Source organism: Neolewinella agarilytica (assembly GCF_900110645.1).
In the GTDB taxonomy this organism is placed as follows: Bacteria; Bacteroidota; Bacteroidia; order Chitinophagales; family Saprospiraceae; genus Neolewinella; species Neolewinella agarilytica.
On record NZ_FOFB01000009.1, the window covers coordinates 8,517 to 66,187 of the forward strand.

The window sequence follows — 57,671 nt, forward strand, 5'->3', positions numbered from 1 at the left end:
ACGGTAGCTGATGCAGACGTTCTCTGTAACGGAGATGCTGACGGCACGCTGACGGTAGTTGCTGACGGTGGTACTGCACCATACACTTACGCATGGAGCAACGGACAGACCGACGCTACGGCAACTGGCCTGGTAGCTGGCACTTACACGGTGACGGTAACTGACGCCAACGGTTGTACGGAAACTGCAGAAGGCACGGTTAACGAGCCTACTGACGTAACGGCTACGGTAGCTGATGCAGACGTTCTCTGTAACGGAGATGCTGACGGCACGCTGACGGTAGTTGCTGACGGTGGCACTGCAGACTACACTTACGAGTGGAGCAACGGACAGACCGACGCTACGGCAACTGGCCTGGTGGCTGGCACCTACACGGTGACGGTAACTGACGCCAACGGCTGTACGGAAACTGCAGAAGGCACGGTTAACGAGCCTACCGCACTGACCCTGACGGGCACGACGGTAGAGGTTGGCTGTAACGGAGATGCTTCCGGTTCTATCGACATCACGGTCGGTGGCGGAACACCTGACTACACTTACGCCTGGTCTAACGGCGCTGCTACTGAAGACCTGTCTGATCTGACGGCTGGTACCTACAGTGTTACTGTTACGGATGCCAACGGTTGTACGATCGATGAAACCTTCGAAATCGAAGAGTCTTCAGACATTGAAGCTACGGTAGCTGACACCGACGTTCTCTGTAACGGAGACGCTGACGGCACGCTGACGGTAGTTGCTAACGGTGGCACTGCTCCATACACTTACGCATGGAGCAACGGACAGACTGACGCTACGGCAACCGGCCTGGTAGCTGGCACTTACACGGTGACGGTAACTGACGCCAACGGCTGTACGGAAACTGCAGAAGGCACGGTTAACGAGCCTACTGACGTAACGGCTACGGTAGCTGACACCGACGTTCTCTGTAACGGAGACGCTGACGGCACGCTGACGGTAGTTGCTGACGGTGGTACTGCACCATACACTTACGCATGGAGCAACGGACAGACTGACGCTACGGCAACTGGCCTGGTGGCTGACACCTACACGGTGACGGTAACTGACGCCAACGGTTGTACGGAAACTGCAGAAGGCACGGTTAACGAGCCTACTGACGTAACGGCTACGGTAGCTGATGCAGACGTTCTCTGTAACGGAGATGCTGACGGCACGCTGACGGTAGTTGCTGACGGTGGTACTGCGGGCTACACTTACGAGTGGAGCAACGGACAGACCGACGCTACGGCAACCGGCCTGGTGGCTGGCACCTACACGGTGACGGTAACCGATGCCAACGGCTGTACGGAAATTGCAGAAGGCACGGTTAACGAGCCTACTGCACTGACCCTTGAAGGTGAGTCAACCGATGTTGGCTGTAACGGTGACGCAACCGGAACAATCACCCTTACCGTAGGTGGTGGCACTGCGCCATACACTTACGCCTGGGCTGCTGCTACGGGTGTTGTCGTTGACGCGATGAACCAGACTGGCCTTGCCGCTGGTGACTATGCTGTAACGGTAACCGACGCCAACAACTGTACCATTGAAGGTACTTACACCGTCACTGAGACGGATGACCTGTCTGCTGAGATAGCTGACGCTTCAGTTGACTGTAACGGAGATGCCGATGGCGAACTCACGGTTACGGTTGAGGGTGGCACTGCGCCTTACACTTACCTCTGGTCTAACGGCCAGACGGAAGCAACGGCAACCGGCTTATCTGCTGGTGAGAATGGTGTAACCGTAACGGACGCTAACGGCTGTGAAACGACAGCAACAGGCACTGTTACTGAACCTGAAGTACTGGAAGGAAGCATTGCTACTGCAATTCTTGACTGTAACGGTGATGAGGACGGTGTACTGACAGTCACGCCAACCGGTGGTACTGCACCTTACACTTACCTCTGGTCTAACGGTGATACGGGAGCTACGGCTACTGGCTTCGCTGCTGGCGAACACGATGTAACTATCACGGACGCTAACGGCTGTGAGAGAATCGCTACTGGTACGGTCTTCGAACCTGAAGTACTGCTGGGAAGTGTGATTCCTACTCCTGCCTCTGAGCTTGACTGTAATGGTGACGCCGACGGCGAGCTGACCGTAACGGTTACTGGTGGCACTGAGCCATACACTTACCTCTGGTCTGACGACCAGACAACTGCTACGGCTACTGGCCTCGTTGCTGGTGACTACACGGTTACCATCACGGACCTTAACGGTTGTGTAACCTCTACCGGAGGTACGATCACTGAGCCTGACGCACTGACGTTGACCACTGACCAAACCGATATCGGCTGTAGCGGTGACGCTGCCGGATCCATCACCCTGATGGTAGGCGGTGGCACTGAGCCATACACTTACGAGTGGGCTGCAGCTGATGGTATCGATACGGAAGCCATGAACCAGACCAACCTGACGGCTGGTACTTACTCCGTTACTGTTACGGACGCGAACGACTGTACAATCAGTGAAACGGTTACGATTGACGAAGCAAGCACACTAGATGCAAGCATCGTTGGTACGACCGTTGATTGTAACGGAGATACTGACGGCCAGCTTACCGCAGTAGTAACTGGTGGCACGGAGCCTTACACTTACGCTTGGTCTAGCGGTGATACAGAAGCTACGGCCACTGGCCTCGCTGCAGGTACCTACACGCTGACGGTAACGGATGCTAACGAATGTGAAGTGATCACTTCGGGAACCGTTACTGAGCCAGATCCGATCGCTATCGAAGTCGCTGGTATCGTTGAACTCGAATGTAACGAGATTGACGGTGCTGCCATCGACATCACCATCACGGGTGGAACGGAGCCTTACACCTTCACGTGGACGGGAACCGGAGTCGATGTAGACGCAGAAGATCAGACTGATCTTGAAGCTGGTGCCTACTCTGTAGTAGTAACCGATGCCTTCAACTGCTCTGCTTCTGAAAGCTTCAACATTGCACCTGCGCCAGCGCTAATTGCTTCTATTGCTGATGATATCGTTTGTATCACCGCTACGGATGCCGGAACGCTCACGGCGGTAGTTGAAAGTGGCACTGGCCCTTACACTTACCTATGGGATAATGGAGAGTCTACGCCTACGGTTACTGATCTCGCGATTGGTGTTCACACCGTAACTATCACTGACGAAGCCACTGGCTGTGCTACCGTTGTAAGCGGTTCCGTACTTGGCCAGGCTGCTGCTTGTTCCGAACTGGGTAACTTCGTTTGGAACGACCTCAACGGTGACGGTCTCCAGACCGTTGGTGAGCCTGGTGTTGAAGGTGTTGTTGTAAACCTCAAGGATGAGGATGGCAACATCATCGCAAGCACTACTACTGATGAGAACGGATTCTACAACTTCTCACTACTTGCACCTGGAACCTACAGTGTTCAGTTCGTACTGCCTGACGGCTTCGAATGGGCACCACTGGGCGCAATCGCAGGTGCAAACGAAGCTTCTGACAGCGATGCAGATCCTGCCATGAATGGTATGACCGAAACGGTTGACCTGGAAGCTGGTGAGTCTTACCTCGACCTCGACGCAGGTATCATGTTCATCCCAGTCTGTGACCTCACGGCCACGGTGACGGCTGAACCTGTCTGTGACGATAATGGAACTGGCGCTGATCCTGCAGATGACTTCTACACCGTAACTATCCTGGTGGATGGTGTTAGCCCAAGTGGCCGCTGGAGAAGTAGCATCCAGGGAACTAACGGTAATCCGGTTGAAGGAGTCGTTGGAACGCCTTACACTTTCCGTCTACCTGCCGTTCAGGCGGGTGATGAGGTGGAAGACATTACGATCTTCTTCTCTGACCTGGAAGACGCAACCTGTGAAGTATCTGTTGACCACACGCCAACGGAAACTTGTTCCGATGACTGTTTGCTGCAAGCTGCCCTTACCTCTTCACCACAGTGTGATGATAATGGTACACCAACTGACCCAAGTGATGACTTCTTCACGGTCGGTGTAACGGTAGAAGGCCTGAACGGAAACGGTTCCGGATGGACAATCTACAATGCTGACAACGAAGTAGTCGGTACTGGAATCTTTGGTGAAGAAAACCCAAGTGTGGGGCCATTCACGCTCAGTGACCTAAACGACAACGACCAGTTGATCATGACGGTACGGGACAATAACAATGCTAATTGTGATTACGTCCTCCGCCCAACGATCAATACAGCTATACTGCCTTGTTCTGATGAGTGTCTGATCTCTCTCGAACTGGATGAAACTTACTGTGATGACAACGGTACGCCTACCATCGGTTCTGACGATGTATGGTATGCAGTTGTTCGGATCAACGGTGAAAACGTTGACTTCTGGACCTCTGATGCTCCTGGCGGAGGTGGTCAGAACAGAATTGACCGTTTGGTGACCTTTGGCCCATTCACGGGTGGTGATAAGATGATCACCATCATGAGTGTCAATAACGATACGGAGTGTGAGGCGGAAATTTTCCTCCCCGCTCCAGAAATGCCATGTTCTGATGAGTGTGAGATTGACGGCCAGATCCTGGATATCTTCTGTGATGATCTTGGAAACAATGATCCTACGGATGATGTCATCCGCATCCTAGTTACCGCCAACCGCGTTGGTGAGAACAACGGCGATGAGGGATGGCTCGTCCGCGAAGGCACTGACCGCCTTGATCCGGTAATTGGCGTAGGACCGATCTTCGGTAATACCTACCCCTTCACACTGGCTGCTTACGATGCTAACGGCAACCGCCGTACGGAGACTAACCTCCGTATCGAGGATGCTTCCGGCTTCTACTGTCGCGTGGATACGCTGATCGCGATCCCTGCTTGTGATCCGATCGCAGAATGTGATATCGTTGCTGAACTGAGTAATGAAACTCTCTGTAATGACAATGACACGCCATCAAATGATAGTGATGACTTCTTTACGGTAGACCTTGCAGTGACCGGTGATAATACTGGCGCAGGTTGGACGGCTACGGTAAATGGAGAAACTGTTGCTACAGGAACCTATGGTGCTGCTCCGCAGACACTAAGATTCCTGACCGGAACGGCAGATCTTACCCTGGTGGTAACGGATACGGAAAATGGTAACTGTACTGACGTACTGACCATTGAGGTTCCACCAAGCTGTCCTACGGACGAGGAGTGTGACCTTGCAGTTGCAATCATTGAAACGATCTGTAACGACAATGGCACACCGTTTAATGGTGACGATGATACGTATGACATTATGGTTCTGGCTACAGGTCTTGAAGGTGGTTACACCATCGATCTGACCTATAATACTGGTACGATTACCGCACGCGGAGTCTTTGGTGAACCTGGCCGCTTTGGTCCGATTCCGGCCGACTCTGATGTTGCTGGTACTGTAGTCCCTGATGATGTTAATTGTACTAGTATAGGTGCCCTCTTCGGTACTGCAACTGGTCCATGTACTGCTTGTCGCCTGGATGTTGTTGAACTCTCTAACGTATGTGACGACAACGGCACGGCTGATCCTTCTGATGATACCTTCACGGTATGCGTGCAAATCACCAGTGAGGAAGGCGGTGCAGGCTACATGGTAGAAAATGTACCTGTAGAAGGAACGGTCGTAGGCCTCTTCGATGAAAATGGCGTTGCAGAACGTTGCTTCACCTTCCCATCAGCTGGTGGTGATGTAACACTCCGCTTCATGGATCTTGGTGATGACCGTTGTTTCGATGACATTACCTTCGAAGCCTCTACCTGTAGCCCATGTGAGATCACTGGTGTACTGAGCAATCAGTCGGAGTGTGATGCCAACAATACACCGACTGACGGAAGCGATGACTTCTTCACCGTAGACCTTACGGTGACGGGCTTCAATACCGGTGCAAGCTGGGGAGCTTTCGTTGACGGAGAACGGATCGCAGCTGGTAGCTATGGTCAGACACAGGAACTGGAGTTCTTAACCGGAACGGGCACCTTCACCATCGAGGTGATGGATGTTGACAACGGCGACTGTATCGACGTACTGACCATTACTGCTCCTGAAAGCTGTCCTACGTTTGAACCATGTGACATTACTGCGGTACTGAGCAATCAGTCTGAGTGTAACGACAATGATACCCCAAGAGACGGCAGCGATGACTTCTTCACCGTAGATGTTATGGTAACTGGAGTTGGTACTGGTCCAAACTGGATAGCTTACGTTGACGGAGAGCGGGTTGGTGCAGGTAGCTACGGCGAGATGCAGCGACTGCCCTTCGCACCAGGAACAGGTACTTTCACTATCGAAGTGAGAGACGCTGCTGACGGTAATTGTATTGACGTACTGACCGTTACGGCTCCTGAAACTTGTGTTACGACTACTCCATGTGACATTACTGCAGAGCTGAGTAATCAGACAGGCTGTGATAATAATGGAACGGAGGAAGACGGAAGCGATGACTTCTTCACCGTAGAGCTTACCGTAACTGGTGTAGGCACTGGTGCAGGCTGGACGACAACTGTTGACGGCCAGACCATCACCGGAGACTACGGTGTAACGGAAGTATTGACCATCTCAACTGGATTGGGTACGTTCAATATCGAAGTGATGGACGTTGACAGTGTTAGCTGTATCGCCGTACTGCCGATTACTGCTCCTGAAAGCTGTGTTACCGGAACGGTTGGTATTGACTGTCCGATCAGCAACCACTACTGCCCAATCCTTGAGGAGAACATCATGCTCTTCCCAATGGACCACTTTGATTGTGTTGCCAACTTTGACGTTGCTATTCCAGTCGTAACGAATGTATGTTCTGAAAACTGGACGCTGCTGACGCAGATCGTTGACCTTGACGGTACCGTAATTGCTACCATTGAAAATGACGAAGCTGACCGCAACGTAACGCTTGAAGCAGGTGACTACTTCATCCGCTACACCGTAACGGACGACTGTGGTAACACGGGTACACAAGACTGTAGAATCCGCGTGGCGGATACACAGGAGCCTGCTGCTATCTGTATCAGCGACATCAACGTAAGTGTGGGTGGCTACGGCCTGGCTCGCATCTACAGCCAGATGATCGACCTGGGTAGCTACGACAACTGTGGTCTGGATAGCATCCAGGTACGTCGCCTGATCCTTGTTGATCCGGTAACCATGGATACGCTTGACACACCAGTCTGGAGTGCATGGGGACCATACGCAACGGTTGACTGCTACGATGCTGGAAGCATTGTTACCATGCAGTTGCGCGTAATGGACTTCGGTGGCAACACCAACATCTGTACGACCAACGTATCTGTTGTTGACAACACGCTGCCTTACTGTACTGGTCTGGAAGATCTCTTCCTGAGCTGTACGGAAGTATCTGCTGACTTCAACCCGAATGACACGCTGAGCCTGCAAACACTCTTCGGTGTTCCGGATGTAATTGACAACTGTGCTGCTACGGCCATCGAGCTTGACCCGATCGTTAACATCGATGAATGCTCCGGAGCCGGACAGGTTACCCGTCGCTGGTTAGCTGTTGACCGCGTAGGAAACGTAAGCGCTCAGGAATTCTTCCAGGTGATTACCATCACCCGGGATATGGGCTTCACGCTCGTAATTCCTAAGGATACGCTGACGGACTGTATCGAAGTTGCTCAAGGCTTTGAAGTACTTGGCGAAAGCTGTGCTGACCTGAGCGTTACCTTCCGTGATACTACGGTTGAAGCGACTGCTGCTGACGGCGAGGCTTGCCTGGTCATCGAGCGGACCTACACGGTTATCAACAACTGTACGTTCGACCCCGCTACGGACGAGATCCTTGAGATCAGCCGCGATGAGAACTGTAATGGTGAGGAAGGAGAATCTGTCCTCTACGCAATTGTAACGGGTGACTCTACCTTCATTGACATTGACACGGACTTCAACAACGCCCTTCCGGTTGCCGGAACGCGTGGTGATGAGTGTGACGGTGAAACGAACCGTACGGGTTACTTCCGCTCAGTAGCTAATACCGGAGCCTGGACTTACACCCAGCGGATCTCGATCTTCGATGACACGCGCCCAACGCTTGTATTCGAAGCTCCTGAAGCATTCTGTGCTACGGAAGATGGTGATTGCGATGCAATGATCAACATTCCGATCACGGTATCTGACGAGTGTACTGCTGTCGGTTCTAACTGGCTGGTACTGGTTGACCTTGGAAGAGACGGCTCTCCGGAGATGCGTCTGCCAAGCGAACTGGCTGTCCAGGGTGAATTCCCGAACTACTTCATTGAAGCTGCGCTGCCAATTGGTGAGCATACGCTGATGCTGCGTTACGTGGATGGTTGTGGTAACTCTACCGCTGCTTCCGTACCGTTCGAAGTAATTGACTGCAGTATCCCTGATCCAACCTGCTACAGTGGCCTGATTGCTGACCTCGAAGAACTGGAAACTCCGGTAACCGATGAGGATGGTAACCTGGTTGAAGTAGGTGTACTGGTAGATGCCGGCCGACTGGCTAGCTGTAACATCGAAGACTGTAGTGGTGCTCTCCGCTTCTCCGTCAACCGTGTTGGTGATACGGTAAACATTGACAGCACGACAGTTCTACTGACCTGTGAAGACCGTTACCGCGTAGACCTTGAAGTCTACATGTGGGACGGTGCCTTCAACCCGAACGCTGTTCAGCCTGACGGCACCATTGGTGGCCCGAACTGGAAGATGTGTGTGGTTGAAGTACTCGTACAGGATCCGAAGGAACTCTGTGACGACTGTAACGCTGACGGTTCTCTAACCCTGGGTGGTAATGTTACTACCTTCCGTGGTGTGGTTCTGCCAAACGTTGAAGTTGAACTGAATGGTGATAACGACGGCTTCGAGCTGACCAACGACGATGGCAAGTATGCCTTCTCCGGTGTTGATGCTGGAAACTACGTGATCAAGCCTTACAAAGAGGACGATGCCACGAACGGTGTGTCTACGATTGATGAATTGATCCTCCAGCGTCACCTCCTCGGTATCGCTCCGATCACTGATCCTTACGTATTCATGGCTGCTGACCTTAACGGAAGCGGAACCATTACCGTACTGGACCGTCTGCTGCTGCGCAACATTATCCTTGGTAATACGGAAGTACTGCCAGGAAATGAAAGCTGGCGCTTCGTACCTGCCCGCTACATGGAACAGGCCGGAGCAGAGCTTGCCAGCATGATGGATGCACCTCGTGAGATCAAGCTGAGTGAAGTTGAAGCCTGTAACCTGGGCCATGACTTCGTAGCCATCAAGCTTGGTGATCTGAACAACTCCGTATTCATTGAGAACACGATCGGGCATATCCTTAATGGTACCCGTGGAAGAAGTTCCAATGAAACGCACCCACTGGAAATCGAAGAGCACCGTCTGCGTGGCGGTGACCTCTTCGACCTTCCGGTTCGGTCCGGTGATCTCCAGCGACTGGAGGGTATGCAGTTTACGCTTGCCTTCGATCAGGATGCTGTTCAGATTGAGGAAGTTGTTCCCGGACTCTTAGCTACTGACCAAATGGGACTTAGCCAGGTGGAACGAGGACTTGTATCCGCCAGCTGGACCAGAGAGAACGATTCCGTTCAGGACGAAGAGATTCTCTTTACCGTTCGGGTTCGTGTACTGAGTAATGTTTCTGTAAGTGAGGTCGTGTCTTTCGAAGACAACCCAACCTTCACGGAAGCTTACCTCCGCGAGACGGAAGAGTTGATGGGGCTTTACCTGAACTTCCCGCAAGGAACGGAAGCTCCATTCAACCCTGAAATTGTTACCGGAGAAGAAGCCGGGTTTGAGCTCGAAGCTGCTTTAGAGCAGAACTTCCCGAATCCGTTCATCACTGAAACGACAATTTCCTTCCACTTACCAGAAGCTGGTGAAGCAACCCTGAGTATCTATGATCTTAACGGTCGGGTGCTTAAGGACTTCTCCGGTGAGTTCAACCAAGGTGTAAACTCTGTGAAGCTTAACGCCAGAGATTACGCTGCAGGAACGTTGGTTTATACGCTGAATTACAAAGGTCAACTCCTTACCCGGACGATGATTCGGCACTAAAAATAGTGCTTTTGTAACCAGTCTTTAGCGACTGAAAGAAAGGGAGAATAGCACGCTTGCTGTTCTCCCTTTTATATCAGACAGATTATTAGTAACTTCGTGTACTACTTCAGCCTACACACAGAGTTATTTGATTTTTCGTTATATATAATTAAGCGATTTACAGTTTAGTCTTTCCAGAATATCGCAACATACTATTTACGTGCCAGAAGAGCCCGTTAAACGCTATCAATCCCGTATTTAAGAATAAGGATAGTGTCTTTGCGGACATTTTCACGTCAGATTTAGCAACGCTTGAACAACAACATTATGTCTTTCCTAAGTACCTTAAACAAGCATCTGCTTGGGCTTTGTAGTATTTTACTAATAGCCTGCGGATTATACACGCCCCTTCATGCCGAAGGGACTCCGAATCTCCGAACATCGAACGGTGATCCGGTTCTTCTATTTATAGGCTCTGATGATTTTGGGAACTTCGCCAGCTATGATGGCCCGGAGGAAAGCCGACTGAATTTTAGGATTGCTGAAGCGGGAGAAGTCGTCTATTTCGGCATGTCCCGACTCTATCAAAATTCTGGGACACCAGAAAATTTTGGTCAGTATGAATACCGGGTAAGAAGCGCAGCGGACGGCTCCATTGTATTCGGGCCAATTACCGTAAATGCTAATAATGAAAACCTAAGTACTTACGAGCAGGCCGAATTGGGCCCAGCCGTAATTACTCCTGGTGGATATCCTACTGATGGCACTTCAACTTTTGTTGCACCAGCAGCCGGTGACTACTACGTGGAGTTTGAGCAAAACCGTGCCGGGCGGGCTCGCTATATCGGCCTGTGGGACATTACAGTAACCAATAATAATGTTACTCAAAACGGACGGGTGTACTCTAAGAACTGGGCATTTCGTGTTCCAGAGCTGAACCCGGAACAACCGGAATGTGCTTTTGGTGCCGAACTGAGTACCGTATTCTACTCTTATACGGCTGACGGTTTCGTCACCATGATTGATTTTACAGACTCCGGCTTTCAGCCACTTTCTTTTAACCTGGCCTTTAACCGGACCGGACCCGGTGAGACTGGTGACCTGTTGATAGATCGTCAGTCTGTTGCTGATCAGAACAGCACTGCTAACGCTGCCGAGCACCTTATCTTCCTGTCTGAGCCTGACGCCACACTTTTCCCTGACGGGCAATGCGGTAACGTCTCGGTAACGGGAGAAATTCGTTGTCAGGGCAATGAAACTTTTTGTATTCCTCTTGTCGCTACCTTACCCGGTCAGGCTGAAATCATTCTTGATTTTAACGGGAATGGCGTTTTTGATGAAGGTCTGGATCGAATTTTTGCCTACCGTTTTACGGACATGGATAATTTGGAAGCCTGTGTTCCGTGGGACGGCATGCTTGGCACCGGTGTTCGCCCCGAAGAGGGAGCCACTGTGGATATTCTTGTAGAATACACACAGGGTGTTCAGCACTGGGCTCTCTACGACGGAGAGTTTATGAAAAACGGGTTTTGTGTAACGCCCATTCGCCCTTTGTGTGGCGATGGAGGTAGTACTCCTCTCTACTACGACGATTCGAATATCCCCGATCTTCCAGGTACCGGAGCACCACAGCGGGTGCTGAGTGGTTGTGAGTGTCGAACAGGTGTTTGTCGTACCTGGAACAACTTTGAAGCAAATGCGAACGACGCTTGTACTGTGGTTGATGCCAATACTACGGGCTACGGTGATAAGAATACGCTAAATACCTGGTGGTTCGCCTCCAGCACCAGCGCGGCCTCTTTTGATGTTCCCGTTGAAGCAACGATGCTTAATGGCCCGGAAGACCATTGTCCTGGTCAGGCAGTAGGCTTAAACCTAACGTACAATTCAGCAAATACGATTAACAGTATTGAGTGGACCGGTCCGGCTGGACCAATTGGTTCTGCTTCCGGCCAACAGAACATTATGGTAACAGAGACGGGCTTGTATACCGTTTCTGTAGTTGATGAGTTTGGCTGTGAAAGCACCTCGGAGTATACACTGATGGATGTATCCTGTATGCTCAACATCAGCATCATCAATGTTGAGTGTCAGGACAATGGAACAGATACTGACGCAACAGACGATGTTTTCTTTGCGACCATTACCGTAAGTGGAGAGAACAGTAGTGGCTTCCGGTACAATGGAGTTACCCGCCAGTATGGAGAAGAGTTTCAGATTGGGCCATTCTTTGTGATTGACGGTGACGTAACCTTTACGGCCACGGACAGTTTCTATGATTGTTGTACTGAAAGTATTACCATCCCCGCCCCGATGGCATGTAGTGATGGCTGTGCGATTACTTCCGGAGCTATTCTGGAACGAATCTGTATGGATAACGGTACGACTACGAACCCGGACGATGACCTGTACACCTTTACTATGATCGTTGATGGTGTCAACCTGAGTGACCGCTGGATTAGTGACCGGGGTGACGAAGGCGCCTACGGGGTTCCCACTACTTTTGGTCCCTGGCCGATCTCTGCAGGGACGCAAAACATGACCTTTACCGATTCTGAAGATGAGTCCTGCTCACTCGTCGTAACGGTACAGCCACCGATGCCTTGTTCCAATGAATGTGAGCTGGTCCCAACGGTGACTAATCTCGTTTGTTCTGACAATGGTACACCCTTTGACCCCAGTGACGATACGTACACTTTTGATATGTCAGTGGCGGGCTTAAATGTTCCTTCAGTAGCTTACAGTGTAGACGGCGTCGGAGCAACATTATACGACCAAACCGGAAGCTTTGGCCCATTCCCCATTAGTGGAGGAGATTTTACCTTCCTTATCGCTGACCTTGGCGGTGCTGGCTGCCAGCTGGAGTACACGCTTGAAGAAACACCTACTTCCTGCTCAGATGCTTGTGGCATTGACATTGCTGATGCAATGATTGTGTGTGATGAAGATCAGAACGTCCTCTACACTGAGGTGTTGGTCAATAACCCTAACCCTAACTCTACGGGATGGACCTCTGGTAACGGAACGGTAAACCCTTACGGAGAATTTGTCCGGGTGGGCACCATTTCACCCGGAGGATTTACGGCAACCATAACCATAGCCGATGCTGTCAACCCAGGTTGTACTTCGAGTGTTGATCTCACCTCTCAGGAAGTGTCCGTCAGCTGCCCGGATAATGCCTCAGAAGCAGGACACGCCGCCAGCTTGCAGACTTTTGGTGGAGAACTGATTGGAACCGGAGACTTTATCCCCGGTGACCAGGAGATCTGCTGGATGCAGGAAGAAACCTATGGGGGAGAGGCTCGGTACACGGAACGATTTACGCTGCAGCGTACAGCGGATGCAGACGCAAATATTGGCCTCTTTAGCTTCTACCTCTACGCTCCGGAAGGAACTCAGTTCTTGGGGGCTGTTTTCAGCCAGCCGGCAGAGGAAGCCATCGACTGCTGTAACCTGACGAACGACGGTGCTGTCGTGCCAAACCCGACGAACCCATTGTCTATGCCCGGCCTGCCCGATAACCTCCTTCCTGAAGGAATGGAGCTTCAGCAGCGGTTTTCTGTAGTGCTGCGTGCCAACCAGGTATACAGCCTGATGACCAGCAGTCGGGTTCCCGGCACCACCGGAGAATTTCAGTGGCTAATTGTTTCTGCCGACAGTGAAGAACTGGCGGTTGATCTTGCCGACGGACCTGCTCCCGCGAGCACTTTTGAAAACATCTCCGCGATCTACGACCTGCTTAACTTTGAAATAAATAGCTACCTGAATGTGAGCAGTTCTGTGGAGTTGTTCGGCGCTCCGGCGATTGACGACATTTGCGGAGACTACACCATTGCTTTCAACGATCAGACTGCTGGCACCTGCGTCAGCGCCCAAATCCAACGAAGCTTCGATGTTGACCTTGGAGACACTACGCTACTGGCCGCTTGTAACCAAACCATCCAGTTCCGTTCTCTTAGCCTGAGCGATATCAGCTGGCCGGAAAACCAACTACGTTTCGGCTGTGGCGATGAATTTCCCATGCTGGAAAACGGACACCCATCACCAGCTTACACGGGATACCCCTACGTTTATCGCGGAGGTGTTGCCACTATGCTTGATGGCAATGAGCTTGACGATCTTCGGATCGTTTACCAGGACGAAGAGATTCAACGTGCAGATGGAGGAACGGATGTAATACGTACCTGGACCGTGGCGGATATTTGCCGCTCAACAACGGCGACTTACGACCAGCTGTTCAAGCTGGAAAGCAACGGTGCCCCCTTCCTGAGCTGCCCGGTGAATAACCACTATTGCCCCATTGTCGAAGAAGATATCATGCTGTGGGCCGTAGGTGAATTTGAGTGTACTGCTGACATCACTATCCCGGCACCAGAACTCAATAATGTTTGTGATTCTACCAGCTGGACCTTCATCACCGAAGTCCTGAGAATTACCGCTGCTGGAGATACTGTTCTCTTCACTACGCTTGAGCTTGATGATGACCGGCTGATTGAAGGTCTGGAGCCAGGAGATTACCTCCTGCATTACATGGGAAGCAACCCAACGGAAACGATTGAGGACCGGTACTGCCGCATTCGCGTAGCGGATCTCACGGCTCCGGTAGCAGTTTGTAAGACAACAGTCAACCTCTCTATTCCGGGCTCCGGTGCTATTCAGGTACCCGTTCGGGTCGTTAATCAGGGTAGCTACGATAACTGTGGCATTGAAACGGAGGATCTACGCCGCCGTTTACCCGATGGCTCGCCGGATGCTGACAGCCTCGGATGGTCTTCCTGGACCCCCCGCCTCATTTTTGACTGTGAAGACGTGGGAACAGAAATTGAAGTACAGCTTCGCCTTATTGACTTTGCGGGCAACGTAAACTACTGTACCTCCTACATTACAGTGACCGATAATACAGACCCTTACTGTACCGGGCTGGACGAGCAATTCATCAGCTGTGATGATCTGCCCAATAACTTCAGCCCTACGGATACGACTCAGTTACGTATGCTCTTTGGTATGCCGGAAGTTATTGACAACTGTTCTGCAGAGGCAGTTGAGTTAACGCCTGTTGTAACCGGTGACATTTGTTCTCCGGAACGTATCCGCCGCCGTTTCCAGGCGATTGATCAGCACGGTAACAGGAGTGCTGGTACCTTCATTCAGGATATTAACGTGACGCCATCGCTTAACTACGCTATCCGCTTCCCGATGGATGCTTCCACGGACTGTACGGATCTGATTGATACACTACTGATTTCCGGAGCCGGTTGTGACTCTATCACCTTTGCAATGGTAGACATCAGCCTTCCCACGGAGGGCGACGAGTGTCGCTACATTCAGCGAAACTTCGTGGTGACCAACTGGTGTGAATGGGACGGTGTCTCCGAATCCATCCGGATTAACCGGGACGAAAACTGTAGTGGTACTGAAGGCGATGCTGAAGTATGGCTGGTCCGTACGGAAAATGGCATCTTCGTTGACGGAGATAGCGAGGCTGACAATACCTTCCCCGCAGCTGATAGCCGGGGAGCTTCCTGTGGTGGCGAAAACCCGGAAGGCTACTGGCGTCAGATTGATGAATTACCCGGCGGCCGTTACGTCTACAGTCAGCGTATCCGTATTTTTGATACGGTTGCTCCACAATTGAACCTGACGAGGATCGATACGATTTGTGTTGATACCAGCCTCTGCCGGGCTCCGGTAACCATCGGTATCAACATCGAGGATGCTTGTCAGATCGATGAAAGTGAAATCCTCATTGGCGTCGACTATAACAGCAATGGTACGGTAGAAGCTACCAGCGCACAGATCGGTACACTGGAAGGTTCTTACCCCAATTACACTTACACGGTTAATCTGCCGATTGGAGATCACCGCTTGTTCTTCACCGTAACTGATGATTGTGGAAATACCCGACAGGAGGATCACGCCATCCGGGTGAATGACTGCTATGTTCCCGCACTCGTTTGCCGCGATGATCGTATCTACAACCTGCAGCCTCTGCTGGAAGAAGGCGACGTTGACGGTGACGGAATTGTGGAAGAGGCTGCCGTTCTGGTGGAAGCTGTGGACCTGGCCCAGTGTAACTTCGAGGATTGTAGCGGAGAACTGACTTTCTCCATCAACCGGGTGGGAGAAGCCTATGACCGCAACCAGACAAGCATGTTCCTCGACTGTGATGACCGCTACGAGGTGTATCTGGAAATTTACGTCTGGGACCAGGCCGATAATCCTTTCGCCGTACAACCCGATGGATCCATCGGAGGAAACAACTGGCGGATGTGTGTGGTGAAGGTTCGTCTTCAGGACCCCAACCAGGTGTGTAACGGCTGTGAAGTTGGTGGAAACCTGACCATCAACGGAGAAGTTTCTACCATAGAGGGGATTGATATGGAAGGAGTAACGGTATTTACTGGTAGCGGTCACTCGGTCACGAATCTTTCCGGCGTTTACCAATTAGGAGTGGTTAGGGGGAGTGACATTGTCCTTAACGCTGTTATGGAAGACGAGCCACTGACTGGTCTTTCAACGCTTGATATGGTTCTTCTGGAACGCTATCTTTCGAGTGAGGAAAGCCTGAATCCCGCGCAGATTCTCTCCGGAGATGCCAATAAAGGTGGATTGGCTACATTCGATGATATTGAGCTGATACGGAAGGTATTCCTGGGTACCTCTGAGAATTACCCCGGAGGCTCTCCCTGGAGATTCATTGATGGATCCTGGGACGGTGTGTCAGAACCAGCTAGCGAAATTACCCTGACCAACCTCGACGAATGTACTTTTGGTAAAGACTTTACGGCCATTCGCCTGGGAGACGTTAACGGTAGCTATGGCGTGGACGCAGGTGCAGTGGAGGGATCGCCGAGCAATGAGGCAATCGGCCCACGAATTAACCTGAAAGCTGGCAATACTTCTTTCTCCGCTGATGAAGAAGTCAGTGTTAGCTTCAAGATTTTCCAGGGAGCGGATTACGCAGGTGGTCAGGCTGAATTACTCTGGGATGAATCCAAGCTGGAGATGATCTCCGTTAAGGAAGAGTCCTCCCTGACGGGTAATAACTTCCATACCTGGGATAATCGCGTGCGCCTGAGTTGGTCCTCTTCCCTGATGGCTGACGAAGTCATCACGGTTCGTTTCCGTACTAAAGCTGCTGGTCAGTTGAAAGATCACGTTCGTCTCGTCACGGATAACTTCTTCCAGAACGAACTGTACGCAGCCGAAGACCTTATGGTACATCCCCTCGGGCTTGTCTGGACGGAGAGAACTACCACAATTGTGGATACAGAGATAAATGATGTAGAGGGCGGCTTTGATAACAACCGGGTTGATCCGCTCATCGGTGTTACGCCTAATCCGATTCGTAATATTGGTCAACTGGGTCTTCGCCTTCAGGTTGAGCAGCAAGTCGACATCTCGATCACGGACCTTAACGGCCGCCTCATGACGAGCTCAAGCCCAACCCTTGGGTCTGGTGTTCAGTGGGTGGAAATCAACGCAGAAGACTGGCCCGCCGGAGTTTATCTCTTTACTGTGAAAACGGTGGATGGACCCCTTAGTGGAAAGATTATTCGTCAGTAATCTGATCCCAGTCTTAATCAGTGCCTTCCAAAGGTGTTGATCAGGACTTTGATACCAGATTGTAAAGCGGTCAGCTATTAATAACAGGTGTTCCAAACCTGTTGTTAATGGCTGACCGCTTTTTTATCGGGCCAATATGATGTTTAATGGCAAAGGCAATAACTTCATCCGCCTATTCTTTTCCGGGCCGGAAAGTAAACTTATACGCCAAAGAAAAAACAGGCGCACCAAAAATACTCAGCCGGTAAGCGGCGAAGGGGCTGCCGCCAAAGATACCCAGGGCCGGAGTGCCGGCATTGCGGGGCTGGAAGAATACGTTGTAGGCGTTGTCTCGCCCGTAGACGTTGTAGATGGTGAACACCCAGTCGCCGGTCCATTGGCGGCGTTGCCGACGGAAGTTATGGATGGTCCAGCTAAAATCCAGGCGGTGATAAAGCGGGAGGCGGGCGTTGTTTCGCTCCAGGAAGAGTGGAACGTCACTACCGTTAATTTGTACGAAGCCATTGGGGATCGTGGAGGGTCGATTGGACTGAACAATCAGGTTGAAGCCTAACTCATGTGTCTTCCCTTCATCCAGGGTAAGATTAGCCGAAAAGGTATGCGGCTGGTCAAAGTAGCCGGGATACCAATCGCCCCGGTTAATGCGGGACCCAAAGCTGTTACCATTTACCTGATTCTCAACCCTGGCGTAGGCATAGTTAATCTCTCCGGTAAGGCGGCCGGTCCGGCGGGCGGCCGTTAGCTCTAGCCCGTAGGCGCGGCCGCTGCCGCGCAGCAAATCGGTTTCTACCGCCGGGTTAAGGAAAAAGTCTGCTCCTGGCTTGTACTCCAGCAGGTCATTTAACCAGCGGTAGTAGGTCTCCAGGCGGAAGGCATAATTTCCATCTGGGGTAACGTGGCTTATTCCCGCAGAGACCAGGTCGGCTGTTTGAGGAACAACATTGTTGTCAGCCACTTTCCACCGACTGGTGGGTAATGGCGTAGTGGCGTTGTAGATATTCTGCAGGTATTGCCGTGAACGGGCGTAAGAAGCCTTGAAGCTACTATTAGCGGTGAACGCCCAACTGAGGCCCAGGCGTGGCTCCAGGCCAGCATAAGACTGTAAAACTTCTCCCGCACCGAAAAGGAGAACGCTCTCCAGGGTACGATCCGTAATCTCATCACCCTGTCCATACAGGCGTTGCTCTCCGGGGCCAAGCTGACGGTACTGTACGTAGCGAAGACCACTGCCAATGGTTAAGCGGTCTCCGATTGTCCATTCATCTTCCAGGTAAATGGCGGCCTCTATGCCGCGCTCCCGTTCCAGTAGGGTAGGGAGTACGTTGGTACACTCTCCGGGGTCTAAATCTCCCGGTTTGATGGTGTAACGGTCTAGCTGCAGGCCGATGGAGGTGGAGTGATTCCCTACACCACCCCTGCTCAGTGCCGTTCGGAAAGACTGTTGGTCGATGCCTGAAGCGAAGGTGATCAGGCTTTCGTCCACTTGTGGAAACCGGAGCTCTGGCGCAAAATGTGCGTTGGTCAGTCGGGTGGAGAGAGAATAGTTTTCTCCCAGAAGCCGTGTCCATTCCAGTCCGCCATTCAGGGTCAGGTAGGCGTATTGGTTGACGGTAGCGGCTACTCCCCCCACGCTGGAGAGTAAATCGACCTGGTAAAAGTCTCCCGAATAGAACCCGCTTAGGGTAATGAGGTCATTATCTGTAGGCCGGTAGCGGAGCTTTAGGGTAGCATCTCCGAAACGGCTGCGGGTATTCTCGAGTCGTTTGATTAGGGAGAAGGCAAAGTCATTGAAGCCGCCGCGGGCGGCGGCGAGGAGTTTCCACTTGCCGGATTGGCCGATCGGCGTCTCGATGCCAAGGTTGCTGGATACTAGACCAATACCACCTTTAATGATCGGGCTGTCTGAAGAGGGGGTTTTGGACTGAACGTCCACTACTGAGGAAACCCTGCCGCCGAAACGAGCGGGAATATTCCCCCGGTAGAGATCAATGCCCCCGACGGCATCCGGGGTGAAGACCGTAAAGAGACCGAATAGGTGAGTTGGCGTGAAAACGGGAGCCCCGTCTAACAGTAGGAGGTTTTGGTCAATGGTGCCACCACGGACCGATATGCCATTACTCGCCTCCCCGGCGGAGGTGACTCCGGGCATCAATTGCAAAGACCGGAGCACATCCCGCTCCCCCAGAACACTGGGGATGGATTCCAGTTCTTTGGCCGTCAGGCGCTCTACGCCCATTTGTGCGCGTTGGAGTTCGAGCCGATCGTTCTGATCCGTAACTACGATGGTTTCCAGTAGCTCGGCTTCCGGCTCCATACGGATGGTAAGCTTCCGGTCTGCGTCGAAGAGTATGACTTTCTCGTAGATAGCGTAGCCCGTAAAGGACGCGCGGATGGTATAGCGGGCGGGGGCGAGCATCAGGCGAAGCTTGCCCTGCTCGTCAGTGGTGCCGCTGGCACCGCCGGGTGAAACCTGAACGGGAACGAAAGTGAGGCGGTCTCCGGTTTCGGTGTCGATGACGGTGATGTCCAGTTCTGATTGTTGTGCCAATATGCAGATCGGGACTAAAAACACCAGAGCGAAAAAAAAGGAGTGCTTCATGAATTACTGGCTGAAAGTATGGAGAATAACGGGTGCCTTGTTTTTGGTTTCGGGTATACGGCTGCTGCCGTCAGGTCGCTATTCCGGCCAGCCTTCGGGGCGTTCTGATGAGCGGCCGGGTATGTTACAGGGAGCCAGAGGAGGGACACCGGGAGGGGGAATGGGTTCGGTGAAAATGTTGTTGTCAAAAGTCAATGGTGAACCGATATCCAGAGTGCGGAGAATAAAGCTTCTGCGACGACCAGAAGCTGCTGCGCCCAGATAACCGAGTACCGTTCGTCCTTCGGGGTTCGCATTGCGAACGTTCCCGTTCAGGGCTGCAGGAATAGTTGGGTTTAAGCCCGAGCTGCCGGTAACCAGGTCCTGGATCACTTTCCCGTAATCAAAAGCGGCCTCGGTAATACTTCTCAGTTCTGCTTCTACTAACAAACCGCCAATGGCGTCAAAGGTCACGCCTCCGATGGGTACATCCCGAAGGGCGTTGCCATCGTACAGGGCGTCCGAAGAATAGGTAGTTGCCAGGCCTTCGGTCAGGGAATAGCATTCATCGGTGTCACAGTAATAATCATACCGTGGCCGTACGCTTGGGTCGGAAACACACACAACACCATTGTACCTGCCCCGGGGGCAGGAAATGCAGACGATCACCTCTTCCCAGAATCGAAAGTCGTAGGCGTAATAGTTTTTTTCTCCGGCGGGATCCTGGTAGTCAATGAAAATTTCAAAGCGGGGGATGAACCGGTTACGCCCTTCATCAAAAATGGAATTTTGCTTAAAGAGAAGGTTGACAGCATCCACTTCCACGGGCATCGGTATGGTCTCAGGTTCGGAGATAATCGATGTGCCATCGGGAAGGGTAATGTCAAAAGACCAGCGCTCGCCGGGGCTGGTTACAAAGTCCTCCGGAGGAGCATATTTTCCTTTTTCAGCATCGGTCAACTGCCAACTTACGCTCCTGCCATCTGACCTTACACTAAGGACCTCCGCCCCTTCAATCCCTTCGAAAGTAAGGTCCGCAGTTTCAAACCGGCTCTCGCTAAGCCTGATCTCACTACCGCTGCCACCTGCCAGGATATTTCCTTCTGCCAGGTAGAAAGCTTCATTTATCCGGAACTCCGGTGTAGTGGGCTCCAGGCAGGAGGGAAGGGCAACTGCGACTAGCAGCAGAGAGAAAAAGTGTTTTAGCATGATCGGGGTGTTACACTAAAGGTAACGCCCGGGAATGAAATTCGCGGCTTAGGCTGGGTTAGCGGACCCCGATGATGGTAAACATCCCCGGCAAAAATTCCCCAATCCGCTCAGGCTCGGTGGCCAGGTTTACGTTGCCAAATACCGTTTGGTAATCAGCCGCTAACTCAACGGTCAGGTTACTGCCACGAACGGGTTCTACGGCGGTCGGGAAATCCAGCAATAAGGGAGCGGTGTCGTAGAGGTCGACCCGGACGGTATCGTTCGTCTCCGTCAGCACAAATTCAGCACTGGCCGTCAGGTAACCATTCCCGTCGTTGAAATTGAGCAGGTTGATTTGGGTGGACAGCGGTGAGTCAGAGGGAGCTGAGGGTGGGTAGACGTCGTTAAAAACATCGCTCATTCCCACCAAACCCTGCACCTGCGTCAGCGCCTCCGACCCCGTCCGCAAAGTTCCTACGGACGCGGTCGGAGAACCCGAGGAAGAAGCCAGAATGAGATTGGCGTTCAGCTCCGTTGTGATGGTGTCCGTTCCGGAAATGACGCCTACTTCGACGACATTTTCTGGTGTGGGCAAAAAGTTGTCTCCGGCCACCAACTCCAGTTCACTCAGGTAGACCCGGAAGCGAATGATGCGAAATTGATTCAACGCTCCGTCCGTGAAAGTGTCCGCCAGGGTGAATATCTCATCGCCCCAGAATCGCTGCGGATCGAGGCTAAAAGTAGGGTAGGTGCAGCAGTCGTCCGGACAGGCTTCGTCAGCACGCAGGTCATAGTTCGTTGCATCGGGGTCGAGGCAATCGATCCGGTCTTCGTAACAGCTGGCAGCAAGGAGGGGAAGAAAGAGGAAAAGCAAAAAACGACGAGGCATGAAGATTGGCTTTGGGAGAAGCGCAAAGTTAGCCGATTCGGTGGTGGTAGTGTTTTAGGAAAGGGTTAAATGAAGTAAAAAGCTGCTTTACGTAAAATGCGAGAATGACCTTTGGTCATTCTCGCATCTACAGAAGGCCGTCTATAAGAAAAAGGAGCGCAGCAACCTTTTTCGTCTACGAGCGCGCAGCGAATCTAAATCACCATGCCCGCAGCCACCGTTTCGTTCGTCTGCTCATTGATGAGAATAACGGAACCGGTAATGCGGTTTTTGCGGTAAGGATCGGTGAATAGGGGAGCCGTCGTCCGCAGCAGTACGCGACCGATGTCGTTCATCTTGATGTCCTTGTTCTCTTCGTCACGGGAGAGGCTGTTGATGTCCAGCCGGTAGCGGACTTCTTTGATTTTACAGCGAGCTTCCTTGGTGGTGTGCATGATGGCATAAGTCCCACCGGGTTGGAGAGGCTTTTCGTTGAACCAACAGAGCATTACCTCTACATCCTGACCAACGTCTGCCTGGTTGTTGTCGCGAACGATCATATCACCGCGGCTGATGTCGATATCGTCTTCCAGCAGTAGCGTAACGGACATCGGCGGGTAAGCCTCTTCCAGTTCGCCATCGAAGCTGTCGATTTTAGCAATGGTAGAGCTGAAACCACTGGGTAGTACGGTTACTTTGTCACCTTTTTTCCAAACACCACCGGCAATCCGACCGGCGTATCCACGGTAGTCATGGTACTCGTCGCTGTAAGGGCGAATGACCGTCTGCACGGGGAAGCGGCAGTCAATGAAGTTGTTGTCGGAGCCAATGTGAACGTTCTCCAGCGAGTAGAGCAGGGTAGAGCCGCCGTACCAGTCCATGTTCGTGCTTTCTTCCACTACGTTGTCTCCGAGGAGAGCAGACATCGGGATGAAGTCAATGTCTTTGACGTCTAAGCGGTGGCTGAAAGTCTGGAAATCTTCCTTGATCTTGTTGTAGGCTTCTTCCTTGAAGTCCACCAGGTCCATCTTGTTAATACAGACGATCAGGTGAGGAATCTGCAGCAGGCTGGCGATGAAACAGTGGCGCCGGGTCTGCTCTACTACGCCATGGCGGGCGTCGATAAGAATCAAAGCGACGTTAGCCGTACTGGCACCCGTTACCATGTTTCGGGTGTACTGAATGTGGCCGGGAGTATCGGCAATGATAAACTTCCGCTTTGGCGTAGCGAAGTAGCGGTAAGCTACGTCAATCGTGATGCCTTGTTCGCGTTCGGCTTTGAGACCGTCCGTTAGCAGAGCGAGGTTAACGCCTTCCTCTCCACGCTTGGAGCTCGTGGTGGCGATTTGCTCGTACTGGTCTTCAAAGATGGACTTTGAGTCATACAGGAGGCGGCCGATAAGGGTTGATTTTCCATCGTCGACGGAGCCGGCGGTGGTGAAGCGGAGAAGTTCCGTATTTTCTATATGTAAGCTCATTGCTGAGTATATTTTGGGGTTGGGGGGAATGAGGGCGCCGGAGCGCGGGTGCAGGGGGAGTTGTAGAAAGCAGTGGGGCGCAAACATATATCACGCCTCCAGCATGCGGGAGCCTATCAGACTGCTGAACTACTAGAAGTACCCTGCCTTCTTACGGTCTTCCATAGCGGTTTCGGAGCGCTTGTCATCCGCACGTCCGCCACGCTCCGTCTGGCGAGCCATGGAAACTTCAGCGATAATGTCTTCCAGTGTGGAAGCCTCTGAGCGCCAAACACCGGTAGTCGTAATGTCACCAATGGTACGGCAACGTACCTTGAGGGTTTCTACTTTCTCTTCTTCCCGGACGGGGATGAGGCCTCCTTCCGTAGCGAGGAGCATTCCATCACGGTGGATAACTTCACGTTCGTGGGCGAAATAAAGGCTGGGTAACTCCACCTTCTCCATGGCGAGGTACTGCCAAACGTCAAGCTCCGTCCAGTTAGAGATGGGGAAGATCCGGAAGTGCTCACCGTAGAGCTTACGACCGTTGAAGAGGTTCCACAGCTCGGGGCGCTGGTTCTTGGGGTCCCACTGTCCGAACTCATCGCGGTGGCTGAAGAAGCGTTCTTTAGCGCGGGCCTTCTCTTCGTCCCGGCGGCCACCACCGAGGGCAGCATCGTATTTTCCGTCTTCGAGCGACTTCAGCAGTACGGCCGTCTGGAGGTAGTTACGAGTGGCGTTGAAGCCGGTTTCTTCGCGAACCATGCCGCTGTCAATGGCTTCCTGAACGGAACCCACTACGAGCTTAGCACCGATGCGCTCAACCAAAGCGTCCCGGTAATCCAGGGCTTCTTGAAAGTTGTGGCCCGTGTCAACGTGTAGTAACGTGAAGGGGATCTTTGCCGGATGGAAGGCTTTTACGGCCAGGTGAACCATCAGGATGGAGTCTTTACCACCGCTGAAAAGCAATACGGGATTTTCAAATTGAGCGGCTACTTCGCGTAAGACGAAGATTGACTCAGACTCTAATTCCCGTAGGTGATTAAGTTGGTAGGTGGAGGACATGGTGTAGTATTGTAGTCTGGTAGTATTGAAGTCTGGTAGACTGCTATGTCAGAGAGATAATTTTTGCCGAATGGCCTGAACAACTTCAGCGGCGGAAGCTTCCACCGTTTGATTTTCTGTTTTTAGATCGAGGAAGGGGTTTTCCGGAGCTTCGTAGGGGCTGTCAATTCCGGTGAAGTTTTTAATCTCACCGGCGCGGGCCTTTGCGTAGAGGCCTTTAACGTCCCTTGCTTCGCAAACGGCCAGGGGAGTATTGACGAAGACCTCGAGAAAGTCTTCCTGGCTGATGATATCGCGGGCCATCGCGCGGATCGCGCGGGTAGGACTTACGAACGAACACAGCACCTGCGCGCCGGCGGCCGCAAAAAGCTTAGCCGTTTCCGCAATCCTGCGGATGTTTTCCTGACGATCTTCAATGCTGAAACCCAGATCTCCGCAGAGACCCGTTCGTACATTATCCCCGTCGAGCAATACCACAAAGTGGCCCGCTTCGAAAAGCTCCCGTTCTACTGCCGCTGCAATGGTACTCTTACCGCTTCCGGAGAGCCCCGTCAACCAGATTACACCGGCACGGTGGCCGTTGCTGGCTTCCCGCTCGCTGCGTTGAACAATCCGATCGTGGATGGGGTGAATGTTTTCAGCCAATTGGACTTAGTTTTAAAGTGGCGCAAAGATACGCCGGGTCTATCCGATTAACCCAATAAAACACTAGGTTTAAGCATGTTCAAGAGTTCATATGAAGAAGTCTATGGCTCTTGATTCCTTTAAACGCGGCTTTTTTGGCAACTAGCCACTACCTTGGGCGAATGAAAACTGCCTTTTCTTATTTTGGTCGGCTTCTGCTTTTTGTCATTGCCTTTCTTGTCTTATATGTCGGCCTTTCGTTTCTGCTTTCTTACATCCCAACCAGTGATAAGTCCGCAAAAGGGAACGGATCCCGCACCATTTACCTTTTCTCCAATGGTGTGCACCTGGATATTGTCGTTCCGGTAGGCATGGTCCCCACTGACCTGCGGCAGCAGCTGCGGCCCGCCAGCAGCACGGAACTGCTGGCTTTTGGCTGGGGAGACAAGGGCTTCTATCTCGATACACCTACCTGGGCAGAACTCCGGGCAAGTGTTGCCGTCAAGGCCATGTTTTTGCCCAGCCCCACGGCCATGCACGTTACGGAGCACCAGCAGGTGCACAGCACCTGGTCTAAAGCAGAGATCAGCCAGGAGCAGTTAGATCAACTGTTTACCTACATTCTTTCATCGTTCAAGACAACAGCCAGCGGTGAGATTATCGAAATCAAAGATGCTGGCTATACCCCGCAAGACCGTTTTTACGAAGCGCACGGAAATTACTCCTGTTTTAAAACCTGCAATACCTGGGTAAACAAAGCCATGAAGGTGATTGGCGTGAAGACGGCCATTTGGACACCGATGGATAAGGGGGTGTTACGGTATTTGGAGGAAGTGAGGTAGTCTTTCGGTTCGTCAGTTCTCTGGTCTTTTGGGCTGCCGCACGTTGGAGGCGGCAATGGAACACCAATTCACGCTTGTAATGCCTCCAAAATGCGGTAGCCCAACAGACTAACGAACCAACAGACTAATGAACCAACCCCGCTACTTATATTCGCCCCATGATTTGGAGTGATAAAAAAATACTGGCGGCTATTGAGAAAAAGGAGATCGTAATCGAGCCTTTTGACCGCTCAAATTTGGGCACGAACAGCTACGATGTTCACTTAGGTAAGTACATCGCCAGGTATAAGGACCATATTCTCGACGCCCGCAGCCACAACGAAATCATCCACGATGAAATCCCGGAGGAAGGTTTTCTCCTGCACCCGAACACCCTCTACCTGGGCGTTACGCTCGAGTACACGGAGACGCACAGCAGCGTTCCGTTTCTGGAAGGCAAAAGTTCGGTTGGCCGACTGGGTATCGACATTCATGCTACGGCTGGAAAAGGAGACGTTGGGTTTTGCAATCACTGGACACTGGAAATCAGCTGTACTCACCCCGTACGCGTTTATGCCGGAATGCCAATCGGGCAGCTCATTTACTTCGGCGTAGAGGGGGACATTGAAAACTACTACAACAAAAAGGCCAACGCCAAGTATAATAAGGTGCAGGTGCGCCCCATGGAGTCGATGATGTGGAAGAATAAGTTTTAGGCGCTGCGCTTTTAGACGAGAAAGGCGCTTCGCTTCTTTCTCTTGTAGACGGCCTGCGGCCTTTTAGTGTAATCCTCTAAGTATTCAAGTATGACAACGCTGCAGCTTACCCAGCACCTGGTTGATGAAATAGCCCCACTCCTTGGCATGGGGGAAGCGAATAGTATTGCCCGCCTGGTGTTGGAAGACGTATTCGGCTGGCGGCGAGGGAGCCACCCACGCAAACTGGATCAGGATGAGCAAATCCTGGCCTGGACAACCATCAACAGGCTGAAGGCCGGTGAGCCGGTTCAATATGTGACGGGTGTCGCGGACTTTTACGGGCTACAGCTAAAGGTTACACCAGATGTCTTGATTCCCCGTCCAGAGACGGAGGAATTGGTGGAATGGGTGTTGGAAGAAAACGGAAGCACTACGCAGCAGGTGGCATTTGACCTGGGAACCGGGTCAGGTTGTATCCCACTGGCACTGAAGGCACGAAGACCTGGCTGGAAGTGCTTCGGTGCGGATGTTAGCGAGCAGGCACTTGAGCTTGCCCGGGAGAACGCAGAAAAACTGGGACTGGAAGTAGGCTTTAGCCGGTTTGACTTGTTGGCGGAGGGGGAATCGATCCCTGCTCCGGTGAGCCTCCTGATTTCTAACCCGCCTTACATTCCGCCTTCGGAGCGGGAAAAAATGGGGGCATCTACTTTGGCGCATGAGCCGGAGCTGGCACTTTTTGTTCCCGAAGAAGACCCGCTGCTCTTCTATCGCAGGATCCTTGAGATTGGCCATTCGGCCTTAGCGCAGGGAGGGAAGGTTTACGTCGAAACGAATGAGTTTAACAACGAACGGGTCGCTGCGCTGTTTTCGGAGGCAGGCTATACTGACGTGGAGCGCCGGCAAGACCTGCAGGGGAAATGGCGAATGGTGCGCGGCAGCAGAAGGGTGAGTGCAAATACCTAGGCAGGCTTGGCGCGGCCGCAGGTGCAAAGGGAAGTTAGAGAAGGCAGTGGCCCTAGCCACCGGCAAACTCCTGAATTTTTTCCTCCAGCCAGGGGCGGGAGGCGACGTACTTTTTTTCCGCAAGATCGGCCTGTAGCTGAGTGATCGCTTTTTCATCGCCGGGTAACATTCTGGTCAGCCTACGGGTGAAGCTCACCAGGTTTCGGAAGGCTTTTTGCGCCGTAAGGGGGAGCTCTTTGTGCCGGTTGAGGTAGGCGGTGATAGAATCGAAGAGCGAATCGAGCGCAATGTCTGCCTCCGTTTCGTAGTAGATCGCCAACAGCATCGTTTTAGCGTTAAGGTTATAGGTAGTGTTTTCGTATTCTACGTCACGGAGAAAGTCGAGGGCTTTGTCGTAGTTTTTTTGGTAGAAATAGAGGGTGGCGGAGTTGTAATTGACGGCGTTTGTCCGTTGCTTTTTGGGTAAACGCTCCTGATAGTTATTGATGTAGTGCTCCGTCCAGTCATAGTCCCCATTGCGCAGAGCGATGAGGATGGTGTTACGAAACTGTAGCGGGTCCAGCGTACCGTCATCATACACCAGGTCTCTTTCCAGCGCATAACGGTAGACTTCCAGGTACTCGTTGAGGAATTCTCTGCGGCCTTCGTTGATTCTTCGCCGGGAATAATTTAACGCAGGTTTGAAAAGCTCGGAGGTCTGTTCAGCGGGCAAATCATCCGTTTGCCCCATGATGAGACTCTTGTATTTATAGTAGGGTTCCTCATCATCGTGGACGGTGAGCATCTTATACATGTAGTAGTGAATCGCCACCGGAGTACGATCAAGATATGACCCCGTTTGCTCAAGAAATGTGACAATCTCAGGTACCAGCTTTAGGTCATATTGATGTTTTTCAGTTTGCATTCTGCTCTGAGCATCAACGGCTGATCGTAGTTTTACTACGATGTAATAAATGTCAAGAGAGGTACTGACTTCCTCCACGTTTGAGCGGTCGTAAGGGCGATGCTCGTAATTAAGCAGTGATTGTTTTCTCCGCTCCAGTAAGTGTCGGTAGAGGTATCGGTTATAATCAGCATCATTGACCAGAGAGGTCATTTGAGACCAGTTTCTTTCTACACCCCTTATAATTTTGTCGGGGCTCTGTTTTTCTAATGCAGCCAGGTAGAGATATTGCTTCAGCTCTGGTTCCAATTGAAGCATCTCCTGGGTTAGAAACTCACGGACAAGCTTGAACAAATCAGAAGTGTATTTCCGAAAACGAACGTCGTTGAACGCCTTGGATTTACCCACGACGGCTTTCCAGAGTTCCTTCTTGTCGAGGCTTTTTCCTTTGTCCAGCCGTAGGGTGATTTCATCAAAAAAATCCAGCAGGTCAGCGTTGCCCGAGAACCATGGAGACTGGATTAGCTTACGACAGGAACGTCTTTGAGCACGGTCCAGGCCCGTAAGCAGGCTAATTAACTTATTAGATTTTTCATTCATTGTTCACAAAAGTAAGCGCTAAAGGCTTAGCTATCAGGCTTAGAGTGAATAATTGATACCTGGATGTTTTCACGTGGTGACCGTAAAAAATACTAAAGTGTAGTAGTACGTCCAATCAAATTCATATATTGTGCTTCCAACCGATTTAATACATCCCACTCATGAATAAACGGCTACTTAAAATGGCCATGTTGTTTTTGATGATCATCGTCGTTTCCGACGTATGGGCTCAGGGTGGGGAAGAGGATCTCTTCGTTATAAAGAATGAATCCCAATCGGTCACTTTCCTTTCTCGTTTCGAACCCGTCATCGGGCAGGATCCCCTCCACGGTACGGTTGAGATGGTTCAGGACCCAATCCATAACTATACGCTGACCTATACCCCCGATCAGGATTACCTGGGCAATGATGAGTTTCTGCTCGTTAGTTTCCCCTTTGACGTAAGTGTTTCTTTCCTGCGTTTTAAAGTGACGGTTAAAGAAGCTGATATCCGGGCCCGCCATGATTTTGGCGTCACGGCTTCCGGTACGGCTGTAAGCATCCCCGTTCTGGAGAATGATTTTTCGAACGTAGGCAGCATTGAACTGGTAATGGCTCCCGTGGTCAATGCCGGAACGGCAGAAATCGTTAACAACGAAATCATTTTTACCCCAACGCCCGGCTTTGTGGGGCTAACGGATCTCAACTACGTGATCTGTGTTGGCGGCGGCCAGGCTTGTGATCTGGGAACAGTCAGTATTAACGTCCTTCCTGAAGCAGGCTCCATGTCAGATGACACGGTTCGGGTGTTTACAATTAAAGACCAACCGCAATTCATCTTTGCGCCGGAAGGGGCTACCGCCTTGTCCTCGCCGGTCTCCGGCACAATGGTAGACTCTAACGGAGTCATGGCTTACCTGCCAAATGAAGATTTTATCGGCGAAGAATATCTCGCCTATTCTCTTCCTGAATCTGAAGGAACCACCGTTTTTCACGTTACGGTACTGGACCTCGAACGCAACCGCTTTGCTACCGAAGACCGTGCTTACACCGCAGTTGATGCCAGCGTGCGGGTAAATGTTTTGAATAACGACCTGTACAGTGTCTTTGCGGACTGTGTAACCTTCGGCGTACCTCAGTTTGGATCTATTCGGGAAACAGGAATCAACGGACAAGTAGAGTATACACCGCCTGCAAACTGGTCGGGTGTTGACCGCTTTTCTTATTCTTCCAAAGCACCGGGCTGTAATGGCGAAGCTGAAGTCGAAACGGTTTATGTATTCGTTTCCAATTTTGCCCCTGCGTCAGGTGAAACTATGCTCACCACTCCCGCGGGAACTCCCGTTGACCTTACTTACGAAACACCAGGTGGCGAAGCCTCCTGGTCCGTACTTACGCCACCATCTGCGGGTGCAGTTATCCAGGACCCGATCACCGGCACGCTTAGCTACCTTCCGCTTGCCTCCGCTGCCGGACAAACAGATCAACTTACCCTTACCTACTGCCTGAATGAAGATGCTGAAGGTAACTGTGGTTTTACCTCAGATGTGACCGTTAGTATCCAGGTAACTTCGGCAGACGTGAACGCTTGCGTCGAAGAAGATTGTGTATGGCCCGGTGACACCAATAATGACGGTGTTGTTGATGTTAGTGACTTGCTCCCTATCGGCCTTGCTATGGGGCGTACGGGAACGCCACGCTTAAGCGGCGCGCCTTCAAACTGGTCTGCTCAATACAGCGAAAGCTGGGAAGACGACCTGAATGGCCTTGACCTGAAGCACATTGATGCCAACGGTGATCAGGTGATCAGCTCTCTGGATACTCAGGTGGTAATGGCTAATTTAGGCCTGGCTCATCGCCTTCGTCCGGAGCCACAGGTATTCTCTACGTTCGAACTCAGTCTGCGTGGAAGCCTGGAAGCCGAACCGGGAGATCGTGTTGTCCTTGATATCCTGGCGGGAAATAACGTCGTGATTACGGAGGATGTATATGGATTCCACTTCCCCTTCGTTTATGACCCGGCTAACGTTGATCCCAGCGGGGTGGAAGTTGTCTATGACGAAAGCAGTTGGGCCAGCTATGACAGTCCGATTCTATCCATCAGCAATAACAATCCAGGCCGTGGTGTGCTGAACACCGCTATGACCCGGACAAACGGTGAAGGCATAAGTGGCTTTGGTAAAATTGGTACACTCAGCGTAGTGATTACCGAAGATGTCTACGGTTTCCATGAGGAAGTCGATGATAACGGAAACATCATTGAAACAACGGAGGTTGTTCTTGGCGGAGAGGCCGGCGCAGCCATGACGGCCAGCGGCCATCTGAACGCCGTTCGGGTTAATCCCCATACGTTACGGATCAACCGCCGGCCGGCTACGGAAGTTGGCGATTTTAACCCGGTAGAAGCTGCAACCTACCTGGAAGGTAAGTTACAGGCTTATCCTAACCCCACCAGTGATCGGCTGGTTGTTCACCTCAACGGACAACAGCGTTTCACCGCATTACAACTCATTGACCTCACCGGTCGGACGCTCATCAATGAGCAGGGACTGAACACTAACCATCGCGAACTCACCCTCGGGCAGTTGCCTAATGGCATCTACACGCTGACGCTGACGACGGAAGATGGTGTGGTGAACCGGAAGGTGGAGGTGCTGCGGTAATCCCTAATGGCCATCTCTTCGGGCTGTCCGGCTAAAGCCGGAGCTGCGTTACGAAGCTCTTCGAGCTGTTTCCTACTTTACTCCCTTCTCCTTCCCCCTTTACGCTTCTACAAGGCCCATTCCTGTGATGATGCTCAGGGGTAAAATCTGATAGCCATCAAATTCCCCGAACAGGGCCATGGCTCCGCCGCCGCTAACGGCCAGGATCGCGTAAAAATTTTGGTATTCAGTGTGCAGTGGAATGACTTCCCCTGTGGCATCAACGAGGAAGCGCTTCAGGCCATCCTTTACGGGGCGGACATCCGTCAGATAGACGGGGTAAGAATAGAGCCAGGGGTTTACGGCAAGGGCTTTCTGGTAATTGTTGCGCATGTCCGTAAAGGAGGCGTAGCCCATAAGTCCGTCGTAAGGCCGGCCACCGGGGATTGGGTTCGGGAAGATGGCGCGCTGAGGGTAACTGCCCGGGTAATAATGAACGACTCCCTGAAAGGAAGCTGCCAGCGGCCAGGAACGTTCGAATGGGCGCTCCCCGAAGGCATAGTCCACAATCAGGGCGAAGCGGCGGCTTTGCTCTCCCCGTAGCCAGACACGACGGAAGCGAAGTTTCTCCTCGGCCCCCTGCACAATGCCCATCACTAACCAATGATCTTCCCGACCCGGGCGGGACAGAATGTCCTCCTTGCGGGTCGTCATTCCGGCGAATTGTAGTAACTCGTCATGTCGGTCAGGAGAAAGTTCTTCGCGGTTTTTCCAGGCCCGGACGAAGAGGTAAAGGTCCCCGAGGGTACGGGCCACTTCGGCTTCGGTGCCATCGGCACCGAGGGAGGCGAGCCGACGGAACTTCCCCGCAGGGCCGGGAAGTTTAGCATCCGTGAGCCGGGCGGCGGCGGCGTGGAACTGGTCCGGGCCCTGAGCCAGTGTATCAGCAATGCCCCGGCGGGTAATGTCGAGCAGGCGAATTTCCAGCTCTTCGACGCCGCTGCCCATCAGGTCGAGGCGGTCGCTCTGGCGGCTGTCAGCAGAGCGCTGGCCTTCCAGGGTCTTTGCTTTGGCTTTTGCCGTACGCTCGGCCTGGAATTGTACGGAGCGCACCCAGTTAGGCGGTTGGATGACGGTGATGCGGTCCTGCGCATTCTTGAGCATCAACACGAGCGCAAGCCCGTGGGCGCAGGGGCGCTGCCGGGCGCGACAGGTACAAACGAAGCGTCCGGTCGTTAGCTGAACGGCCGATTCAATCGCCTTGCCGTTGGGGTTAGGTCCGTAGACGAACTCTCCCCACAGCCATTGACCATCACCTCCCACGAGCCGCCAGCGGCGGCTGTAGAAGAGCTTGCGGCCAGCCTCCAGGCTTTTAGCGTCCGGGGCCAGGCGCAGGAGGTCATCGGGGGTGGTAATTCTCGGCATGAGGGCAAGATACTGGTCGCTGCGCGACTTTTAACCACAGATTTACACAGAGGGACACTGATTGGTCGCTTTACGACGGCACCCTGGTCGAAGGTGCCTCCGGCAGCGAGGGGTGGTGAGCAAGCTCTGGTTGCGAATTGACTGACGTGTGCGGGCTTTCCGGGCAGGGCGCTGCATGGTTTTTAACCACGGATTAATGCCACAATTTTGGTCGCTGCACGATGGGATTTTTTTCCGGAGGAGCTGGAGGAGAAGAGGAGAGGGAGGAGCTCACTGCGTGATTTTAAACCACAGATTTACACGGGTGTAGGTCGCTGCGCGATGAATATATCAGTCCGGAGAGGAGCTGTTCAAATCCATTGCTTCCGAAAGCATTCCTTGCACCTGCGTTCAGCGCCCAAAAAGTTCTCTAGCGCAGGTAAAGCAAATAGGCCGTAGCGAAAGGAACCACGAAGATGAAGGCATCAAAACGGTCTAGCAGGCCTCCGTGACCGGGAAGGAGGTTGCCGCTGTCTTTGACGTTGACGCTTCGTTTGAGCATACTTTCCACCAGGTCTCCGAGACTGCCAAAGATGGCGACGATGACGGCAAGTCCCATCCACTGAGCCAGTGGTATTTCGGTAAAGACGAGACTGAGCAGGTAGCCAAACACGAGGGTGGTGATGAAGCCTCCACTACTTCCTTCCCAGGTTTTATTGGGGCTGATGCGGGGAAAAAGCGGTGTTTTACCGATCATACTGCCGGTCAGGTAAGCGCCGGTATCGTTGACCCAGGTTAAAACGAGAAGGCCAAGGACAATCCGGGAGTTGAAGCTGTCCCCATCGTAAGCAATGAAGTCCACAAGCGCGAAAGGAACCCCGATGTAGAAAAGCCCCAGGATCATGAAGGCGATATTAGCAAAGGGTTCTTTGCTGTGGCTGTAGAGCTCGTAAATAAAAATAGTGAAGACGAAAGGGGAGAAGAGCAGGCTCGAGAGCGTGATGAAGTTCTCCGGGTCATTGATTTTAAGTAAGCTCAGGGTGGTAACGAGCACGAAAGGCATGAGGCCTAATGCTACTGCAATGGTTTTCCGGATTTTGTCGCGGCGGGTGTGGAGATCCAGGGTCAGACCAAAAAATTCCCATAAGCACCCTGCAGCAATAATGAAGAACAACAAGCTGAAGGTGTAGACACCTGTGTAATGACCCGCGACCATGATGATCACGAAAATAATTGCGGTGGTTAGCCTTCTCCAGAGTCCTTGCATGTGACCTAATCGGTTTTTAAGCGCGACGGTAATATAAGCCGGAACAAACTAATGCCGGTTTTGGAGAGTAGACGGGCGCGGTCGCAGGTGCAAAGATTGATCGAAATATTACTTTTTACCGCTGCTGGCGGCCTGATTTGGGTAGCATCAGCATTAATCCTTACCTTTTTGCTCTAATTAAGCAGCAAAGCTATGGCCTCCAAGCAAGATGATGACCTTAAACTCTACTACGCTATTGGCGAAGTAGCCGAGCGGCTTGGCGTCAATACATCTCAGTTGAGGTTTTGGGAAAATGAATTCAGCCACATCAAACCCAATAAGAACAGCCGCGGAGAACGTCGTTTTACAAAAGAGAATATCCGTCAGCTGGAAGAAGTGCAGTATCTGCTCAAAGATCGGGGCTTTACCATCGAAGGAGCCCGCAAAGAAGTGGCGGCCCGCAAGAAGCCCAGGGCCGACAAACAGGAAATTATTGACCGTCTGCAGGAGATGAAGAGCCGCTTGCAGAAACTGATTGATTAGTAACTAATGTAGCCAGACTGATTACCTTTGCCGCCGATGGGCTACCTTATATACTACCTGGTTTTGTTGCCACTCAGCTGGCTGCCGATGTTTGTTCTGTACGGTATCGGGCGCTTGCTTTATCTAATCGGATTCCATGTCTTTGGCTACCGGAAAAAGGTCGTCCGAGAGAACATCCGGGGGAGTTTCCCGGATTGGACCAACGAGCAGGTGGACGCCCAGGTTCGACGGTTTTACCGCTATTTTTTCGATTCCCTGGCGGAGTCCATTAAGCTCTTCTCGATGTCTGAAGCGGAGACCGTCGTTCGTTGTCGCGTCGAAAACCCAGAGCTGGTGGCTCCTTTTGCTGCCGCCGGGAGAAGTGTAATTGCCTACGGAGCACACTACGCCAACTGGGAAATTGCGGCCCTGTCTTTCTCCTCGCAGTTTCCGGGCATGACGGTGATGGGCATCTATTCTCCGTTAAAGAATGAGGTGATGGATCGCCTCATCAAGGCCAACAGAGAACGAACGGGAACCTACGTTCTCAGCCGTCGGAAGGTGGAGCAATACTTTGAAGAAAACCCGGTTCGTCCTTCTCTAGACTTCTTCGTGGCGGACCAATCTCCCAGCAATCACGCCTGGTATAAACTGCATTGGACACATTTTCTGGCCAGAACGACCAGCTTCCTTGCCGGGCCGGAGCGATATGCGGTCCGTTACGACCGACCGGTCTTTTACATGAGTCTGCGAATGGAAAAACGCGGACACTACGTGGCCAGGTTGCACCCCGTTACGGAACATCCGAGGGAGACTGCTCCAGGCTTTATTACGGAGACTTTTGCCCGGAAACTGGAAGAAGAGATCCTCCGGGACCCAACCCCCTGGCTATGGACTCACCGCCGCTGGAAGCGGGGCGTTGCCCCCGAGGCTGCGGAGGCCCTGAAGGGGAAAGCATTCGTTCCGCCGGAGTATGAACGCTGGTCGACGTTGCCTCCGGCAACGAGCGGTGGCGAGCAAGCTCCGATTGCGGGTTGACTGAGGTATGCGGGCGGTTTGGGCAGGTCACTGCGCGACCGGGGGGGGAGTTTGATGGCTGCTGCGCGGCTCGAGAATTTTCCGCGCGGAGACCACAGAGGGAAGGAATGGCGAGGAGGTCGCTGGGCGACTTTTAACCACAGATTATCACGGATTTACACAGATTCCAAGATCGCTACGCGACTTGTTTTCGAGAAGTATGTGGGGTGATTCATGTCGTTGCCCGCCCTAAAACTCGAAACCTGACCGCGCCGTATTCCACCGTACACCAAAATTGAGGATGGTCGTTTCCAGATCAAGAGCGTCGTTCTGGGAGTCTTTGTTCCGGGAAAGTAGTTCTCCTTCAATCCAGAGATTAGGCTTGAGTTCGTAGCTGGCGCGGAGCGTCAGCAAAGTGTTGGTGTAATTGATGCCTTGCCCGATTTCGTTGCCGAAATCCATCTCCCGCAGCCCATGAGGTCGATTGAGGTTTTCCCCGACTACCCTGGAGGTCGTGCCTTGTCCCTGTTCGATGAGAAAGAGGCGCGCGCGCAGGTGCAGGCGGGGAAGGGGCCGATAGTCAGCCCCCACCAGGTTTTCTTTAAAATTAGCGCCCAGCGGATGCGCCAAAGGCATGGCAAAATGGGTGTAAGAGCTGAGGCTGCGATGAGTGTAGGTATAGGGGCGGGCAACATTGCGCTCGACGACGAGGTCGAGTTGATCGAGCCCAAAAGCATCCGCGTAGCGCAGTCCGGCCTGGTAGGCCCATTTATTGGCCCACCATCCCCGGCGTTCGATGAAGAGTTCGTCGAACTTGAACTCATCAAGGATAAACTGGCCATAGGCTTCAATTCGCCAGGGGCTTCGGTAGCGGGCGGTTAGACCCACCAGGGCATTGTCCGGGCTGCCCACACTTTGCTCGATCGTCCGATAGAGGATAATGGGATTGAGGTAGGCCAGGTCAAAGCCGTTTTCGCGCGTCATAATGACGGACTCGAAGAGGCCGAAAGTGAAGCGTTTGCCCAGATTGATGGACAGGAGGTGGGTGGCCATGTATTTTTTAGTCAGTGGGATTCCATTGGCCTGAGCTCTTGCCGGGCCGGAGGTGAGCTCGGCAAATATGTTCCGGTAATGGAATTTCCAGATGCGCCAGTTGAGCTCGAGGTAAGGGTAATTATTGCTGAAGTTGCTCAGCAGCAGAGAGCGTTCCCCGTCGCCGAGGAAGTGAGTCCCATAGCCCAGGCGTGCCCCTACGTGCTTACTGATGTCAGCAGAGACGTACCCCTGGCCGTTAAGGAAATCATTGCCATTGCTGATGTTGAAAGCGTCCAGCTCATACTCTTTCAGGAAGCCAGCTCCGGGCAGGGCGCGGAAGCGATCCCGGAATTGCCGGACAAAGTCCGGCAGGCCAATCTGTGTCTCCAGAATTTCAAAGTTGAGGAAAATCCGGTCATCAATGCCCGCGCGCATTCTCAGTCCTCTGCGGTTGAAAAAATAATCTTCCGGATCATTTTGCTGTTTACCGTAACGGACGTCGATGACGGGGTTAAAGCGGAGGTAAAAGTTGGGTTTATTAACTTCAAGAAACTGAGCTGGCGTATTATAGAAGAGGTTGAAAACAGGCTCACTGCTTCGATGAAGGGGGCTGTCTTCAGCAAGCAGGGCAAAATCGTCGTTAAGCGAAAAGACAGCAGGATCGTTGTCTTCCGTAGGAGAAAATGAGGGGAGTGCCAGCCATTCGTTGTTGTTGTCGAAAAAGCGTTGCAGGCGAGCCTGATCGACCCGGCTCATACTTTCACCGTAAAGGTCAAGATAGGTTTTGGCCAGGCGAACGAGGCCGGCCCGCCCGGTAGGGCGGAGGCTGATGTCGGTTGCCGGCCGTTCAAAACCGTCGTAGCCATACCGAAGGGTCAGTCTGCGGAGTAAATCGTAGCCGTCCGTTTCCTCAGTCGGTAAGGGGCTTCCCTGGGCGGAGAGACCGCTTACGAGAAGCAGGATCATAAAAATGGTAAGGGGAAGTCGCACAATTTTCATGCGGTGAAGGTACGGCAGCAGGTGGGGCTCTAAAATAATCAGCCGGTCAGAATAGTTTTAGGGGGGCAAAGTTTTCAGTCTTCCCCCAAGATCACGTGTATGTCCAGATTGTTTTTCGTTCTCTTGTTTTTTTTACCCTTACTGCTAATCGGTCAAACCTATGAGCGAAGCTATGGGATTGAGTTCGCCCCTCATCACGGAAGCCGGCGCATCAGCGCCGGACAGAACGTACCTTTTACGGAGGTGGAGCGGCAGGATAGTCTGGAGACAGGTCGTGGTGGGTTCTCGGCCGGCATTGTGTTTGAAAGCCGGGCCGATAAAATTGGCTTTACCACCGGCTTACGCTACCTGCAAACCGGTTATGCAGTGGATGAGCAGACGACGGGATCAACCTCCGGCAGAACATTTACCCAAGCCATCAAGGCCAGCTATATCTCGGTCCCCTTCGAGTTGAACTTCCATCAGGACATCACCGAGAAAGATCGGGTACACTTTATTCTGGGGGTAGCGGCGCACCTGCACTTGCAAACGACCAATACCCAGACGGTCTTTCAGGACGGAAACGAGGTGGAAAAGATTATTATCAGCGACGACCCCGACAAAGATTACCGCTCGCCGGTGGTTTCCCTGAACACGGGGATTGGCTTTGACCGTAAGCTGAGCGAAAACTGGGCGATACGGCTACAGCCTAATTTCCAGTTCTTTCTGCAGGGCAACCTACGCGATAGTTTTAACCAGACGAACCGGAATTACTATCAGCTGGGGTTCAGGCTGACGGTGAGGCGGTTGTTTTTGTAAGGATAATACACTCTTAGGCATGCAGCGTTTCCTGCCGTGCCGCCAGGACGGCCTCTTCTTCCTCCCGTTCCGGGTCGGGCACGCAGCAGTCTACGGGGCAAACGGCCGCGCACTGCGGTTCTTCGTGAAAGCCGACGCACTCTGTGCATTTGTCAGGGACGATGTAGTAAAACTCATCACTGACCGGTTCGCGTTCTTCGCCCGGAGCAACAGTCTCCCCCGTTTCAATCGTGTATGGCTCGGAGATGGTGGTTCCCTCGTCGATGGTCCATTCCACTCCGCCTTCGTAGATGGCGGTGTTGGGGCACTCGGGTTCACAGGCTCCGCAGTTGATGCAATCGTCAGTAATCATTATGGCCATGGGGAGAGGAAGTTAGTATAGTTGTCTGGTCGTATGTCGTCGGGCAGATGACTTTTACCGTTATCATTTGCCCAGAAAACAATATGAGGGGGGGAAAGGGTTTTCTAAGGGAGGCTCAAAATTACGCAGAAATAGTAAAAGTGTCCTTTTTGTTTGCTCTTCGTCCCATACATTGCACCTGCGGCCTCGCCTGATCTTGCCGAAGGGCTCCGCGGCCCGAAAGGCGAAAGAGAGTCTGCAGTTGCCAAAATCTAAGTCAACTTTGTTTCTCTTGAGACCTTTACCTAGAGCGACAATTTGCATAACTGGAAAAAATATGTATCATTGGGGATATACCAACAGCGTTAATCTCAACGAATAGCCTCCCCCAACAGCGGATACACCACGCTACCCATGGAAAGATATAGTGATAAAGACTTCGCGATCTTCGCGGAAAGAATCAAGTCAGAGTATGCTCTGGCAAAAGAAGAACTGCGCCTACTGCGCGATCAGGTCAACGAGCTCAGCGAGACAATGTCGCAGAACTTCGGCGCTGATATGGGAGAGGACAGCAGCTCTGTAAGCTCTCTGGAACTGCTGAACGAACAGGTTTTGCGTAAGCGGGACCACGTGCAGGCCCTACAGAACGCTATGCTGCGGATCAAGAATAAGGTGTACGGAACCTGTAGCGTTACGGGTAAACTCATTGACCGCCAGCGGCTGGAGGCCGTCCCTACCACCACCAAGAGTGTAGAGGGAATGCGGCTGGAAGCCAGCGGGCAACTCGACATTACCGCTCAGGACATTGCCCGCAGGGCCGTAGAGCGCCGGGAAGGTCCCAATAAAATTATTTCCAAGATCAAGAAGCCGCCTCCACCACCGCGCAAGGCACAGCCTAAAAAGCGGAAGAAGCCCGGGCGGAAGCCACGTCGGCCAGTGGAGGAAGATGATGATCTTATCTAGGTGGAGCGTCAAATAGTCTGTGAGTCAAGTAGTCAGATAGTAGCTGCCGCTGTTGTGGTGCACGCTGCTGCGCAGCTGGTTTTAAGTCAGTCAGAGAGTATAGCTGCCGCTGTTGTGGTTTGTACTGCTGTGTAGCTGAGAAAACTCGCTTTGCGAGTTAAAGACCTGACACAAAGGGAACACAGCCACAAAGAGCACAAAGGCTTACCCCCCTTGGTCTTTTCCGGATCAAGTGTATCTAGAACCCAGTCCCGAGGCGGCGTGAATTTTTTTGTGATAGCTACTCTTTGACTGCTTGACTCTCCTTACGCGGAGCGTAAAGTCAAGACTGTTACTTCCGGTAAAATGCCCACACGCCCCGGATAGCCCAGAAAGCCCAGCCCCCGATTAACGTAAAGAGACTGGTTTCCCTCTCGATACAGCCCGGCCCATTGCTTGTATACGTACTGGGCGGGGCTCCATCTAAACCCCGGGATTTCGATGCCAAACTGGAAACCATGGGTATGACCACTCAGGGTCAGGTCAATATCCGGATAGCCCGGGCGGACTTTTTCATCCCAATGCGTCGGGTCGTGGCTTAGCAGAATCTTACAATCAGACTGTTCGGTTCCGGCATAAGCTTTAGCGAGGTCTCCTTTTTTAGGGAACCGGAAAGCCGCGCCCCAGTTTTCTACGCCCAGAATGGAGAGCTGATGACCATTAACGTTTATCTGTCGGTTCTCGTCCCTGAGTAGATCCCAGCCCAGGTCGGCATGAATGCCGTAGAGCTGTTCCATGTTGGCCTGCTTGGCCTCGGGGCTGTCCCATTCGACGTAGTCGCCATAATCGTGGTTCCCCAGAATGCTGAAAACGCCGTATTTGCCGCGGACTTCGCGGAAGATATCTACGTAGGGGAGCATTTCTTTTGCTTCGTTGTTGACGAGGTCTCCGGTGAAACAGACGATGTCAGCAGCTTCATCGTTGATCATTTTTACGGCAGCTTTGAGGGGCTCGGACCTGGTCCAGCTACCCGAATGCATATCGCTGATCTGAACGATTTTGAGCCCGTCCAGGCCGGCCGGCAGGCCGGCTACCGGTACATCTGCAGTCATCCGCCGGTAACGATAGGCATTACGGACGACGCCATAGGTCAGCGTAGCCAGCGGTACCCCGCCCGCTATTAGTGCAGCCATTGACATAAAGCGGGAGCGACTGGTGTCCCGCTCCGTAACCGGGCTGATTTTGTTGGCGACCCAGGTAACGCCCCTCCGAAGATCATCAATGCCAAGCAGCAAAACGATGGGCAGCTTGCAGAGCCAGAAAAGGAATAGAAAGACCCGGAGAAACATCTTGGCGGATTTACCCCAGCTATCGGCTACTTCAAAAACGTTGAGTAGTAAGAAGCTGAAGGCAATCAGGGAGAGACCCCAGTAAATGGCGTAGCCTACCTTTCTTTTGGTCGCCGTATAAGGAGACAACCAACTGCGAATAGCCTGGAAGGCGTAAATGTCTAGTGCCAGGAGGATGGCAATAAAAGTTAGAAGTCGGAGCATTGTGGAGAGGCTTGGAGTGTTGTAACGCTTGGGAGCGGGAATGTTTCAGGGGGGCGGGGAATTAAACCACAGAGGTGCTCAGAGGGCGGCTAGGCCGCAGAGGGGAGGAGGGAGGCGGAGGGATTGTTGGCTGCTTCGCAGCGGGTGGTTTCTCACGCAGAAGGACGCGGAGGGAGCAGAGGGGAGATTGGGTCGCTTGAGGACGGGGATTTTGCGCGCGGAGGCCGCAGAGGGGAGGAGGGAGGGCTAACGCATACTCACCGGACGCTCAAAGGAACTCAGCAATTTCGCCTCCGGCTCCATGGCTGAGCACACTTCGAGGTCCTAGACTGCCAATTTAGGACCTCGAAGTGTGCATTTTCCGTAGCGGAGCGAAGGATAAAATGTTCCTTTCCCTTCGGGGCTGCTTCGCGGTGAGGGTCCGGCTCCGAGTATGCGTTAGCCCTGGGGGAGGAGGGAGGCGGAGGAATTGTTGGCTGCTTCGCAGCGGGTGGTTTCTCACGCAGAAGGACGCAGAGGGAGCAGAGGGGAAGCGAGGGAGGTTTTATTCAACAATTTTGTCGGCTCCGAAAAAGCGATTGGGGAAATCTTCCCCGACCAGCACGTAGGGTTGTGGCCATAGCGAGTCCAGAAATACAGTGACGGTGTGTGGCTGTCCGGCGGTAAAGAAGGAGAGGGTAGCGTGGTATTTGTCGCGGTCGGCGATTTCATCGAAGTGGTCAGCGTAGCTGGGCGCAGACGCAGGTGCAAGGATGGTTTGCGCCACTTCGCCTGCTTCCGTAGGGCCAAGTCTCCAGAGGAGGCTGTCGTTTCTGGTGGCTACGATGCTGTCTACGCTCGCGGCGGCCAGGTGGAGTAGCTCTTTGCCCCGGAAGTGATCAAAGGACAGAGCGGGCAGGACGTCCGTTACTGCCTCTGGCTGCAGGGCGAAAATGTCTCCGGTGCTGGAAATACGGGCCAGCGCCGGCCCTCCGGCGCCGGCATACATCCGCAGCTCTTCTTCTCCGTATTCATCGGAGCTAAGGGTGATGGTGGTAAAGTCCTGATCCGGCAGGCTGTTGACGACGGAGTCTGTTCGCAGTTCCGTTAGTGCCCGAACAAAGTCTTCGGCCCGCGCTGACTGGTCCAGGATCTGACGATTGTCGCGGCTAACAACCCATTGCTTATCCTCCAGGCGTGTCAGCTGGAAAGGGTGGGGCTGGCCCGGTGCGGTAACCCGCACCTGAGTAAGCTCGTCGGCCGCCGATAACAACAACTTCTCCCGCAGGGGAGCATCGGTATACTCCTGCCAGTAGAACCAGCTGACGTAAATGAGGACTGCGAACAGAACGATGGGGATAAGACGCCGCATTAGTCAGTAGCGTTTTTACGGAGGAAGTCCTGCAGCTTGGCCATCGCCCGGGCGCGGTGGCTGAATTGTCGTTTCTCCGCGCCGGACATTTCGGCGAAGGTGCGCCCGTCGCCTTCGGCCGGAATAAAAATGGGGTCGTAGCCAAAGCCCTCCGCTCCGCGCAATTCCGTACTGATCGTCCCTTCACAGCGCCCTTCAAAGAGGTGCTCCTCACCCTGGAGCAACAGACAGATGAAGGTGCGGAAGCGAGCCGTACGCACGGCCTCTCCCGTCAGCCCGGCGAACACCTTGGCGTTGTTGGCTTCTGCGCTTCGCTCCGGCCCGGCGTAGTGCGCCGTGTCTACCCCCGGCGCGCCGCCCAGGGCGTCGATCTCCAGCCCGGTATCCTCACTGAAACAGTCGTAGCCGTAGTTGTCCTTCACGAAGTGGGCCTTTTGGCGGGCGTTACCGGGGATGGTGCCCGTCGTTTCGGGAATTTCCTCCAGACAATCAATGTCCTTCAGGCTCAGGAAATCGTACTCGCCGCCGAGCTGGGCTTTGATCTCGGCGATCTTGTGGGGGTTATTGGTGGCAAAAACTAGCTTGGACATTTTGGTTCTTTGGTTCTTTGGGCGTTGGAGGCGTTGGAGGGCGTGGCTTTTATGCCTCGCGAAGGAAGCCGTCTTTGATGGAACCCCAGAGCGCTCCGGCGGGTTTGTTGTTGCCATTGGCCTTCGCCTGGGCGATGACATCGACCGACTGGGCTACCAGATAGCGGCAGCCGGCGACTTCCACGGGAGCGTAGGGGTATTCCAGAAAGTGCAGGCCAAGATCCGGAAGCCGTTGACCGAAGAGAATCACTTTGGATACGCCCAGCTGGCGGATGAGGGCGGAGAGGTCCAGCCCGCCCTTCTCTTCAGTCCACTCGAGTAAGTGAAGTTGTTCGGCGGGGCTGTCGTAGCCCGCCGCGTTCAGCACCCTGGCGAGGAAGTCCAGATTGCCATCGTAGAGGACGAGTAACTCGTGACCGGCTGAAGCGTCGAGCGCCGCCAGGGCGGCGGCGTTATCGGGCAGACCGATGAGGTGGAGGTTGGGGAAGGTGGGCATGGGGGGGAAGATACGGAGGGGGAAATATTTAAGGAGCTTTCAGCTTTTTTATTCCGCAAAATAAAATTTGCCCTCCCCACTTTTTATCCCCAACTTTGCTTTCCAAGGGAATTCTTCCTTGCACCTGCGGCCGCGGCACCACATTATGCGTCCGCAGGAATTGTTTGCCCCAACCATTGTTAACCAGAAAACTATACGCTCATGATCGCCACTCAGATCCGTACCGAAAAAGTTCAACAAAGCCGCGTAGACAGCGTGGACTGGAACAACCTGCCCTTCGGCAAAATTTTCTCCGATCACATGTTCCTCTCCGATTATAAGGACGGGGAGTGGACGAACGATCGTATCGTCCCTTTTGGTCACTTCACCATTCACCCTGCCAGTATGGTCCTGCACTACGGGCAGGCGATTTTTGAGGGCATGAAGGCCAGTAAGCTTAACGACGGTACGCCCGTGCTACTGAGCCCTATCGAGCACGCCAAGCGAATCAACGCCAGTGCCCGCCGCATGATGATGGCCGAGTTCCCCGAAGAGCGTTTCGTGGAGGCGGTCAGCCAGCTCGTGGCACTCGACAAAGACTGGATTCCGCCAGCTGAAGGCAGCGCGCTTTACCTGCGCCCTTACATGTACGCGACGGACGAATTCATCGGTGTGCGCCCCAGCGAAACCTACACTTTCTGCATCTTCACTGCTCCGGTGGGCCCTTACTACGCTAAGCCGGTTCGCCTGCTGGTGGAGCAGCACTACGTGCGCGCCGTGCCCGGTGGCACGGGAGAGGCCAAAGCGGCCGGCAACTACGCCGCCAGCCTGCGCCCGGCCTTCGAGGCCCAGCAGAAGGGCTTTGATCAGGTCGTCTGGATGGGCGGACCGAACATGACGCAGATTCAGGAAGTTGGCACGATGAACATCTTCTTCGTCATCGACGGAGAGGTGATTACCCCGGCTACCGACGGTGCCATTCTGAAGGGGATCACCCGTAAGAACTTCATTACCATTCTCCGCGATCAGGGCTATAAAGTTACCGAGCGGGTGATTGAGATCGACGAGATCGTGGAAGCCTACGATGCCGGTAAACTGCAGGAAATGTTCGGCGCCGGAACGGCGGCCGTAGTCAGCCACGTCGCTGAGCTGCAATACCAGGATAAACTGATGACGCTGCCCGCCGTGGAGGATCGAAAAGTTGGCCCCATGCTGAAAAAGTACATCGACGGACTGCGGTCTGGTGCGGTGGAAGATAAGTTTGGGTGGCTGGTGAAGCTTTAGGCGAAAAACGCGCTTCGCTTGTTTTTCTTTTAGACGGTCGCTTCGCTTCCTTTTAGGCTTCGCCTTCGGTAAAGATTTGACATAACCGAAGGCGAAGCCGCGTCTAAAAGGAGCGTCAGCAACATCTAAAAGCGAAGCGTCTAAGAATCGCTCCGCGATTCCCCCGGATATACCACCCCGATCTGTTCCCGTATGGCCGTTAGTGTCCGGTGCAGGGCGAGGGAATGGTCCAGTGACCAGTATTCGTTTTCGGTGCGGCCGGCTTGTACGTCGGCCATCACGGCTTCAGCTTCGTAGCGGTAGCCGTTGGCGCCTTCGTAGTCGAAATAGAAGTTTTCGGGCGGATCGTTCTTTCCGCGCAAGAGGCTGAAACTGCTGGGCTCATGCCAGCGGGGGTGCCAGTGGAGGCTGGCCTCGGAGCCGATGATGAGGGCTTCGGTTTTGGTGCGGCCCAGTACGGTGCTGTAGTTGTGGGACAGTTTTCCGCCGGTGTGGCGGCAGCTGACGTGGGTATCCAGGTCAACGCCCTGTGGCGAAAGGCGGGCGGTAGCGTGAATTTCCTCCGGCTCACCGAGCAGGAATTGAGCGAGGAACTGGGGGTAAATACCGATATCAAGCAGGGCGCCGCCGCCGAGCCGGGGATCAAGAATGCGGTTTCTGTTCGGCGCTTCCGCGGGTGCAGAGGAGGGTTCTCCAAGCGCAAGGTGGAGGTCATTGGCCCGGAAACCGAAGTCAGAGCGGATGCTCTGCACCTCCCCGATGATGCCCGTGTCGATCATCTCCTTGAGCTTTAAAGTGGAGGGGAGGAAGCGGGTCCAGAGGGCTTCCATCAGGTAGACCTTTTGCTTGCGGGCGGCGGCGACCATCGCCTCCACCTCCGCGAGGTTCAGCCCCAGGGGCTTTTCACAGATGACGGGTATGCCACGCTGCAGGCAAAGCAGCGTCAGCTCCTTATGGCTGACGTGGGGGCTGGCCACATAGACCGCGTCAACGCGCGGCCCGTCAAAGGTAGCTTCGTAGCTGCCGGCGGCGTGCTCCGCCCCAAAGTCAGCGGCAAAAGCTTGCGCCCGCTCCAGCGAGCGGGAGCCTACGGCAACGAGGGTAGCGTCAGGAATCAGGGCAAGGTCTTCGGCGAATTTGCGGGCAATATTACCGAGGCCCAGGATGGCGAAGTGGAATGGCATGTTGGTAGTTTGGTCTTTTGGTTCGTTGGTCTTTTGGGCTACCGCAAAGGACAGGCGGCAAGGTACGGCGTACGCGGCGCTCCGCGCGCGACCGGCCAAAGCGGCTTCCAGCCGCGCTACCTAACCATTCCATTCCGAGTGACAAATTTTCAAAATTCTATCATGCTACTCGTTTTGTCATTCTAATCCTTTTTTTGAGGAACTCATCTGCTTAACGGTCGCCCTGTTACCTCCGAAAACAATTTCCGAATACTGCTCAGGTCATTCGTCATGTCATTAAGTTCATGAATGTAGGGGCCGACCTTTATGCGGACAATGTCGATGTTTGCGTTACCAGGTGACAATCTTATTTTTTGAGCCGACTGAATGGCAGCCAGTGCTTTGCGTGGGAAGCTGTCAATGGAGGTCAATGACGTCTCTTCTCCATATCGTTGGCCATACTCCAATTGAAGAGGGGCTTTTGATGACCACTTCAGAGTTTCTTCGGAGCTTAAAAAACAACCGATAGATTCGTAGCTGATGTATATCTCCTTATTACCACCGTGTTTCGTTGGAATTCGGCCTCTTTCATAGCCCGCTAACCGGTCTAGTTTTCTGGGATTCACACATATTTTTCCCTTTGATACATTTCGTTCACTAACGGTAACAGAATCGCCAAAAAGTGAATAGAAGGTCAGTTGAAGGCTATCAAAACACATATCCTGATAAATAAGGGAGAAGGGCTGTTCGGCAGTTTCAAAATCACTGAAAACAGGAGAATATCCGTCCATTGATTTCACCTGCGGTCGGTGGTTCCAGAAATTGAACATAGAAGGTTGGCAGGAAAAGTCGACGATTAGAAACGGAGCTTCCAACGTATGCGGGTAGTAGCTGGACGGAGAGAATTCCTCTTCAGGATTATCGATAAAGCCAATCTGGCCATGCTGAAATTCAGCCTCTTGAATAGTAGACTGCTGAAGTTGCCAATAGTTATAAGCCTTCCAGCAAGTGAAAGGTAACAGCGTCAATAAGGTAGGGAAGACAAAGGCCTTTGTGATAGGAGACATTCCTGAAGTAGTTTCCGGTCAGATGCCAACTCAGGGTGAACTGGCGTACGCGGCGCTCCGCGCGCGACCGGCCAAAGCGGCTTCCAGCCGCGCTACCAGTTTGTACAAACCTGGCGATATGGTTTCGAGAATCCTACTATCCTCGTTAGCCAACAATTCTAATCCGCGCTTTTGATTGTTTATCTGCTATACGTCATTCCTGAAGTAGTTTCCGGTCAGATGCCAATTCAGGGTGAACTGGCGTACGCGGCGCTCCGCGCGCGCTACGGCAAATGGATAGCGCGTGCAGAGCACGCTTGGGCCGGTCGCTGCTGGAAGCAGCGTACGCCGGGGCTATCCCTTACTCTTCCGGAAAGTAGTAACCCCCAGGCCCAAACAAACCAGTGCCAATACGCCATAGAGCGCTGCGGTCATTTGCCCGCCTTCGTCGCTGGCGGAGAGGTCGATGCCCAGGAAGCTGACGTTGGCGGTCGCTGCCTGGAAGGTCGTGATGGCCAGGTAGGCGAAGGCCAGTCCGGCGACAACGAGAATAATGGGGAGGATAGATTTCATAGTTGATCGATAGTTTGACGATAGGAGCGTAAATGGGGTAGGGGAAGTTCGTTGCGGGGTGAAACGAATGCACTTAATTCTGCCATAGAATTTCCTTTTTCAGGGGGCTCTTCTTTTATTTTATTCCGTGTCATTAATACACAGTGTGTATCTTTCCACCCCGTAACTATCTTTAGGAGACGTTTACCTACCTTGCTCATCGATTATGCACATTGAACCTGCGCGCCGTCGCCCACTATATTTTGCCAGGATGAACTACCTGCTGGCGTTGCTTCCATTGCTCTTGCTTTGCTCCTGCGGGAGTGATCAAAAAGTGCAGACCTTACGCCTGGCGCACACGCTGAATACCACTCACCCCGTCCATAAAGGAATGGAGAGAATGGCCGAAGCACTGGATTCTATCAGCCAGGGCAGCATGCAGCTGGAGATTTACTCCAGTGGTCAGCTCGGTAGTGAAAGCCAGTGTCTGGAATTACTGCAAATTGGTTCTCTGGCGATGACAAAGGTGTCCGCAGCCGTCATGGATCGTTTTGCGCCCAGCTACAGCGTCCTCGGCCTGCCATATCTTTTCAAGGATCGGGAAACCGCCTTTAAGGTTTTTGACGGCCCCATCGGGCAGGAGATTCTGGCCGACGGGGCAGCGTTTCGGCTCCGCGGACTCACTTTTTTTGATGCGGGTACGCGCAGTTTCTACACCAAAGACGGACCGGTAAGAACACCGGCAGATATTGTGGGCAAGAAAGTCCGGGTGATGAACAGCCCGGTGTCCGTCCAGCTCATCAAAACTCTGGGCGGATCCCCTACGCCCATCAGTTTCGGAGAGCTTTACACTGCCCTGCAGCAGGGGGTGGTGGACGCGGCAGAAAACAATCTGCCCAGCTACTTTAGCAGCCGCCACTATGAAGTAACGCCTTTTTACAGCTACGACCGTCATAGTGCGGTGCCTGACGTACTCATCATCGGTACGGCCACCTGGGATAAGCTGAGTGAGGAGCGAAAAGCCTGGCTGCGTGAAGCTACCCGCATTGCAACTGATTATCAACGCAGCCTCTGGAAGGGCGCCCAGGAGGAAGCCGTAGCCGCCATGGAAAAAGCGGGTGTCACATTCACGGAAGTAGATAGCGAAAGCTTCATCGCCGCCGTACAGCCTATGTACGAAGCGGCCAGGAAAAACCCCGTGCAGTCCGGCTTGCTGGCCCGTATTCAGGCGGTGGAGTGAAAACGAGCGTTTAACTTTCCAAGTTGATAAAAATGAATTTTCGAATCAAGGCTCTGCCCCAAAAACGCATAGCGTTTTATATAGCCACTCCCCTGTGGGGAGGGGTTGGGGAGGGGGTTTCAATATAATTCCATGACCAAACTCTCCCGATTTCTCGGCTATTTCTGTGCCTTACTGCTGGCCGTTCAGGTTAGTGTGGTGCTCTGGGGCGTTCTTACCCGCTATGCTTTCAGTAATCAGGCAGGCTGGACGGAGGAACTCGCCCGCTACCTGCTCATCTGGATCAGCCTGCTGGGCTCTGCCTACGCCGTTTCGACCCGGAGCCACATTGCGATTACTTTGTTTCCTGATAGTCTGGAGGAAGCGAAAGTCAACCGCCTCAACCGGTTTATTGATGTGTTGGTCCTGATTTTTGCCGTTGCCGTCATGATCATTGGAGGCGGCTACTATGTCTGGTTGACCTTTAGCCTGGGGCAGACCGCTCCTGCGCTGGGGCTGCCGGTTGGCATAGTTTACCTGGCCGTACCACTGGCCGGTCTGTTTATTACTTTTTTTCAGCTAAAAGATATTCTCCATGGACGGCCTTGAAGTAGCGATAATGCTCGTTAGTTTTCTTTTATTTCTCAGCATTGGCGTGCCCGTTGCCTGGACCCTGGGGCTGACGGCGCTCATTACCCTGATGACGACGATGGACAGCCTCGTTGCCGCCGGTACCGTTGCTCAGCGAATGGCTACGGGCCTGGATAGTTTCACCCTGCTGGCCATTCCGTTTTTTATACTGGCGGGGCAGTTAATGAACCGCGGCGGGTTGGCCCGCCGGTTGATTGACTTTGCCAAATCAATGGTTGGTCCGCTTCCCGGCGGCCTGGCGGCCGTTAACGTCGTCGCGGCAATGCTTTTTGGCGCCATTGCGGGCTCCGCCGCTGCGGCGGCTTCTGCCATCGGCAGTATTATGACGAAAAGGATGGAGGATGAAGGATATCCACGCCCGTTTTCAGCGGCGGTGAACATCACTTCAGCGACTACCGGCCTGATTATTCCACCGAGCAACGTACTGATTGTTTACAGTCTGGCTTCTGGTGGCGTCAGTATTGCGGCGCTCTTCGTGGCGGGTTACGTGCCGGGCATCCTTACCGGGCTGCTGCTGATTGTTGCTGCCGCTGTCTACGCCAAGCGAAAAGGATATCCGAACGGAGAGCCCTGGAAACTTTCCCAGATCGTAAAAGACTTTCTGGGGGCACTGCCGAGCCTGTTGCTGCTGGTTGTTGTCATCGGTGGCATCATTGCAGGTGTTTTTACTGCTACCGAGGCCAGTGCCGTTGCAGTAGCCTACTGCCTCATTCTGGCATTCCTCTATAAAGAGTTGAGCTGGAAGGACCTCCCCGGCGTTTTTGCGGAGAGCGTTAATACGACGGCTATTGTCCTAACCCTGGTGGCTACATCTTTGGCACTGAGCTGGGTAATGAGTTACGAAAATTTGCCGCAGGCGATTACCTCGGGACTGCTGGGCGTTAGTAACAATCCTATTGTCATTCTGCTGCTCATTAACCTGATCTTACTGGTTGTCGGCATTTTTATGGACATGACCCCCGCTGTTTTGATCTTCACCCCCATCTTTTTGCCCGTGGTTATGGAGCTGGGTATGGACCCCGTTCACTTCGGTATCATGATGGTGCTTAACCTGTGCATCGGGCTGTGTACGCCACCGGTTGGGGCAGTACTGTTTGTTGGTGTTGGGGTGGCGGAGATCAAACTGACACAGGTATTACGACCGCTAACGCCACTTTTTTTAATGATGCTGATTGCCTTGCTTCTGGTCACGTTCGTTCCGCAATTAACGCTCTGGTTACCGGGCGCTCTATTAGATTAATCTCGTCGGGCAACTATCTTTTGTCGCCTCTTTTTGAAAGCTTGTCGGTGGTTTGTTGCGGGAAAGGTGTGTTTTTTTGCGGGATCGGTTGTTTTTGGCGCGAACGCGGGTGCTGGCTTTTGTTGGTAGCAAAGAGGTTCCAGGGCTCAATGATTTGACCTTGCGGCAGAATAATTGATTCTCATGGCCAGGCTAGAAAAGAGGTTTAGCTTTTGGAATTTAGTCCCTAGATTAGTTATGTTTGTAACCTAATTATTCCAATCGGGCTTACCCGAACAGGCGATAAAGCTTTCGCCCACACACGTTTATTACACTTACACCTGAGTAAAACGGATCTAGTTGTTTATCTGCGTTCATAGCCACCGGCTATGCGCGCTGGCTTTGTATTGTATTGGATTGAAAACCAACGAACAACCACAAGAAACATCAGCTTCGGCTGTCTATACCTATTCCATTAATCGCTTCAACCCAAATTCCCGTCTTTTTATTGACGATCATCCTGAACAAATCGTTTTCCCTATGAAGAATTTTACCCTTTTGGGCAGACTACCATTGCTGGTGGTTTGCTTCTTTAGCCTGATGGCTACTTCGCTGCAGGCGCAGTGCGATAACCTTACGCAGACGAATGTCGAAGTGATGGTTAATAGCACCTGTGGCGAACAGGTTCCTACCATTTTTGTAGCATTCGACGCTCCAAACCCTAACCTGAACGGTCCTGCGATCATCAAGTACGAGATCCTCTTTAATAGTGGTTTTACTATTAACGGAAATTTTGAAGCGCAGGTAGAACTGATTAACGGAGATGCTTCTTTTGCCGCTAATGGACATCCGATATTCTACGGATTTTTCGGCCTCAACAGCCGGGTTAGGATTTTGCGATTGGATGTTGCCGGAGGCTGCTCCAAGAGCTGGGAAGCAAATGTTGCAAACGCACCCATCAGTAACTTTTTCGACCTGCGGGATACGCCTTCGGGCTTGACCATGCCTCCGCCTAATGAAAGTATTGTTAACCCGCCTTGTGCCGGTCAACGCGGCGGTTCAATCGAATTTAATGTTGAACCAACTTCCGGACCTCGTCCCTTTGATCGCTTTACGGTACGGCAGTTGCCTTTCGATCCGACTATTACGACCAGACTTATTCCAATGGGCCCTGACCCAAACAATGTCACGACTTATCAGCTATCAACGAACAGCCAACTGGAAGCTGGTGTCAACTACCGTTTTCTTGTTTACGACCGGATCACGGACTGTGAAGTGAGCTATGAGTATACCCTCAGTGGCTCCAGTAATTTTGGTGTGACTGCTTCTACGGCAGCCAACGCCGCATGTTTTGGTGGCACTGGTGCGGTTAACATTACCCCTTCGGCGGGTACTTCCAACGGTACCTTGGGATATCAACTTACGGGTAGCAATACTGGTATGACTCGTACTGGCGTAATAATTGTTAACAATGGTGGATATCCAACCATCACGGTTTCCGCGTTACCCGCTGACTTTTACACCGTCGAACTGTTTTCTACCACCACCGGTTGTTCGGCTGCCTCTTTTGCTAACGTTACGGAGCCAGATGAGATTACTGCCACCATTGATATGGTGCCGGATGTTTGTGCAGATGCCACGGCCTTCACGGTTGACATCTCAGGGGTGAATGGCCTGCCTGACCTGACCTTCAGCAGCAACTTCAATGAGTATTCTTTTGAAGATACTGCTGTTCCCTCCATCAGCTCCTGTTGGGGGCCCTACACTTCTTACCCACTCGACCTCGATGCGGTTTCCAATAACGACGGCACCTATAGCCTCGAGGGCTTCCTGCCTTCCACCGGCTTCTGCCGTCCGGCAAATCAGGACACGACGGTAACCATCAACCTGATCCTGATTAACGGAAGCACGGGGTGTACGGAAACCTTTCCGTTTGATCTCGTTATTAACGCGCAACCAATCGCTCCCACAGTACTGGCCTACTCCGTCAGTGGCACGGATTCACTAACCTCCTCCTTTTGCTCCGGTGATGAAGTCGAACTCTGGGTTACTGATTACGACGCAGACTTGGACTACACCATCTCGCGTACGGCAGCCCTTCCGGCAAATGTATCTGGAATGGGTGCCTTTGCTGATTCGACATTCAGCTACAATGGTTCACCAGTAACGGGGATGTTTGAAAACGGAACCAATAGTGCGGTATCCATCACCTATGATGTGGTGGCAACGAGTGCTGATGGATGCCCGGTTTCTTCAAGTGTAACGCTGGATATCGAGCCAAGACCTTACTTCACAGCCTTTGCTGCTGGTACAGCGACTGATACGGTTTGTTCCGGTCAAAGCTACCAATCTCCCAATGTGCGTCTTAATGGCTCCAATGGCGCAGCTGGTGGTAATCCAGATATGCGCTGGAATTACGAGTGGACATTACCTGCTGAACTTACTTACAGTGGCCCACTGGCACTCTCTGCGGAGGGCTTGCAAAACAATGCGACCACCGGAAATTTCGCCTTTACCAACACCAGCGATGTCCAACAAGTGGCCACCCTGACACTTACCCCCGTATTACCTCGCACGGTTACGATGCTTTCGGGTAACACTACTGTAGCTGATACTTGCTTCGGTGAAGCGTACATAATCTCGGTTACGGTAGATCCAATTCCGGCCATCTCGGTTTCGGCTAATAATGTCGATGCCGTTGCCAGTGGATCTGCAAACACGCCCGTAATCACTATCTGTAGTGGAAGTACGGTCGACTTTATGACGGAGATTACTGCTGCTGGTAGCCGCGTATTTGTGGAGCGCCAACAAGCAGGGCCAAACAATACCATTTTTAATGTTGGAAATATCCCGCTGCAACAGATTACCCGCAACTTTCTGCCAACGGCTGGCCTGAGCGAAACCCTCATCAATACCGGCAACGTTGCCGATACGGTGACTTACCGTTTTAACGGCTACACTTACGGCCCGGACGGAACAGAGGCTGGGGGTGATGATTGCTTTGGCCAAGGACGGGAAATAAAGGTTCGAGTTCTTCCTGATCTGTCTGATCCTGCTGACCTTCAGTTGAATCTATTCTTAGGAGGGGCTTTTGTAAGCCTGCCCAACGATGTGAATACCGTTTGTTCGAATACGTCTGTTTGGATCGACCCCGGAACAGCGCTCGACCCGTCTACGGATTTCGGCTTTGTAATGGTTCGATCGAACGATGCAAACACTTCTACGACCACGACTTCTCGTGAGTTCAATTACTCCTTTGGCGGGACTAATTTCGGGCCTCGAATTTTTGACCTCCTCATTAATACCAGTTTGACTCCCGTTACCTATACCTACAGCGTTCAACTGTTCACTCCTGGCCCGGATGGAGTATTTGATGGAGGTGCTACGGGCTCTGACGACTGCCCTGGCCCGGTAAAAACTATAACAATTACTGTTGAGCCCGAACCCGTTCTCACCGCAGACGCGGTGCTTGGAACACCCATGCCCCTCACGTCCGGCGATGAGGTCTTCATGGAGCTCTGTAGCCAGGATGACTTCAGCATCAGTAACCTGAACTTCTCAACTACCGGTGTTAGCGGTCGGTTGATGGAAGTAGAAGCCACCGTGACCGGTGGCTCCGCTGCAGAGTTCCTGAATATCCCTGATGGAACGCAAGTGGTAGATATTAATGGGTACCAGATTGGTGCTTCGAATGTCCTCAATACCAGTGGCTCTCCCTATTTTGCTGAAATTATCCTCACGCCTCGTTACACGAATTCCTCTATTGGAGGAGGTTTCTGTGAAGGAGCCCCAATCAAGATAAATGTTGTTCTCAACCCAGAAGTGACGACTGTTACTGCTGCTCAGACTTTCACGTCTTGTAATAAAACACCTTTCGATTTTGACATCATGGGCGGTACCAACCAGTTTGAGTCTGCCGTTATTGGCTCACAGAACTTTGCGGTAGGAACACAAGACTTTGTCTTCCCCGTAGGAGCTGCCCGAATTGAGAATGTGGTGTTTACTCTTTCTGGTGCTGATGGTGGAGCTGCTACAAATGGTAATCTCCCCGGTGGACGTGGTGCCATTGTTTCAGGAGCGTTTCCGGTCGGTACGGTACTTGCAGGGGACACGATTCGAGTACAAAGTGGTAATGCGGGAGCTGATTTTGCTGCCTATGGTAACGGTGGTGACGGTTCTGTCCTCTACCTGATTGCCGGCCCTAACCGCGGCGCTAGTCAAGGCAATATCGTTGCAACTGTCATCGCTGGTGGCGGTGGTGGTGCAGGTAACATTGACCCAGGTGTTAGTGTATTACCCGCGTTCTCGACTTCAGGAGCATCTAACGGGGTGACGGGAACAGGAGCTGGTGGAAGTAACGGCGGTAAAACAACGCCTTCTCTTGCTGGGGGGATTGGCTTCAACGTCGGTGGCGGCGGTGGCGGCGGCCATAATGGTGGAGATGGAGGTAATAGTGGTGGCCCTGCGGGAACCCTTGGCGGCTCCTCTGCTCCGGGCACTGCAGGCTTGCCAGGTACCTCTTTCGTTGATGGTGCAGGCTTGCCAGGTAGTGTGCCAAATCCATCCATTAAGAATGGTATGGATGCAAATGGAGCTGGTTCTATTGCTTACCGCATTGTATATGATGACGTCCGCTTTACGCTCACCAGCGTAGACCCTGACCCAGGGCTTACTGCGGGGCCAGATAATGATGCTATCGGGACCACAGACACGGCTACGATTCTCAATGGTGAAAGCTGGACGAACCCAACGGACGGCCCACTCAACGTAGTTTATGTTTTCAGCACCAGCACGGAAGCCAGCTGCCCCGGTGGTCAGGTTACCGTTACTGCTACCATCGAGCCAACTCCCCTGGCCGAATTGGTTTCCAACACGGTGACCCCCGGTGGAACAATGGTGACAAAAGTTTCCGACACCCAATACACCGCCACCGTTTGTAGCGGAGATAGCCTCAGTGCTTACCTCTTCTCCAGTGTAACACCCAGCCAGGGAGACGCTGCTCAGTATTATCTGGTCGATGCGGTCACCAATGGTGTTGATATTATCGTTACCACGGGAGATACTGGAAATGCAAGCGGATCTGATTTGTCCACTGTAAGCCAGGTTACTTCTGCGGCAGACTCTGTTCTATTCTACGAAACAGCCCTGGAAAACTTTGCTCCCACTGCCGGAACAGTGACCTACACGATCACCCCTTACATTGAACACCCCAATGGCGACTGTGCCGGTGAGCCCGTCACCCTTACGGTGACGGTTGATCCTGGGTTTGACCCAGGACCATTGACAACAAGCCCTTCCGCCATTGATGTCTGTTCCGGACAAACCTTTGGCGATGCCGGATTCGATCTGATGGGCACACAGCCAAACTCCATCGACGCTAATACGGATTCCATCATGGTCATGGGGTATACTGTAGCTCTCGATAATGCCGTTAACCCCGCTGATTTTGATACGCTAGTGACTCCTGCTATGGGCCGCCTTGGTGTTAATGCTCTGAACGAGATTAACTTCCGTAACCGTACGGGCAAGCAAGCTGATATTGAGGTACTGGTACGCCTGGTTTCCCCTTCCGGATGCTTGAGTGACGTGATTACCTTTAAGTTTACCAGCCGTGGAGAGCCCATCATTGATATCGTTGAGTCTGCTACTAATCAGATTGATACCACTATTTGTAGTGGCCAAAAGACAGGCCTGGTTGTTCGTGGAGCTGACAACTCTGCCTTCAGAGACCAGTTCGATCAATCAAATGACGGCTCCAATCGTATTGAGTTTTACTACGAACTCATGCCCTTACCGGATGGGGTGACGAAACAGAATATGACTGGTAGCAGCTACCCAGGTATTTATCCGGACAGCGCGCGCATGGCAAATGACACCTTCATTAACAAAACAGATGCTGCCCTTGAGGTTGTATATCGCGTCGCCCCAATTGCCACTCTTTATGGTTGTGTTGGTGATACGGTGAATTATACTATTATCGTTCAGCCAGAGCCCATCGTTAACCTTGAGCTGGTTGTTGGCGTCGATCGGGACACATTCGGACTTGATAACAGCCGGATGTTCCTGGACCCCAACCCCGCAGATACGGTTTGTTCCAATCAGGCACTGACGGTTAATATCGTCCGGGCTTCTGCTTCCAGTGCCGGTTCTATGCTGATGGCAAACGTAACCATTACGGAAAAGAACCTTGTTAATCCTGCTAACCTGGTTGACAACTGGTTTACCAGCGGAGCATCGTTTACTGTTCCTGTGGCTACACTGGCTGATACACTTAGCTTTATGGCGGACAGCCTGGTTAACCTATCCGGCATGGTGGATACCTTCACCGTTTCCTACTTCACGTTCTTCAACAATCCCGGAGTGGCTAATTGTGGTG

33 protein-coding genes (1 of these 33 only partly in view) are annotated in these 57,671 nt (G+C 52.7%); 15 read left to right on the top strand and 18 right to left on the bottom strand.

The features are described from left to right. Both BM123_RS09590 and BM123_RS09595 read left to right on the top strand, forming a co-directional pair. A partial coding sequence (locus BM123_RS09590) for an SdrD B-like domain-containing protein (protein WP_175489315.1) occupies positions 1-9,972 on the top strand: 9,972 nt, incomplete at its 5' end. A gap of 309 nt (positions 9,973-10,281) precedes the next feature. Beyond that, positions 10,282-17,520 (top strand): T9SS type A sorting domain-containing protein, encoded by a 7,239-nt coding sequence (locus BM123_RS09595; protein ID WP_090167707.1) that lies wholly within the window; start codon positions 10,282-10,284, stop codon positions 17,518-17,520. Between the two features lie 172 nt (positions 17,521-17,692). On the opposite strand, the gene BM123_RS09600 is transcribed toward BM123_RS09595, so the two are convergent. The 6 genes from BM123_RS09600 to cysC all read right to left on the bottom strand — a co-directional run bounded on the left by BM123_RS09600 (position 17,693) and on the right by cysC (position 25,324). Further along, positions 17,693-20,119, bottom strand: a complete 2,427-nt coding sequence (locus tag BM123_RS09600) for a TonB-dependent receptor (RefSeq protein WP_090167709.1) — start codon at positions 20,117-20,119, stop codon at positions 17,693-17,695. A gap of 78 nt (positions 20,120-20,197) precedes the next feature. Further along, positions 20,198-21,307 (bottom strand): DUF4249 domain-containing protein, encoded by a 1,110-nt coding sequence (locus tag BM123_RS09605; protein WP_090167711.1) that lies wholly within the window; start codon positions 21,305-21,307, stop codon positions 20,198-20,200. 58 nt (positions 21,308-21,365) lie between these two features. Further along, on the bottom strand, positions 21,366-22,178 hold the full coding sequence (locus tag BM123_RS09610; protein WP_090167713.1) for an MbnP family protein: 813 nt from the start codon (positions 22,176-22,178) through the stop codon (positions 21,366-21,368). Between the two features lie 194 nt (positions 22,179-22,372). After that, on the bottom strand, positions 22,373-23,635 hold the full coding sequence (gene cysN / locus BM123_RS09615; RefSeq protein WP_090167715.1) for a sulfate adenylyltransferase subunit CysN: 1,263 nt from the start codon (positions 23,633-23,635) through the stop codon (positions 22,373-22,375). 132 nt (positions 23,636-23,767) lie between these two features. Then, positions 23,768-24,679, bottom strand: a complete 912-nt coding sequence (gene cysD, locus BM123_RS09620; protein WP_090167717.1) for a sulfate adenylyltransferase subunit CysD — start codon at positions 24,677-24,679, stop codon at positions 23,768-23,770. A gap of 48 nt (positions 24,680-24,727) precedes the next feature. Then, on the bottom strand, positions 24,728-25,324 hold the full coding sequence (cysC, locus tag BM123_RS09625) for an adenylyl-sulfate kinase (RefSeq protein WP_090167719.1): 597 nt from the start codon (positions 25,322-25,324) through the stop codon (positions 24,728-24,730). Between the two features lie 161 nt (positions 25,325-25,485). Here cysC and BM123_RS09630 point away from each other — a divergent pair, with 161 nt between their 5' ends. The 3 genes from BM123_RS09630 to prmC all read left to right on the top strand — a co-directional run bounded on the left by BM123_RS09630 (position 25,486) and on the right by prmC (position 27,785). Next, on the top strand, positions 25,486-26,145 hold the full coding sequence (locus BM123_RS09630) for a TIGR02117 family protein (RefSeq protein ID WP_090167721.1): 660 nt from the start codon (positions 25,486-25,488) through the stop codon (positions 26,143-26,145). Between the two features lie 158 nt (positions 26,146-26,303). Continuing rightward, positions 26,304-26,840 (top strand): dCTP deaminase, encoded by a 537-nt coding sequence (gene dcd / locus BM123_RS09635; protein ID WP_090167723.1) that lies wholly within the window; start codon positions 26,304-26,306, stop codon positions 26,838-26,840. 90 nt (positions 26,841-26,930) lie between these two features. Next, entirely contained in the window at positions 26,931-27,785 is an 855-nt protein-coding gene (prmC, locus tag BM123_RS09640; protein ID WP_090167725.1) for a peptide chain release factor N(5)-glutamine methyltransferase, read from the top strand. 52 nt (positions 27,786-27,837) lie between these two features. On the opposite strand, the gene BM123_RS09645 is transcribed toward prmC, so the two are convergent. Continuing rightward, complete coding sequence (locus BM123_RS09645) at positions 27,838-29,268, bottom strand: hypothetical protein (protein WP_090167728.1); 1,431 nt, start codon at positions 29,266-29,268, stop codon at positions 27,838-27,840. 161 nt (positions 29,269-29,429) lie between these two features. Between BM123_RS09645 and BM123_RS09650 the strand changes: the two genes are divergently transcribed. Continuing rightward, positions 29,430-31,910 carry a T9SS type A sorting domain-containing protein gene (locus tag BM123_RS09650; RefSeq protein WP_090167731.1) on the top strand — a complete coding sequence of 827 codons (2,481 nt, stop codon included), beginning with the start codon at positions 29,430-29,432 and terminating at the stop codon, positions 31,908-31,910. A 99-nt stretch (positions 31,911-32,009) separates the two neighbouring features. On the opposite strand, the gene BM123_RS09655 is transcribed toward BM123_RS09650, so the two are convergent. Then, the gene (locus BM123_RS09655; RefSeq protein ID WP_090167733.1) at positions 32,010-33,314 is read right to left on the bottom strand and encodes a hypothetical protein; all 1,305 of its coding nucleotides are present in this window, start codon (positions 33,312-33,314) and stop codon (positions 32,010-32,012) included. Positions 33,315-33,723: 409 nt separating this feature from the next. Next, positions 33,724-34,560, bottom strand: a complete 837-nt coding sequence (locus tag BM123_RS09660; protein ID WP_090167735.1) for a phosphatidate cytidylyltransferase — start codon at positions 34,558-34,560, stop codon at positions 33,724-33,726. A gap of 192 nt (positions 34,561-34,752) precedes the next feature. On the opposite strand from BM123_RS09660, the gene BM123_RS09665 reads away from it, so the two are divergent. Together BM123_RS09665 and BM123_RS09670 are read left to right on the top strand one after the other, a co-directional pair. Next, the gene (locus BM123_RS09665; protein WP_090167737.1) at positions 34,753-35,082 is read left to right on the top strand and encodes a MerR family transcriptional regulator; all 330 of its coding nucleotides are present in this window, start codon (positions 34,753-34,755) and stop codon (positions 35,080-35,082) included. Between the two features lie 36 nt (positions 35,083-35,118). Next, positions 35,119-36,099, top strand: a complete 981-nt coding sequence (locus BM123_RS09670; protein ID WP_090167739.1) for a lysophospholipid acyltransferase family protein — start codon at positions 35,119-35,121, stop codon at positions 36,097-36,099. A 228-nt stretch (positions 36,100-36,327) separates the two neighbouring features. Here BM123_RS09670 and BM123_RS09675 read toward each other — a convergent pair whose 3' ends face one another. Next, positions 36,328-38,112, bottom strand: a complete 1,785-nt coding sequence (locus BM123_RS09675; RefSeq protein WP_090167741.1) for a capsule assembly Wzi family protein — start codon at positions 38,110-38,112, stop codon at positions 36,328-36,330. Between the two features lie 99 nt (positions 38,113-38,211). Between BM123_RS09675 and BM123_RS09680 the strand changes: the two genes are divergently transcribed. Further along, complete coding sequence (locus BM123_RS09680) at positions 38,212-38,910, top strand: outer membrane beta-barrel protein (RefSeq protein WP_090167742.1); 699 nt, start codon at positions 38,212-38,214, stop codon at positions 38,908-38,910. Positions 38,911-38,923: 13 nt separating this feature from the next. Here BM123_RS09680 and BM123_RS09685 read toward each other — a convergent pair whose 3' ends face one another. After that, on the bottom strand, positions 38,924-39,271 hold the full coding sequence (locus BM123_RS09685) for a 4Fe-4S binding protein (protein WP_090167744.1): 348 nt from the start codon (positions 39,269-39,271) through the stop codon (positions 38,924-38,926). A 393-nt stretch (positions 39,272-39,664) separates the two neighbouring features. Between BM123_RS09685 and BM123_RS09695 the strand changes: the two genes are divergently transcribed. Continuing rightward, positions 39,665-40,213, top strand: a complete 549-nt coding sequence (locus tag BM123_RS09695; protein ID WP_090167748.1) for a TraR/DksA family transcriptional regulator — start codon at positions 39,665-39,667, stop codon at positions 40,211-40,213. 305 nt (positions 40,214-40,518) lie between these two features. On the opposite strand, the gene BM123_RS09700 is transcribed toward BM123_RS09695, so the two are convergent. The 4 genes from BM123_RS09700 to BM123_RS09715 form a co-directional block, all read right to left on the bottom strand. Further along, positions 40,519-41,745 carry a metallophosphoesterase gene (locus BM123_RS09700; RefSeq protein ID WP_090167750.1) on the bottom strand — a complete coding sequence of 409 codons (1,227 nt, stop codon included), beginning with the start codon at positions 41,743-41,745 and terminating at the stop codon, positions 40,519-40,521. Positions 41,746-42,289: 544 nt separating this feature from the next. Then, entirely contained in the window at positions 42,290-43,096 is an 807-nt protein-coding gene (locus BM123_RS09705; RefSeq protein WP_090167752.1) for a hypothetical protein, read from the bottom strand. Then, positions 43,096-43,686 (bottom strand): RdgB/HAM1 family non-canonical purine NTP pyrophosphatase, encoded by a 591-nt coding sequence (gene rdgB / locus BM123_RS09710; protein WP_090167754.1) that lies wholly within the window; start codon positions 43,684-43,686, stop codon positions 43,096-43,098. The genes BM123_RS09705 and rdgB overlap by 1 nt, the downstream gene beginning before the upstream one ends. Positions 43,687-43,735: 49 nt before the next feature. After that, the gene (locus BM123_RS09715) at positions 43,736-44,182 is read right to left on the bottom strand and encodes a hypothetical protein (protein ID WP_090167756.1); all 447 of its coding nucleotides are present in this window, start codon (positions 44,180-44,182) and stop codon (positions 43,736-43,738) included. 201 nt (positions 44,183-44,383) lie between these two features. On the opposite strand from BM123_RS09715, the gene BM123_RS09720 reads away from it, so the two are divergent. Then, a complete protein-coding gene (locus tag BM123_RS09720) occupies positions 44,384-45,445 on the top strand; it encodes a branched-chain amino acid aminotransferase (protein ID WP_090167758.1) in 1,062 nt (353 codons plus the stop codon). Between the two features lie 140 nt (positions 45,446-45,585). On the opposite strand, the gene BM123_RS09725 is transcribed toward BM123_RS09720, so the two are convergent. The 3 genes from BM123_RS09725 to BM123_RS09735 all read right to left on the bottom strand — a co-directional run bounded on the left by BM123_RS09725 (position 45,586) and on the right by BM123_RS09735 (position 48,227). Next, on the bottom strand, positions 45,586-46,629 hold the full coding sequence (locus tag BM123_RS09725) for a Gfo/Idh/MocA family protein (protein ID WP_090167760.1): 1,044 nt from the start codon (positions 46,627-46,629) through the stop codon (positions 45,586-45,588). A 203-nt stretch (positions 46,630-46,832) separates the two neighbouring features. Beyond that, entirely contained in the window at positions 46,833-47,675 is an 843-nt protein-coding gene (locus BM123_RS09730) for a hypothetical protein (protein WP_090167761.1), read from the bottom strand. Positions 47,676-48,008: 333 nt separating this feature from the next. After that, the gene (locus BM123_RS09735; RefSeq protein WP_090167763.1) at positions 48,009-48,227 is read right to left on the bottom strand and encodes a hypothetical protein; all 219 of its coding nucleotides are present in this window, start codon (positions 48,225-48,227) and stop codon (positions 48,009-48,011) included. Between the two features lie 205 nt (positions 48,228-48,432). On the opposite strand from BM123_RS09735, the gene BM123_RS09740 reads away from it, so the two are divergent. From BM123_RS09740 to BM123_RS09755, 4 genes are all read left to right on the top strand, one after another. Then, positions 48,433-49,446, top strand: a complete 1,014-nt coding sequence (locus tag BM123_RS09740; RefSeq protein WP_217642151.1) for a TRAP transporter substrate-binding protein — start codon at positions 48,433-48,435, stop codon at positions 49,444-49,446. A gap of 132 nt (positions 49,447-49,578) precedes the next feature. Beyond that, entirely contained in the window at positions 49,579-50,034 is a 456-nt protein-coding gene (locus tag BM123_RS09745; protein WP_090167767.1) for a TRAP transporter small permease, read from the top strand. Continuing rightward, positions 50,021-51,316: a TRAP transporter large permease gene (locus BM123_RS09750; protein ID WP_090167770.1), complete on the top strand. Its 1,296-nt coding sequence runs from the start codon at positions 50,021-50,023 to the stop codon at positions 51,314-51,316. Before BM123_RS09745 ends, BM123_RS09750 begins: the two co-directional genes overlap by 14 nt. A gap of 519 nt (positions 51,317-51,835) precedes the next feature. Then, positions 51,836-57,671, top strand: partial view of a PKD-like domain-containing protein gene (locus tag BM123_RS09755; RefSeq protein ID WP_090167771.1) — the 5' portion only. It continues 2,474 nt past the right edge of the window; only the first 5,836 of its 8,310 coding nucleotides appear in the window; its start codon is at positions 51,836-51,838; its stop codon lies off the right edge, out of view.

Bases quoted from the DNA above. Each gene is read 5' to 3' on its own strand.
- BM123_RS09595 (WP_090167707.1), top strand. From the start codon at position 10,282: ATGTCTTTCCTAAGTACCTTAAACAAGCATCTGCTTGGGCTTTGTAGT.
- BM123_RS09600 (WP_090167709.1), bottom strand. From the start codon at position 20,119: ATGAAGCACTCCTTTTTTTTCGCTCTGGTGTTTTTAGTCCCGATCTGC.
- BM123_RS09605 (WP_090167711.1), bottom strand. From the start codon at position 21,307: ATGCTAAAACACTTTTTCTCTCTGCTGCTAGTCGCAGTTGCCCTTCCC.
- BM123_RS09610 (WP_090167713.1), bottom strand. From the start codon at position 22,178: ATGCCTCGTCGTTTTTTGCTTTTCCTCTTTCTTCCCCTCCTTGCTGCC.
- cysN (WP_090167715.1), bottom strand. From the start codon at position 23,635: ATGAGCTTACATATAGAAAATACGGAACTTCTCCGCTTCACCACCGCC.
- cysD (WP_090167717.1), bottom strand. From the start codon at position 24,679: ATGTCCTCCACCTACCAACTTAATCACCTACGGGAATTAGAGTCTGAG.
- BM123_RS09630 (WP_090167721.1), top strand. From the start codon at position 25,486: ATGAAAACTGCCTTTTCTTATTTTGGTCGGCTTCTGCTTTTTGTCATT.
- dcd (WP_090167723.1), top strand. From the start codon at position 26,304: ATGATTTGGAGTGATAAAAAAATACTGGCGGCTATTGAGAAAAAGGAG.
- prmC (WP_090167725.1), top strand. From the start codon at position 26,931: ATGACAACGCTGCAGCTTACCCAGCACCTGGTTGATGAAATAGCCCCA.
- BM123_RS09645 (WP_090167728.1), bottom strand. From the start codon at position 29,268: ATGAATGAAAAATCTAATAAGTTAATTAGCCTGCTTACGGGCCTGGAC.
- BM123_RS09650 (WP_090167731.1), top strand. From the start codon at position 29,430: ATGAATAAACGGCTACTTAAAATGGCCATGTTGTTTTTGATGATCATC.
- BM123_RS09655 (WP_090167733.1), bottom strand. From the start codon at position 33,314: ATGCCGAGAATTACCACCCCCGATGACCTCCTGCGCCTGGCCCCGGAC.
- BM123_RS09660 (WP_090167735.1), bottom strand. From the start codon at position 34,560: ATGCAAGGACTCTGGAGAAGGCTAACCACCGCAATTATTTTCGTGATC.
- BM123_RS09665 (WP_090167737.1), top strand. From the start codon at position 34,753: ATGGCCTCCAAGCAAGATGATGACCTTAAACTCTACTACGCTATTGGC.
- BM123_RS09670 (WP_090167739.1), top strand. From the start codon at position 35,119: ATGGGCTACCTTATATACTACCTGGTTTTGTTGCCACTCAGCTGGCTG.
- BM123_RS09675 (WP_090167741.1), bottom strand. From the start codon at position 38,112: ATGAAAATTGTGCGACTTCCCCTTACCATTTTTATGATCCTGCTTCTC.
- BM123_RS09680 (WP_090167742.1), top strand. From the start codon at position 38,212: ATGTCCAGATTGTTTTTCGTTCTCTTGTTTTTTTTACCCTTACTGCTA.
- BM123_RS09685 (WP_090167744.1), bottom strand. From the start codon at position 39,271: ATGGCCATAATGATTACTGACGATTGCATCAACTGCGGAGCCTGTGAA.
- BM123_RS09695 (WP_090167748.1), top strand. From the start codon at position 39,665: ATGGAAAGATATAGTGATAAAGACTTCGCGATCTTCGCGGAAAGAATC.
- BM123_RS09700 (WP_090167750.1), bottom strand. From the start codon at position 41,745: ATGCTCCGACTTCTAACTTTTATTGCCATCCTCCTGGCACTAGACATT.
- BM123_RS09705 (WP_090167752.1), bottom strand. From the start codon at position 43,096: ATGCGGCGTCTTATCCCCATCGTTCTGTTCGCAGTCCTCATTTACGTC.
- rdgB (WP_090167754.1), bottom strand. From the start codon at position 43,686: ATGTCCAAGCTAGTTTTTGCCACCAATAACCCCCACAAGATCGCCGAG.
- BM123_RS09715 (WP_090167756.1), bottom strand. From the start codon at position 44,182: ATGCCCACCTTCCCCAACCTCCACCTCATCGGTCTGCCCGATAACGCC.
- BM123_RS09720 (WP_090167758.1), top strand. From the start codon at position 44,384: ATGATCGCCACTCAGATCCGTACCGAAAAAGTTCAACAAAGCCGCGTA.
- BM123_RS09725 (WP_090167760.1), bottom strand. From the start codon at position 46,629: ATGCCATTCCACTTCGCCATCCTGGGCCTCGGTAATATTGCCCGCAAA.
- BM123_RS09730 (WP_090167761.1), bottom strand. From the start codon at position 47,675: ATGTCTCCTATCACAAAGGCCTTTGTCTTCCCTACCTTATTGACGCTG.
- BM123_RS09735 (WP_090167763.1), bottom strand. From the start codon at position 48,227: ATGAAATCTATCCTCCCCATTATTCTCGTTGTCGCCGGACTGGCCTTC.
- BM123_RS09740 (WP_217642151.1), top strand. From the start codon at position 48,433: ATGCACATTGAACCTGCGCGCCGTCGCCCACTATATTTTGCCAGGATG.
- BM123_RS09745 (WP_090167767.1), top strand. From the start codon at position 49,579: ATGACCAAACTCTCCCGATTTCTCGGCTATTTCTGTGCCTTACTGCTG.
- BM123_RS09750 (WP_090167770.1), top strand. From the start codon at position 50,021: ATGGACGGCCTTGAAGTAGCGATAATGCTCGTTAGTTTTCTTTTATTT.